Here is a 57,671-nt window from a genome sequence, read left to right as displayed (position 1 = left end):
GGAGAGTGAGCGGAACGTGTTGTCGCGGACCGTGACGGCCGAGCGGAGCGACGGAGGTACCGCGCGCCGCCCTTTGCTCTGCAGCCAAATCCGCACCACGGCTTCGACCTGCGCTTAGGTCGGGACCATCGCGCGGCGACGGTCGCCAGGGCGGTGACACTCGGTGGCTGCTGCGTCGATGGCTGCAGAGCAAAGGGGGCGCGGGCCGACACCCCGTTCCGATGCCGCCGTCACGAAAAGTAACGGGGAATCAGCTGGGGGTCGGGGCCGGGGTCGCGCTCGGCGACCCCGATTCCGGGGCGCCGCGGGTCGGTGTCGGGGTGACCGGCACCTCGTCGCCCTTGGCCGGGTCCCGGATGACGTGCCGTTCCAGGTTGACCTGCGACTGCCCGGTGCCGCCCACGGTGATCTCGTCGTACGCCTGGAGCAGCTTCTGCTGGTCGAAGTAGAGCACCGTCATGGCCAGCGGCGTCGGCTTCTCGCCCTCCAGCCCGCGCAGCCCGGCCCCACCGGTCGAGCCCTCGACCATCAGCGTCGTCGGCTGCTCACCCGGCACCTGCGGCAGCTTCGACACCTGGCGGGCGTGGGTGTGCCCGGAGAGCACCAGCGGGCAGGTGCCGGAGAGCGGCCCGGCCGACGCCGGGTCGTGCACCAGCGCCACGTCCACCTTTCGCGGCGACTTCTCCACCGTGCCGGCGAGCTGCTCGCCGGCGCCGATCACCTGGTCGGCCACCGCCGACGTGAGTCCGCTGCCGGCCGGTGAGGTCTCCTTGTCCGGGGTGAACCGCGGATCGCCGATGCCGGCGATGGTCAGCCCGGCCACCGTCGTGGTCGAGTTGTTCAGCACCACGGCGTTCGGCTGCTGGGCCACCGCCGCGGCGGTCCGGGGCGAGTCGTGGTTGCCGCGGATGTAGACGTACGGCTTCTTGAGCAGGCCGATCGAGCCGACGTAGGACGCCTCCGGCTCGCTGCCCCAGTCGGTGAGGTCGCCGGTGTCGATCACGACGTCGATGCCGAACTGCTCGACCACCGTACGGATCAGCTGCCAGCCGGTCGGGTTGAGGTGCATGTCCGAGACGTGCAGCACCCGGGTGGTGCCCGGGGACGGCTGCACCACCGGCAGCGACGAGACCGTGGTGTAGAGCTTGCTGACGTTGCCGACCAGCCGCTGGAGCTGCTCCGCGTACTTGGTGTAGTCGTTGGCGATCCGCCGCGCGTCACCCACGATCGCGGGCGCGTTGACCAGCAGCCCCTCGTACCGCGGTTCCTCGATCGCCTGCGGCCGGACGGTGGCCGCGCCCAGGCCGAGACTGCCGGCGGTGATGACCAGCGCCAACCCGCCGGCCCAGGCGGTACGCCGCACGTCGCGGAAGACCAGCCCGGCCAGGAGCAGGGTGGCCAGCACCGCCGAGGCGAGCGTCCGCAGGCCGAGCCGCAGCACGCCGTCCCGGACGTCCTGCACCGCCGACTGGCTGGCCCGGCTGATGCTCGCCGGATCGTCGATGAGCGCCTCGGTGCGTCGCTGGTCCAGCGAGCCCACCTCGACGGTCAGGTACGCCGGCCCGTCGTGGCTGTCCAGCAACAACGCGCCCAACGGCGGGATGTCGACGGTGGTGCCGCCGCTCAGTGACGGGCTGAGCTTCAGCTCCGCCCGGAACGGGCCGATGTCGGTGCCGACGTGGCCGCCGGCGTACGTGCCGACCACGATGCCGCCGAGCGTGACCGCGAGCAGCGCCAGCGCCACGCCGACCCGGCGCAGCCGGTGGCCCGGTCGCCAGGCCGCGAGGCGGCGGGCGCGGCCGGTCGCCGGGGACGTCGGGTCCCCGGCGCGCTGCTCTTCGTTCTCCTGGCCGTCCATGCTGAGATTCTGACCTGCCCAGTGAGTGATCTTGGCAAACCTGTCCGAAGCGGCTCAGCTCCGGCCGGCGCCGCCGTCCGCGAGGACCAGCCGCAGGATCCGGTCGTCCTCGGCGGCCGGCCGACCCCGGCCGTCCCGGTTCGAGGTGCTCACCCAGATCGAGCCGTCCGGCGCCACGGTGGCGGCACGCAGCCGACCGTACCGGCCGGTGAGCAGCTCGCGCGGCTGGCCCAGGACGGTCCCGTTGCCGGCCAGCTCGACCAGCCACAGCCGCTGCCCCCGCAGGCACGCGGCGACCAGCAGCCGCTCCACGGCGGCCAGCCCGGAGCAGGACGCGTCGGCGGTGCGCCACTGCACGACCGGGTCCACGTAGCGGTTGTCGTCGCCGCGCCCCTCGACCTGCGGCCAGCCGTAGTTGCCGCCCTGGTTGATCTGGTTGATCTCGTCCCAGGTGTTCTGGCCGAACTCCACCGCGTACATCCGCTTGTCCGGCATCCAGGCGAAGCCCTGCACGTTGCGGTGACCCGAGGACCACACCGGCGAACCGGCGGTCGGGTTGCCCGGGGCCGGCTTGCCCTCCGGAGTGATCCGGAGGATCTTGCCGCCGAGGCTCTTCGGGTCCTGCGCGTTCGCGGTGCGCCCGGCGTCCCCGGTGCTCACGTAGAGGAAGCCGTCCGGGCCGAAACCCAGGCCGCCGCCGTCGTGGTTGCCGGCCTTCGGGATGCCGGTGAGGATCGGCGTCGGCGTCTGACCCAGCCGCAGCTTCGCGACCCGGTTGTCGGCCTCGGCCGTGTAGTAGACGAAGATCGTCCGGTCCTGCGCGTACTTCGGGGAGACGGCGATGCCGAGCAGGCCGCCCTCACCGCCGGCCGCCACGCCGGGCACCGTCTGGACCGGCCGGACGGCCAGCCCGTCCGGCCCCGACTCCGGGCCGACCTGGACGATCCGGCCGCTGTCCCGCTCGGTGACCAGCGCCGCGCCGTCGGGCAGGAACGCGATCGCCCACGGCACCGCCAGCCCCTTCGCCAGCACCGTGGCCACCACCTGCTGGCTCGCCCCGCCGGGGCTGGCCGTGCTCGACGGTGTCGGCAGGTTGGGCGGCTCGCCGGCCGGATCCGGCGCGGGCTCACCGAGCGCGCAGCCGGCGGTGCCCAGCAGCAGCGCCGCGCAGGACGCCGCCAGCACCGTCCGGAAGCGGTGGGCGCGGGGGTACGGGAGTCGCGGGCTCACCCGGCCCAGCGTAGCCGCACGCGACGGCGAACCGGGCCGGACGACGCGGTGCGGGCCGGCCGCTCAGCCGGCGCGCAGGGCGAGCACGGCGACGTCGTCCTCGCGGCGGTGCGCGGCGGCCAGCAGCCGGTCGCAGAGCACGGCCAGCGGCACGTCCGGACCGTCGGCGGCGAGCCGGTCGAGCAACTCCGCCTGCCCCTCGTCGATCGGCTGGTCCCGGCGTTCGATCAGACCGTCGGTGTGCAGCAGCAGCGTGTCGCCCGGAGCGAGCGTCAGCGTCCGGCCGGTGCGCCGGGGCGGGCGGACCAGACCGAGCAGCGGACCGCGTCCCTCCGCCACCGACACCGTGCCGTCGGCGCGGATCAGCACCGGCGGCGGGTGCCCGGCATTGCACCAGCAGACCCGGAGCCCACCGTCGCCGGGCCGGACCCGGGCCAGCACGGCGGTGGCGACCGTCGGCACCCGGAGCCCACCGATGGCCCGGTCGAGGTTGGCCACCAGCTCCTCCACCGGATCGTCCCGCCCGTACGCGTTGCCCCGGACCAGGTTGCGCAACTGCCCCATGGTGGCGGCGGCCTCGATGTCGTGGCCGGCGACGTCACCGATGGCGGCGATCAGCTCGCCGTCGGGCTGGACGAACGCGTCGTACCAGTCGCCGCCGACCTCGACCCGGTCCGCCGCCGGCAGGTAGCCGGCGGACAGCTCCATCCCGGACACGGTCGGCAGCACCGGCAGCATGCTGTGCTGGAGCACCTCGGCCACGTGCCGCTGCTCGCCGTAGAGCCGGCTGTTGCCGACCGCCTGGCCGGCGCGTACCCCGATGTCCTGCGCGGTCCGCAGGTCGCTCGCGTCGAACCCGCGCCGGCCGGCGCGGTTGACAAGCGTGACGGCGCCGATCACCCGGTCGCCGACGGCGGTGATGGGCACCGTCAGGTGCGAGCCGATGCCGAGCCGTTCGGCAAGCGGCACCAGCTCCGGGCGGGTGGTGCCGTGCGCCACGTCCGCGATGCCGGCGGCGCCGCGCATCACCGGCCGACCGGAGCGCAGCACCGAGCGGATCAGCGACTCCGGGCCGAGCCCGGTGGTCAGCAGCGTGGCGAAGCGGGCCAGGTCGGCGCGGCGTTCCCCGTCCCGGTGCACGCCGGAGACGCTGCGCGGCCGGCCCGCCGGGTCGACCAGCGTGATCAGGCACCAGTCGGCCAGCAGCGGCACCATGGCGTGCGCCAGGCGGTCGACCGCGGTGGCCACGTCGAGCGTGCCGCCGAGCATCTCGCTCATCCCGGCCAGCATCGCGAGCCGGTCGTGGGCCTCCTCCGCGCGGCGGCGGGCCTGTTCGGCGCTGCGGACCGCGATCCGCAGCCGCAACTCCGACGAGCAGGCGGCGGCCAGGTCGGCGAGCGTACGCAACTGTTCCCTGGTCCAGGCGCGGGGCTTGCTGTCGATGGCGCAGAGCGAGCCGAGCACCCGCCCCTCCAGGTCGGTCAGCGGCATGCCCGCGTACGCCACCACGCCGAGGTCCTCGATGGCCAGGTTCAGCCGCACCCGGGGGTAGAGCCGGGCGTCGGGCAGCACCATCGGCACCTCGATGTCGACGACGTGCTGGCAGAACGAGTGGCTCAGCGGGGTCTCCCGGCGATCCGCCCAGGGCTGTGGCAGCCCGGTCGCGCCGGGGAAGAACTGGCGGTCCGCGTCGACCAGGGAGACCAGCGCGACCGGCACATCGAGCAGGTCGCCGACCAGCCGCGCGAACCGGTCGAACGCCTCGTCCGGCACCGCGTCGAGGCGTGTCTCGTCGAGGGACCGCAGCCGGTCGGGATCGGTCAGCGCCGGAATCGGCGCCACCTTCCGCTCCGGGTCGTCCTCGCTCATCGCCCCCCTGTCCTGCGCGTCGCGACGCCGGCCGGCGTCCCGCCCTCGATTAAACCCTGTCGCACGGGTGTCCGACCTCCGGCGGGGCGTTCGTCACGGCCGCCGCCGCGTCGACCTGCGGCTACGGATATCGTCGGCGGTCGTGAAGGCATGGATTCCGCATCCCGACGGTCGTCGACTGCTCGGCGAACTGCCGCCCGACGTCACCGTGGAGGTGCTGACCGATCCGGCCCGCCTCCCGTCGTCCCCGGCCGGGGTGCGGTTCTGGGTGCCACCGTTCCTGGCCGGCCCGGACGCCGGCGCGCTCCTGGCCGACCTGCCGGACGTCGAGGTGGTGCAACTGCTCTCCGCCGGCGCGGACGCGTGGGCGGGCCGGATGCCGGCCGGCGTGACGCTCTGCGACGCCCGCGGCGTGCACGACTCGGCCACCGCCGAGTGGGTGGTCGCCGCGATCCTGTCCGCGCTGCGCGGGTTCGCGCCGCTGGCCCGCGCCCAGGCCCGCCGGGAATGGGCGTACGACGAGGTCGCCCCGACCGACGAGCTGGCCGGCAAGCGGGTGCTGATCGTCGGCGCCGGCTCGATCGGCGCGGCGGTACGCGCCCGGCTCGCCCCGTTCGAGGTGAGCTTCACGCTTGTCGCCCGCACCGCCCGCCCGGACGAGGACGTGCACGGGGTGGCCGACCTGCCCGCCCTGCTGCCCGCCGCGGACGTGGTGGTGCTGCTGGTGCCGCTGACCGGGCAGACCCGTGGGCTGGTCGACGAGCGGTTCCTCGCCGCGATGCCGGACGGCGCGTTGCTGGTGAACGCCGCGCGGGGACCGGTGGCCCGGACGCCGGCGCTGCTCGCCGAACTGGCGTCGGGGCGGCTCCGGGCCGCGCTGGACGTCACCGACCCGGAGCCGCTGCCGGCCGACCATCCGCTGTGGGAGCTGCCGAACGTGCTGCTCACCCCGCACGTCGCCGGCTCGGTGCGCGGTCTGCTGCCGCGCGCGTACCGGCTGGTGGGGGCGCAGTTGCGCCGCTTCGTGGCCGGGGAGGAGCTGACGAACCGGGTGGTGGACGGTTACTGACCGGCGTCGTCGTCGGGCTGCTGCCGACCGGTGCCGTCGTCGAGCCGTCCCCGGCCGGTGGCGCCGTCGGGAAGGCGCTGCCCGGTGGTGGCGATCAGCCGGGGGAGGTCGGTGGCGCGTACCGCGGGCAGCGTCAGCACCTGACCGTCGTCGAGCCGGACGACGGCCCGGCCGCGGGCGTCGCCGGCCAGCTCGGCGACCCGGTCCCAGGGCACCCGTCGCTGCCCGACGAGCGCCCGCAGCCGTAGCTCACGGGCGTCGGCGTCGGTGCCGGACCGCCACGCCCACAGCCCGATCCCGAGCGGCACCAGCAGCACCCAGAGCAGCCACCATCGGGCGGTGGCCAGCGGCAGCGCGCCGATGAAGGCGACGATGGCGGCCACCAGGATGGCCTGGTTGGGACGGAACCGGACGGTGTCGGCGCGACTCACGCTCCGATGATCGCATCCGACCAGCTCACACCCCGCCCCTGGCCCCCGCCCCCCGGCCCCGCCCCCCGGCCCTCGCGCGTGATCATGAAGTTGGCGGCACCTGCCGTCCGTTTTGTCGCCGTCAACCGCGGTGAATGTGACGCGCGTCACTCTGAACGTGCCGTCACCAGCCGATTCCGGGATCGTTCTTAGGCATGGCCGCAGCGGTCCCCGCCGATGCGACCGCCCGTCCTGCCCCGCACGCCGCACCGCAACAGCACCGCCCCGTGCCCCCTCACGAAGGCGACCGCCGTGCCCGTCATCCCCTCCGCCGGACCCCGCCGGCGGCCACCGCTGCCCGACCTGGCCGTATCGCTCCTCGGCATGTCCTTCCTGCTGGCCGGCGTCGCCGGGCTCGTGCCCGGTCCGGCCGCCGCGGCGCTCGCCGTTGCCGGCGCCTCCGCCCTCGCCTGTGTCCGGCTCGCCTGGCTGGCAGGCGTCCCGCCCACCCCGGCGCCGACTCGTCACGCCGTCCCGGCGCGCAGCCCGCTGCCCTCGACCCGGACGCGCCGCCGTGCAGCGGGTGCCGACCCCGTGACGCCGGCGCGGCACGTCCCCCCGGGCTCCGCCGATCCGGTCTCGGGGCAGCGCGCCGTTCCGCCCGTCGACGGTCCGGCGTCGGCGCCGCGCGCCGTTCCGCACCTCGACGGTCCGGCGTCGGCGCCGCGCGCCGTTCCGGGTCGACCGAAGACCTGCCTCGGCATACCGCGGGCGGGCGGCTCCGGGCCGCCGGAGCGGACCCCCGCCCCGGGTCGGGCCGAGGTGACCGGCCGGGCGGGCCCACCCGTCCCGGGCGCCGCGACCGGGCGGCAGGCCCGCCGGGTCGCGCTGTCCCGGCGGGTCGCCGCGATTCTCGACGCGGCCGTCCTGGTCGCCGGGCTCACGGTCGCGGTGCTGCCGCTGAGCGACCCGGCGCACCGGCTGCCGGTGGCGCTGATCGGGCTCGGCCTCACCGCGCCGCTGCACGCCGCCGCGCTGCTCCGCCTGCCGGGTCGGTCCCGGCTCCCCGGCCGGGAACGTCTGCGCCGCACCGTCGACGTGCTCGCGCTCGGCGTCAGCCTGGTCTTCGCCGGCTGGATGCTGCTGCCCGCCGGTCCGGTGCCGCCGGTCGCGTGGGTGGCCACCGGTGGCGGGGCGGTGGCGTTGGCAGTGCTCGCCATGGCGGCGGTCTCCGAACGCCGGCGTCGGCCGGGCGCCGCGTGCTGCCACGCCGGCGCCGGGCTCACGCTGGGCGGGCTGGCGCTGCTGGTGGTGCTGCTCGCGTACGACGCCCCGGATCGCGCGCTGTCGGCCGTCGCGCCGCCGGTGCTGGCCGGTGCGCTGCTGATCGCCGCCGGCGCCCGGCGTACCTCGGCGGGGGAGCGACCGCACCACGGGGCCGCGCCGGCCGCGTGGCCCCGGCTCACCGCGCCGGCCGGCATCGCCGCGCTCGCGGCCGGCGTGCACCTGGGCACGGCGGGCGAGTTCACCCCGGCGGCGATGGCCCTGGGCCTGGCGGTCATCCCGCCGATCATGGTGGGTGAGCTGCTGGCCGCCGCCGACCAGCGCCGCCGGGTGGAGCGGCTCGCGGCCAGCGAGGCGTGGCTGCGGCGGCTTGCCGGCGTGGGCGACGAGGGCGGTGAGCCGGCGTTGTTGACCCGGGCCGAGCTGGTGCGGGCGCTGTCCCTGCGCAGCGGCGGCGCGCTGCTCCTGGTGGACGTGCACGGCGACGAGGCGGCGCCGCCGGACGGGCCGGCGCTGGTCGAGGTGCGGCGCCGGCTGCGCGCCGGCTGCGGTCCGCACGACCTGGTCGCCCACGTCGGCGACACCGGGTTCGCCGTGCTCACCGACCTCGGGCCGGTGCCCGCGTACGCGCTGGGCACGCGGCTGCTGACGGCGCTCGCCGAGCCGTACCCCCGGCCGGAGGGCGGTACTCCGCTCCGGGTCAGCGTCGGGCTGGCCGAGACCACCGGTGGCGACCCGGAGGACGTGCTGCGCCAGGCCGACCTGGCGCGGCGGCGGGCGGCGCAGCTCGGCCGGGAGCGGATCGAGTGGTACGACGCCTACCTGGAGGAGCAACTGGTCCGCCGGCTCGACCTGGAACGGGAGCTGCCCGGCGCGGTGGCTCGCGGCGAGCTGGACCTGGTCTACCAGCCGGTGGTGGCGCTGGCGGACCGGATGCCGGTCGGCACCGAGGCGCTGCTGCGCTGGCGCAGCCCCGCGCTGGGCACCGTGCTGCCGGCGGAGCTGCTGCCGGTGGCGGCCGACCTGGACCTGCTCGGTGAGGTCGGGTGGTGGGTGGTGGACCGGGCCTGCCGGCAGCTCGCCGCCTGGTCGGAGGGGGGCCGCGAGCTGTGGATGGCGGTCAACGTCACGCCGCGGGAGCTGGCCGCGACGGACTTCGTGGCGCGTACCGCGACCGCGTTGGCGGCGTACGACGTGCCGCCGGAACGGCTGGTGGTGGAGGTGGCCGAGCCGGCGGTGGGGGCGGAGCTGCCCACCGTGACGGCGCGGCTGGCCGGTCTGCGGTCGCTCGGGGTGCGCACCGCGCTCGACGACTTCCGTGCCGAGCACGCCTCGCTGGCCCAGCTCCGCCGGTTGCCGATCGACCTGCTGAAGGTGGGCCCGCACCTGGTGGCGCCGGGCGGGGACGGGCAGCGTCCGCTGATCGACGTGGTGGCGAACCTCGGCGACCGGCTCGGCGTGGAGGTGGTGGTGGAGGGGCTGGAGTCGGACGGTCAGGTGGCCGGCGCCCGCCGGGCGGGTTGCCGGTACGGCCAGGGCTTCGCACTGGCCCGGCCGGCGACCGCGGAGCGGGTCGAGGCGTGGTTCGAGGAGTTCCCCTCGGCGTCCCGCTGAGGAGCTGACTTAACCGGTTCAGCGGTGACGCGGCGGGGCGGTGCTGCCGCGCGGCGTCAGGTGGGCGGTCTCGTCCTGCAACTCGGTCACCGGCTCCCCGGCGATCACCGCGAGGAGTTGCCGGGCGGCGTGCGACCCGTACGCCGGGATGTCCCGGCCCAGCGCGGTCAGCGGCGGGTGCACGAGCTGGCAGAGCGGTGAGTCGTCCCAGGCGACGATGGAGAGGTCGCCGGGGACGGCCAGCCCCATCTCCTGCGCCACGGACAGCCCGGCGATGGCCATCACGTCGTTGTCGTAGATCACCGCGGTCGGGCGGTTGGCGGAGCTGAGCAGCCGGCGGGTGGCCCGGGCGCCCTCCTCGCCGGTGTAGTCGGACCAGACCGTGCTCGCCTCGTCCAGGCCGAGCCGCCGGCACACGTCGGTGAACGCGTCGGTGCGGATCTCGGTGTGCAGCAACGAGGGGAGCCCGCCGACCCGGGCGATCCGCCGGTGCCCGAGCGCGACCAGGTACTCGACGGTCTCGACCAGGGCCGCCGCGTCGTCGGACCAGACGTTGGCCAGGGTGCCGGTGTGCCCGGGACCGCCGATGACCACGGCGGGCAGTTGCAACTCCTCCAGCGCGGGCACCCGCCGGTCGTCGGTGCGCAGGTCGCAGACGAAGACGCCGTCGACGCGGCGCTCGGCCCACCACCGGCGGTAGACCGCGATCTCCGCCTCCTGGTCGGTGACCACCTGGAGCGTGAGCGCGTACGAGCGGGCGGAGAGTTCCGCCTCGACGCCGCTGATCAGCTCCATGAAGAACGGCTCGATGCCCAGTATCCGGGCGGGCCGGCACAGCGCCAGCCCGACCGCCTTGGCGGTGGCGCCGGAGAGCGCCCGCGCGGCGCTGCTCGGGCTGAAGCCGATCTCGGCGGCGATGGCCAGGATGCGCTGGCGGGTCGCCTCGGAGACGCCGGGCTGCCCGTTCAGCGCGTACGAGACCGCGCCCTTGGAGACCCCGGCGCGCCGGGCGACGTCGGCGATGGTCGGCCGCTTCACCGCAGCGTTCCTCCACTGTGTCCGGCCCTCGCGGGCGCCTTCCGGCCGCCGGGTGGCGGCGGGGAGTGACGCTACTGCACCGGGCCCGTCGGCCGGTCGGCGCGGCGGCCCGCCGGCGACTGAACCGCACAGTTGGTCACTTGTGCGGTTCAGCGTACGGGGATCCGGCCCGGTGTCCACCCTCCCGGCGCTCCCGAAACTGCTCCGGAAAGCGCTCCACCACGCATGGTCGCGCTCCCACCCGGTCCGCAAGGTTACGGGACGGACTCGCTGTTAACCGGCCGTTGACAGTGCAAAGAGCGAACCGTACGGTGGCCTCACTTATCCGGTTCAGTCAACGTCTCTCGATCTCGGGAGCGTTCCCATTTGGCGCGGAGGATGACATGAAACGGTCCTGGACGCACTGGGCGCGCACGGCCGCCGTCGGTGCCGTCAGCCTGGTCATGGTCGCCGCCTGTAGCGGCAAGAGCACCACCGGCGGCGCGGACGCGGCCGACGGTCAGGTCACGTTGAAGATCAATTTCTGGGGTGACTTCGGCCTCCAGGACCTCAAGACGAAGTACGAGGCCGACCACCCGAACGTCAAGATCCAGCTCAACTCGGGCGAGTACAACGCCCAGCACGAGGACCTGCAGAAGAAGCTCGTCGCCGGCAACGGCGCGCCGGACATCGCGGCGATCGACGAGGGCTTCATGGTCCAGTTCCGCAGCCAGTCCGACAAGTTCGTCAACCTGCTGGACAAGGGCGCCGGCTCGTACGAGAGCAAGTACCTGCCCTGGAAGTGGAAGCAGTCGCTGTCCGCCGACGGCAAGACGCAGATCGGGCTCGGCACCGACGTGGGCGGCCTGGCCATGTGCTACCGCACCGACCTGTTCAAGGCCGCCGGCCTGCCCACCGACCGCGACCAGGTCTCCGCGCTCTGGCCCACCTGGGACAAGTTCCTCGAGGTCGGCCAGCAGTACACCGGCAAGACCAAGAAGAAGTTCATCGACGCCGGCACGAACCTGTTCAACCCGATCCTCGGGCAGCAGCAGGTCGGCTTCTACAACGACCAGGAGCAGCTCCAGATGGAGCAGGGCCCGAAGGTCGCGTTCGACTACACGGTCAAGGCCGTCCAGGGTGGGCTCTCCGCCAACCTGGTCAGCTTCCAGGCCGACTGGGACAAGGGCTTCACCAGCGGCGCGTTCGCGGTGCTCGCCTGCCCGGCGTGGATGCTCGGCCACATCAAGGACACCGCGCCCGGCACCCAGGGCAAGTGGGACATCGCCGCGGTGCCCGGCGGCGGCGGCAACTGGGGCGGCTCGTTCCTGACCATCCCCAAGCAGGGCAAGAATGTCGACGAGGCGTACAAGCTGCTGGAGTGGCTGGTCGCGCCGGAGCAGCAGATCGAGATCTTCAAGAAGGTCGGCAACCTGCCGTCGCAGCCGGCGCTCTACGCCGACCCGGCCATCGCCGACTTCAAGAACCCGTTCTTCAACGACGCCCCGGTCGGCCAGATCTTCCCGAAGATGGCGCAGGGCCTCACCCCGCAGTACCTGGGCAAGAAGAACGGCCCGACCCGGGTCGCGGTGGAGAACGTCATCCGCCGGGTGGAGAACAAGTCGCTGAAGCCCGACGCCGCCTGGTCCGAGGCGGTCAAGGAGGCCGACAAGGCCGCCAAGTCCTGACGCACCACCGGTGCCGGAGCGGACCGACCCGCTCCGGCACCGCCGTACCCGTCCACCCCACCTCGGCTCTGGAGTGATCCGATGTCCAGCACCCGTGCCGCGCCCGCGCCGCCGCGCCACCGACCCGCGCCGGAGCGCGGCCGTCGCGGGGCCGACGACCGGCGGCTGACCTGGCGCAACCGGCTGTACCGCTTCGACATGCGCTACATGCCGTACCTGATGATCGCGCCGTTCTTCCTGCTCTTCATCGTGTTCGGGCTGTTCCCGCTGCTGTTCAACGCGGTGGTCTCGCTGCGCAACTACCGCCTGGACGACCCGACGCTGCCCTACTGGGCCGGCGTCGAGAACTTCAGTCGCCTCTTCGCCGACGAGGACTTCTGGAACGCGCTCTACAACACGTTCGGCATCTTCCTGCTCTCCACCGTCCCGCAACTGCTGCTCGCGCTGCTGGTCGCCTCGCTGCTCAACCGGCAACTGCGGGCGCAGACCTGGTGGCGGGTCGGCGTGCTGCTGCCGTACGTGACGCCGATCGTGGCCTCGACCATGGTGTTCAGCGTCTTCTTCTCCCGCGACTTCGGCATGGCCAACTGGGCGCTCGGCCTGCTCGGCATCGGCGGCGCCGACGACCCGATCGACTGGCGGGCCGACAAGCTGCACGCCTGGATCGCCATCGCCACCATGGTCAACTGGAAGTGGATCGGCTACAACGCGCTGCTCTACCTGGCCGCCATGCAGTCCATCCCGCGCGACGTCTACGAGGCCGCCGCGATCGACGGCGCCGGCCAGTGGAAACAGCTCTGGCGCATCACCGTGCCGATGATCCAGCCGGTGGTCGTGTTCACCGTGATCCTCTCCACCATCGGCGGGCTCCAGCTCTTCACCGAGCCGATGCTGTTCGACCCGAACGCCCAGGCCGCCACCGGCGGCCCGAACGGCGAGTGGCAGACCATCGCCCAGCTCATCTACAAGGTCGGCTGGAAGGACCTCAACCTCGGCTACGCCGCGGCGATGTCCTGGGCGCTGTTCCTGATCATCCTGGTCGTCGCCGGGATCAACTACCTGCTGACGAACCGACTGTCCGGAGGGCGCAAATGAGCGTCGCAGCCCCACCCGCCGCCCCGCCGGCCCCGCGCAAGCGGCGCGCGATGGCCCGGGCGCCGCAGGAGACGCCGGCCGGGTTCTGGACCTACCTGCTGCTCGCGGTCAGCATGCTGTTCGCCGCGTTCCCGCTCTACTGGATGTTCGTCATCGCCACCAGCAACGACGAGGCGCTGGCGAAGCTGCCACCGGCGATCGTGCCGAGCGACCGCTTCCTGACCAACGTCGACGAGGTCTTCTCCCTCCAGGACGTCTACTTCGCCGCCTCGCTCGTCAACAGCGTCATCGTGTCGACGCTGGTCACCGCCTCGGTGCTGTTCTTCTGCTCGCTGGCCGGGTTCGCGTTCGCCAAGCTGCGGTTCAAGGGCAGCGGCGCGCTGATGCTCTTCGTGGTGCTCACCCTGACCGTGCCGAACCAGCTCGGCATCGTCGCGCTCTACATCGTGATGGGCAAGCTCGGCTGGAACGGCACCCTGCTCGCGGTCATCGCGCCCGGCCTGGTCACCGCGTTCGGCGTGTTCTACATGCGGCAGTTCATCGTGAACACCGTCCCGGACGAGCTGATCGAGTCGGCCCGGGTCGACGGCGCCACGACCATGCGGGTGTACGCGACGATCGTGCTCCCCGCGATCCGCCCGGCCCTGGCGGTGCTCGGCCTGCTCACGTTCGTGGCCACCTGGAACGACTTCCAGTGGCCGCTGATCACGTTGAGCGGCACCGACTACCCGACCTCGATGGTGGCGATCTCCGACCTGGCCAGCGGCAACTACGTGATCTACCGGCGGGTGCTGGCCGGCGCGTTCATCGCCACCGTCCCCCTGCTGCTGATGCTGTTCATCGGTGGACGCCAGATCGTCCGCGGAATCATGGAAGGCGCGGTGAAGTCGTGAGCCGTTCCACGCTGCTGCACGAGGGTTGGACGCTGCGGGCCGAGCCCGGCCCGCAGGTGCCGCCGGAGATCGCCGGGGCCGAGGTGCCGGCCACGGTGCCCGGATGCGTACACACCGACCTGCTCGCCGCCGGTCTCGTCCCCGACCCGTACCTCGACGACAACGAGAACCGGCTGCTCTGGATCGGGCACACCGACTGGGTCTACCGGACCACGTTCGCCTGGCAGCCGGGCGAGGACGACCGGGTCGACCTGGTCTGCGCCGGCCTGGACACGGTGGCCACCGTGACGCTCAACGGCGTCGAGGTCGGGCGCACCGAGAACCAGCACCGTTCCTACCGGTTCGACGTCCGCGCGCTGCTGCGTCCGGGCGACAACACCCTGGCCGTACGCTTCGACTCGCCGTACCGCTACGCCCAGGCGCACCGGGACCGGCTCGGCGACCGACCCAACGCGTACCCGGAGCCGTTCCAGTTCATCCGCAAGACCGCCTGCAACTTCGGCTGGGACTGGGGACCGACGGTGGTCACCGCCGGCATCTGGCAGCAGATCGGCCTGCACGCCTGGTCCACCGCCCGGCTCGCCGCGGTCCGGCCGCTGGTCACCGTCTCCGCCGGCGTCGGCCGGGTGGAGCTGCACGTCGACGTGGAGCGGGCCGGCGACGAGCCGCTGACCGTACGCGCCGACGTCGCCGGCGTCACCGCCGAGGTCACCGTGCCGGCCGGGGAACGCACCGCCGCGCTGGCGCTCACCGTGCCCGACCCGGCGCTGTGGTGGCCGGTCGGCCACGGCGACCAGCCGCTGCACGACCTCCACGTCACGCTGCACGCCGCCGACGGGCGGGACCTCGACGCCGCGTCCCGTCGGATCGGCTTCCGCTCGGTCCGCCTCGACACCACGCCCGACGCCCACGGCACCCCGTTCACGCTGCACGTCAACGACCTGCCGATCTTCGTCAAGGGGGTCAACTGGATCCCCGACGACGCGTTCCCCAACCGGGTCACCCGCGAGCGGCTGGCGCAGCGGTTCGACCAGGCGGTCGGGGCGAACGTCAACCTGCTGCGCGTCTGGGGCGGCGGCCGGTACGAGTCGGACGACTTCTACGAGCTGGCCGACGAGATGGGGCTGCTGGTGCAGCAGGACTTCCTGTTCGCCTGCGCGGCGTACCCGGAGGAGGAGCCGTTCCGCACCGAGGTCGAGGCCGAGGCGCGGGAACAGGTGGCCCGGCTCGCCGGCCACCCCTCGCTGGTGCTCTGGACCGGCAACAACGAGAACATCTGGGGCTGGCACGACTGGGACTGGCAGGAGCCGCTCGCCGGCCGCACCTGGGGGCGCGGCTACTACCTGGAGCTGCTGCCCGCGATCGTCGGCGAGCTGGATCCGACCGTCCCGTACTGGCCGGGCAGCCCCTGGTCCGGCACCGAGGACCGGCACCCCAACGACCCGGCGCACGGCACCATGCACATCTGGGACGTCTGGAACGACGACGACTACACCAAGTACCGCGAGTACGTGCCCCGCTTCGTCGCCGAGTTCGGCTACCAGGCCCCGCCCGCGTACGCGACACTGCGCCGGTCCATCTCCGACGAGCCGCTCGCGCACGACTCGCCCGGCATGAGCCACCACCAGAAGGCGATCGACGGGGACCGGAAACTCCAGCGCGGGCTGGACGCCCACCTGCCGCCCCCCGCCGACTTCGACGACTGGCACTACTACACCCAGCTCAACCAGGCGCGCGCCATCCAGCTCGGCGTCGAGCACTTCCGGTCCCACCGGCCGGTCTGCACCGGCACCATCGTCTGGCAGCTCAACGACTGCTGGCCGGTCACCTCCTGGGCCGCCGTCGACGGCGACGGCCGGCGTAAACCCCTGTGGTACGCGCTGCGCCGCGCCTACGCCGACCGGCTGCTCACGGTGCAGCCGCGCGACGGTGGGCTGGCGCTGGTCGCGGTGAACGAGACCGGGCAGGCGTGGACCGGGCCGGCCACCGTCACCCGGCTCACCGTCACCGGGGAGCCGAGGGCGAAGACCTCGGTCGACCTCGACGTCCCGGCGTACTCCTCGGTGGTGCTGGCGCTGCCGGCGGAGCTGGCGCGGCCGGACGAGGCCCGCCGTGAGCTGCTCGTCGCGGACGCCGGCGACACCGCGGAGCGGGCGCTGTGGTTCTTCGCCGAGGACCGCGACATCACGTGGCCGGCGGCGGAGTGGGACGCGACCGTCGAGCCGACCGACGGCGGCCAGCGGGTCCGGGTGACCGCCCGGACCGTGCTGCGCGACCTGACGCTCTTTCCCGACCGGCTGGACCCGTCCGCGCAGGTCGACACCGCGCTGGTCACGCTGCTGCCGGGGGAGGCCGCCGTGTTCACGGTGCGCGCCGCCGCGCCGCTGGACGCGGCGGCGCTGACGCGCCGCCCGGTGCTGCGCTGCGTCAACGGCTGAAGGAGGGGCCCCCGGTTAACGCATTCTGCATAGCCGGGGGCCCCGCTTAACAGGCACGAGCGATGGAGATCCCCGCCGGGCCCTCGAAAGGACCGCTGTGGTCACTCCGCAGAGGGCGCATCGGCCCCGTGACCGGCGGATGTCTCCGACGGCGTGCCGAGGTCGGGGCTGTCCTGGGAGGAGATGGCGGTCGAGACGAGGCTCGCGGCGACCGGCTGCACTGGCATGACATCCTCCGGCGTACGCAGGCGCGGCGGGGCGGGCATCCACGGCTTCAGGTTCTGGATGATCTGTTCGTAGAAGTCGTCGATCGCGCGCAGCACGGAGTCGATGAAGGCGCCCCGCCCGCTGCCCCGCTTGGTGCCCGCCGCCGTGCTCTGCGCGACCCGGAACGCCCGCAGCTCACGGGCGGGGTCGGTGATCAGCATGCCGGGCTCGGCGCGGACCTGTCGCAGCAGGTCCGTCGCGCCGCCTCCGCGGGCGTGCATGGCGAACGCCTCGATCCGCACCGTCTCCGGCGCGTCCTTCAGTTGGCGGACCAGCCAGTTCACCCTGGTGGTCGGCCGGCCGGTGCGGGGAGCGTCCACGTCGACGTGGCAGACGATCTGCCCGGCCCGCAGGTCGGCGGTGACGTGGAGGTGGCCGACCGCGCCCGGAATCCGGATGCTTCCGGTCAGGGTTCCGCTGGTGACGAGCTGGTTGACCAGCGACTGGGTGCGGGCGGCCGGGTCGGCGAGGTCACGGCGGCTCAGAGCGGGCGTGACGTCGGTGCCCAACTGCCGGCCGAGGCGCAGGCAGGCGTAGCGGATCAGGGCGTCGAAGCGGCCGGCCACCTCCGCCGCGCCGCCGTCGCCGGCCCGCAGCGTCCCGGCCGACACCCCATCGCGTACGGGGACCCACGCCGGTCCCATGTCGCTGAACTCCAGTGCGCCCGAACGTGGGTGTTCGAGGTACCTGATCAGCTCGCCCAGGATCCACGCCTGATCCGGGTCGGCGACGCCGCGGTACTCCTTCTGGATCACCGCCTGGGTCAGGATCTCCGTCCAGGGCAGGTGGTAGAGCGCGACCTTGCGCAGCTTCCGACGATCGATAGTGGTCGGGTGCTGGCCGGGCACCGGGGCGATCTCGTTGGAGATCGTGACGAGCGCGTCGAAGCCGTGCTCGCGGGCGATGTCCAGGTACGCCTCCACCTGCTCGGCCCGCAACGCGTTGCTGCCGGTCTTCACCTCCACCAGCGCGGTCCACTGTCGCTGCCCCCGCGTGACCCGGATGAGGCCGTCCGGGAAGAGCTGCTGGGTGCCGAGCTTGAACGGCACCTCGATGAACGTCTGCACCGTGCCGGCCGGTGCGCCCAGGGACTGGGTCAGCACCCGCCCGAACTCCCGTACCGCGCTCATCACCGCCAGCAGGGCGGACGTCGCCCGGCGTTCCTGCTCCTCCGCGCCGTTGATGCCGGACGTGGGGATCAGGCGGGCCGCGAGCCAGGTCTCCTCGGACATGCGGATACTCCTCGTGAAGGCGGTGGTACGAGAAGTTACCTGCGGGCCGGGCCGGAAAGCGGCGTGATCGTGGGCGCGTACGCATGGAAAGAGCTGCCCGGGTCGGGTGTCGGACGATCCGCCCGGCCCGGATCGGTCTGCCGGACGGAGGCGTCCGGGTCAACGGTTCGGCCCTTACCGGCCCTTCCGTCTGTTAGCTGACTGCGATTCCCGGCCGCCACCACGGCGAGGATCCGAGATCTGACCGCACCGCGCCGGGGAAACGACTGACAGCGGCACGGTGGCGACCTCCACTGGTGGTGGACCGAAGCGGTCCGTCGAAACGGTCCGCCCGGACCCTGTCGCCAGTCGAGGTCACCATGGCCACTCCTGTTCCGCCGCCGTTCCACGTCCGCCTCGGCACGTCGGAGGACCCCGGGTCGGTCCACGGCCTCGTTTTGGCCGGTCCGGTGCTGCTCGCCACCCACTACGGCGCCTCCGGTCGGGGAAAGCTGCACGTGCTCGACCCGCGTACGCTCGCCCCGGTCGCGGCCCCGATGCCGGTCGGCCACTACCCGCGGGCGGTCGCCTGGCATCCGGGTCGGCGGACCGCGTACGTGATGAACTGGGGCAAGGAGAGTTACAGCGTCTCGGCCTGCGCGCTGGACACCGGCCGGGTCGAGGAGATCCCGATCGGCTTCGGGCTGATCGCGGTGGCCGTCGACCCGGCCGCCGACGTGCTGTACACCGCCGACTGGGCGCATCGGCGACTCTTCGCCATCGAGGCCGGGGACCCGGCGCGGCGCCGGATCATCGCCCTGCCGTCACGGCCGGTGCGGCTCGCCGTCGCCCCGGACGGCCGCGTCCATGTCTCCCTCTCCGACCAGGCGGCCACCCCGCCGGTGGACGCGCTCGCCGTGGTCGAACCGGACGGTACGGTGCGGGCCACGCCGGTCACGCCGTCGCGCCTCCAGCCGGGGCCGGTGGCGGTCGGCCAGGACGGCCTGATCTACCTGGCCTCCCTGGGCGGCGGCTCGGTACATCCGCTGGCCGGCGTGCACGCGCCCGAGACGGGGGAGCGGCTGGGGGCGGTGGGCACGGCGGCCGGGGCGCGGGACCTCGCCGCGCACCCGCACCTGTCGCAGGCCTGGGCCGCCACCGACCGGGGCGCCCAGTTCATCGACGCCACCGGCCCGTACCAGCCGCACACGCTCGAACCGGTGGTCACCGGTCCCAGCCCGTACGGCGTCGAGGTGGGCGCGGACGGCGGCGTCTACGTGGGCGACAACGTCGAGGGTACGGTGTCGCTGATCCGGCCGGACCTCACCGAGGTGCCGCTGGCGGCGGTGTCCACACTGCTCACCGACGCCGGCTACCCGGTCGCGGGCGGGCTGGGCGGGGCGCTGCGGGCGTACCAGGAGTTCCACGAGCTGCCGGTGACCGGGCGTCCGGACGCCACCACCGTCGCGCACCTGACCGCTCCCGGCTGCGGCAACCCGGACCCGGTGGCGGCGGTGCCGAGCTTCCACGTGCTCAACCACTACCGGCACACCAACCTGACCTACCACCTGGGCGACATGCACATGCCGAACGCCCGGCCCGGCTTCACCGACGAGTTGAAGGAGGAACTCGTCCGGGCGGCGTTCGCCGAGTGGAACAAGGTGCTCGGCGCCGACTGGTACGGCCCGTTCGACTTCGAGCGGGTCGACGACCCGGCTCAGGCGGACATCCTCATCTCCGTCGGCGACGACCCGGTCTTCCGCGATTCGAACTGGTTCAGGTCGGTGTACGCGGTCACCAAGTGGTACGCCGGGCAGAACTGGCCGGCGGAACGGGCCCAGCTCCCGATGATCTTCAATCGGGAGATCAACTGGGATGCCCCCGGCTACTTCGACCTCACCTGGTACAACTCCGACTTCCGGCACGTCGTGACGCACGAGCTGGGCCACGCGCTCGGCCTGCACCACGGCAAGAAGAAGAACGTCATGTACCGCAACGCCACCTGGTACCGCGTCCCGAAGTCCGACGACCGGGCCGGCATCCACCACGCGTACGGTCGGCTGCCGTTCCTCTCCGGCACCGGCATGCAGGTGCTGCCCGGCGTCGACCACATCGCCCTCCAGGACTGCGAGCAGCATCTCCTGGTGCACTACCCGGCCGACGCGGACACCTGGACGTACACCCGGCTCACCGCCGACCTCGGCGCGCCACTGATGGCCCGCGGCCACGCCCCCAGTCTCTTCTTCGCCCACGACGGCGTGCCGTCGTACGTCTACCGGGGCGACGGTGACCACCTGCACCAGCTCTGGTACGACGGCGGCGAGTGGTGGTGGAACGACCTGAACGTGGAGACCGGCGGCGCGCCCCCGATCGCCGGCTCGCCCTACGCCTACCGCAACGGCGACACCCAGCGGATCGTCTACGGCGACCCCGACGGCCGGATCATCCGCCTCTCCGAGACGCCCGGTGCGGGCTGGACCTGGCAGGACATCTCGCAGCCGGGCGCGGGCACCCACAACGGCAGCATCATCGGGTACGTCGACCAGGCGACCGGCCTCGACGCGGTGGCGTACCGGGACAACGAGGACGGGCTGCGCCTGCTCCAGGAACACGCCGACGGCTGGAGCCACATCTCGCTGACCTGGGCGACGCAGGCCGAGAACCCGACCCCGCTGGAGGCCATGCCGATCTTCGGGTCGGCCCGTGCCAGTGAGGAGCACCGCCTGTTCGCCCTGGACTACCGCCTGGACGTCCGGATGTGGGAGCTGGGCGGCGACGGGGTGTGGCACACCCGGTCGCTCACCGCCGAGCTGGGGTTGCCGCCCACCCGCGCGATGACCGTGCAACGGCTGTTCAGCGTCGACGGGGTCGACCTCACCTGGGTGATCGTCTGCGCCGACTACCAGGGCGGCCTGCGGGAGGTCGTCTCCGACGGCGACGCCTGGCAGGTGCGGGACATCCCGACCGGTGACCTCCCGCCCGGCCGGACCGGCATCTCGGCCTGGGTGGGCGACACCCGCCGTTACCTCACGTACACCGCCGTCAACGGCAACACGGCGCTGCTGTACCGCCCCAACAGCGACGTGGTCGCCGGCGAGTGGCAGGTCCGCAACCTCACCCGCGAAACCGGCATCATCTGATTGCGGTAAGGAGGGGCCCCCTGTTAACGCATCCGGTATAGGAGGGGGCCCCGCTTAACACCCTGGTTCGGGGCGAGAGCGTCCCGGTCATCGGCTGGGCGCCCAACGACAAGTACGACGTCGCGGTGCTGCACCTGCGATGGTCCGTGCGCAACGTGAACCTCATCGCGAAGGACAACGCCAACTCGCTCCTGAAGACAGCCATACCGTTCCACCCGACCGGCCACGCCCCGACCTCCGGGCGAGTCCTCTCGGTCGACCCGGTCTGATCGAATAGCCCGGTGACACCGCATCGCATTCTCGCCGTCGTCCTGTTCGTGCTGGCCTTCCTGGCCCTGGTCGCGACACGTGCCTTCCCGTTCGTCGCTGATATCTCCGGCGTGGCGAAGTCCGCCGTCGCAGTCGTCGGCGCCGCGTGTCTGCTGGTGGGCGTCGCGCTCTGGGTGCGCAGGTCGCCGGAGCAGCGGTAGCCGGAGACCCTAGTTGGGCAGGGCGGCGAGGCCGGCCAGCAGCTCCCACCGCTCGGCCTCGGTGAGCACCGCGTACGCCGGCTCGTCGCGGCGGTCGGTGTCGGCCTCGATCGGCGCGCGGTCCGGCCCGTCCGGCAGGGCGCGGATCTCCTCGGCGGTCAGCCCGGCGGCCCGCCACGCGGCCCGGTGCGCGTCCGCCCGGTGGTGCCGCAGTGAGCCCAGCCGGGTGACGAGCAGCAGCGCCGGGGATGCGCCCGCCGGCTCGTACGGCGGGGACATGGCCCGGAACGCCGGCCCGCCGGTGGCCTGCGCGTGCGCCAACACCCGGCCGACCAGTTCCGCGAGCCGGGGCACGACGCTCAGTCCGGGCAGCACCTCGGGCCGCGTCCCCCACAGCTCCTCGGCGGCCTCGCCGGTGGCGCGCTGACCGAACGACGCCAACTCCCGGCCGCGTTCGGTCAGGTGCCAGGCGCCCTCGTCGTCGCGGACGAAGACGCCCTGCGCCAGCTCCCGGCTCAGGTCCACACCGGTGTAGACGAGGCCGTCGGCGAGCGCCTCGGCCGGCAGCGGCCGGGCCAGCACGCCGGAGAAGAGCGTGTTCTCCATGCCGAGTTCGTGGCCGCGTTCGGCGTAGAACGCCGCCATCCGGGGGCGCGCCTTCAGGCGGGCGCCCATGTAGACCCGGTCGATCGCCGGTCGGATCAGTCGCGCGTAGCTCACCGTCGTCTCCACGCCGCCGCACGTTACCGGCGGGGGTGTTAAGCGGGGGCCCCGCCTATACAAAATGCGTTAAGCGGGGGCCCCTCCTTGCACCTACTCGGGGACGCGACGGTACGCGCCGTCGCTGGCCGAGGTGGCCATCGAGGCGTACGCGCGCAGCGCCGCCGAGACCGGGCGCTGCCGGTCGGTCGGGGTGTACGGGCGGTCGCGCTTCTCCTGGGCCACCCGGCGCGCGGTCAGCTCGTCGGCGGGCACGTTCAGCTCGATGGAGCGGCCCGGGATGTCGATGACGACCTCGTCGCCGTCGCGCACCAGCGCGATCAGCCCGCCGGAGGCCGCCTCCGGGGAGACGTGCCCGATGGACAGGCCGGAGGTGCCGCCGGAGAACCGGCCGTCGGTGAGTAGCGCGCAGGCGCGCCCGAGCCCCCGGCCCTTGAGGAACGAGGTGGGGTAGAGCATCTCCTGCATGCCGGGGCCGCCCTTCGGGCCCTCGTAGCGGATCACCACCACGTCGCCGGCGACGATCTGCTTGGCCAGGATGGCGGTCACCGCGTCGTCCTGCGACTCGAAGACCTTGGCCGGGCCGCGGAACGTCAGGCACTCCTCGGGCACCCCGGCGGTCTTCACCACGCAGCCGTCCGGCGCCAGGTTGCCGTGCAGGATGGCCAGCCCGCCGTCGGCGCTGTAGGCGTGCGCGAGGTCGCGGATGCAGCCGCCGGCCGCGTCGGTGTCCAGCGACGACCAGCGGTTGGTGGTGGAGAACGGCTCGGTGGTACGCACGCCGCCGGGCGCGGCGTGGAACAGCTCGACCGCGGTCGGGGTGGGTGAGCCGCCCCGGACGTCCCAGTCGGCAAGCCACCGGTCGAGGCTGGGGGAGTGCACCGCGTGCACGTCGCGGTGGAGCAGGCCGGCGCGGTCCAGCTCGCCGAGGATGGCGGGGATGCCGCCGGCCCGGTGCACGTCCTCCATGTGGTAGTTCGGCGAGTTCGGGGCGACCTTGGCCAGGCACGGCACCCGGCGGGAGACGGCGTCGATGTCGGCCACCTCGAAGTCCAGCTCGGCCTCGCGGGCGGCGGCGAGCAGGTGCAGGATCGTGTTCGTCGAGCCGCCCATGGCCACGTCGAGCGCGACCGCGTTGTCGAACGCCTTCCGGTTGGCGACGTTCCGGGGCAGCACCGAGGCGTCGTCCTCGTCGTACCAGCGCTTGGCGATCTCCACGGCGGTGCGGCCGGCCTCGACGAAGAGCGACCGGCGCGCGGCGTGGGTGGCCAGCGTCGAGCCGTTGCCGGGCAGCGCCAGGCCGATCGCCTCGGTCAGGCAGTTCATCGAGTTGGCGGTGAACATGCCGGAGCAGGAGCCGCAGGTCGGGCACGCCGAGCGTTCGATCTCGCCGAGCTGGTCGTCGGTGACCGCCTCGTTCGAGGAAGCGATCATGGCGTCGATCAGGTCGATCTTGGAGTGGACGACGCCCTCGATCGCCACCGTCTTGCCGGCCTCCATCGGGCCGCCGGAGACGAACACGGTCGGGATGTTCAGCCGCAGCGCGGCGAGCAGCATTCCGGGGGTGATCTTGTCGCAGTTGGAGATGCAGACCAGGGCGTCCGCGCAGTGCGCGTTGACCATGTATTCCACCGCGTCGGCGATCAGCTCGCGGCTGGGCAGCGAGTAGAGCATGCCGCCGTGGCCCATGGCGATGCCGTCGTCGACGGCGATGGTGTTGAACTCCCGACCCACGCCGCCGGCCTCGGCCACCGCGTCCGCCACCAGGCCGCCGAGGTCCTTGAGATGGACATGACCGGGTACGAACTGGGTGAAACTGTTGGCGATGGCGACGATCGGCTTGCCGAAGTCGTCGTCGGTCATCCCGGTGGCCCGCCAGAGGGCCCGGGCGCCGGCCATCGTCCGACCGTGGGTGGATGTCCTCGACCGCAGCTCAGGCATGTCCACCAGTCTGACACCGCCGGCCCGGCGACTTCCGGGCGTACACCCTGTGTCCCAACAGTTGCACACCCGGTCCCCCACGGAGGGCACGGATCCGGCAGAGTTGGACACGTGCAGTCGTCCCCGGGGATGGTCGCCGTCGCGGCGCTGAGCGGTTGCGTCGCGGCCGGCGCCGTCGCGCTGCTCGCCGCGTCGGCCCGGCGCCGCACCGGCCCCCGTCGGCAGGCCCACCTGCTGCTGGCCGTGGCCGGCGGGACCGCCCTGCTCAGCCTGCTCCTCGGCCTGGCCGGCCTGCTGCTCGCCGGGGACCACTGGGCGCACCGGCAGGGCCAGCGCACCGGCTGGGCCACGCTCGTCGCGGCGTCCACCACCGTGGCCGCGGTGGGCCTCGGCGCCGCGCTGCTGCGGTTGCCCGGCGCGGCGGCGACCCGGGCCGCCACCGCCCGGCTGCTGCTCGACGGCGTGATCATGGCGACCGCGTTGTGGTTCGTCGGCTGGGTGGCGTTCAGCGCGCCGACCCGGCTGCTCGGCGACGCCACCCCGGTCGCCTGCCTGCCCATCCTGCTGGCCACCGTCAGCGCCGCGCTCACCACCGGGCTGACGCTGATCCTGGTGCTGCGCGCCGCCCCGCCGCGCGGCTGGCTGACGCTGCTCGGCGGCGGCGCGATCGCGGTGACCGCCGGGGGCCTGGGCGTGGCGGCCGGGCTCTGCCAGGGCGGCCCGGGCATGCTGCTGGCCGGCGCCGTGCTGACCGTGGCCGGCCTGGTGACCACCGCCGTCGCCGGGCGCCGGGCGGACGCGACGCGGTTCGACGTCGACCTCATCCGCCGCGACGGCGAGTACGCGTTCGTGCCGATGTTCGCCATGGCCGCCTCCGCGATGTACCACCTCACCCAGGGCGGCCGGTTCGACGGGTACGGCATCGTGACCGGCAGTGTCGAGGGGTTCGCGCTCGTCGCCCGGCAGTATCTCGCCCTCAACGACGTGCGCGGCTACGCCGTCCGGCTGGCCGAACGGGAGGCGCACTTCCGCGAGCTGGCGCACACCGATCCGCTCACCGACCTGGCCAACCGGCGCGGGCTGCTGCGGGCCCTGCACCGGTGCGCCGAGACGGGGGTGCCCTGCGTGCTGCTCGGGCTCGACCTGGACGGCTTCAAGAACGTCAACGACATGCGCGGGCACGACGTCGGCGACGCGGTGCTCGCCGAGGTGGGTCGGCGGCTGCGCGGCAACCTGCGGCCGGGCGATCTGGCCGCCCGCCTCGGCGGCGACGAGTTCGCGGTGCTGATGCACGGTTCGGCCGAGCCCGGGCCGGTCGCCGAGCGGCTGCTCGGGGTGCTCGGCCGCCCGTACGAGGAGGCGGACGGGCCGGTCTTCCTCTCGGTCAGCATCGGGGTGGCCGGCAGCCCGGGCGTCCACGACGTCGAGCTGTTGCTGCGCAACGCCGACCTGGCGTTGCGCTACGCCAAGCAGCGCGGCAAGAACCGGATCGAGCGCTACGACGCCACGTACGACCAGTTGCTGAGCCGGCGCACCCGGCTGGAGCACGAGCTGCGCGGCGCGATCGAGCGCGACGAGCTGCGGCTGGTCTTCCAGCCGGTGGCTTCGCTGCCCTCGGTCCGGCCGGTCGGCGCCGAGGCGCTGCTCCGCTGGCGTCACCCGGAGCTGGGCAACGTCCGGCCGGACGAGTTCATCCCGCTGGCCGAGGAGTGCGGGATGATCGCCAAGCTCGGCGCGTGGGTGCTGCACCAGGCGTGCTACCAGCTCTCCCGCTGGCTGGCCGACGGGCACGACGTCTGGGTGTCGGTGAACGTCTCGCCGCGCGAGCTGCACGCCCCGCAGTACGTCGTCCAGGTGGCCGACGCGTTGCGCGCGCACCACGTGCCGCCGCAGCGGCTGGTGCTGGAGGTGACCGAGCACGCCGTCGCCACCGACCTGGACGAGCTGATCCGGCGGCTGACCGCGTTGCGGCTGACCGGCGTCCGGATCGCGCTCGACGACTTCGGCGCCGGCTACTCCTCGCTGGGGCAGCTGCGGCGGCTGCCGATCGACATCCTCAAGATCGACCACAGTCTGGTCGCCGAGCACGAGCCGGTGCGGCCGGTGGGCCGGGAGGGGCCGGCGTTCGCCCCGATGGTCGACATCGTCATGCGCCTCGGCCACCAGCTCGGGCTGGAGGTGATCGCCGAGGGGGTCACCAACCCGACCGAGCTGGCCGCCGTGGTGGCCGCCGGCTGCCGGTTCGGCCAGGGCGCGCTCTTCGGCTGGGGGGTGCCGGCCGAGCACCTGGAGGCGATGCTGGAGGCGGCCACCGCGCCCGGCAACCGGCCCGCCGCGATCCCGCCCGCGCCGCCGTCCCCGCCGACGCGTACGCCGTCGCCGTTGCTGCCGCGGCTGCGTAACAACCCGCCCGCCCCACGCCCCGCCGTGGAGGCGTCCCCGCAGGTGACGGCTGGCGTGGAGGGGGTGTCGACGACCGACACGCCCACGTCCGTGAACCAAAATGTGGGATCAGTTGACTCATCGCGTGAGATGCGTCAGGCTTAGCCGCATGTCGTCGAACCGGTCGCTGCGAGTACTTACCTGAGCGCACTCTCCTCCCGAGAGTGCGCTGGCCCCGTGCATCCTGCACGAGGGCTTTTTTGTTGCCGTCGGACCATCGCCGGGGCGCACGCCGCCCCACCTGACAACCGCGTCACCCACTCACAGCCGAAGGCCTGAACCGCCATGACGAGACCCACGCCAGAGACCCTCGCCCACTCCGCCCGACGAGCCCGCACGGGCACCGGCGCGACCGGCGACGCCGCCGACCACGCCCCCGCCGCCCGCACCGGCGCCGCCCCCGCCGCGAGCCGGGCCGTCCCGGCCGGCGCGGACCCGGCCGGCACACCGGCACGGCAGCCCACCACCGCGCAGGTCTCCGGCGCCGGTTCGCTCGTGCGCTCGCTGGAGGCGCTCGGCGTCGACGTGGTCTTCGGCATCCCGGGCGGCGCGATCCTGCCCGCGTACGACCCGCTCTACGACTCCACCGTCCGGCACATCCTGGTCCGCCACGAGCAGGGCGCCGGGCACGCGGCCACCGGCTACGCGCAGGCCACCGGTCGGGTCGGCGTCTGCATCGCCACCTCCGGCCCGGGCGCGACCAACCTGGTCACCCCGATCGCGGACGCCTACATGGACTCGGTGCCGATCGTGGCGATCACCGGCCAGGTGGCCCGGCCGTCGATCGGCACGGACGCCTTCCAGGAGGCCGACATCCAGGGCATCACGCTGCCGATCACCAAGCACAACTTCCTGGTGCAGACCGCCGACGAGATCCCCCGGGTGCTCGCCGAGGCGTTCCACCTGGCCGCCACCGGCCGGCCCGGCCCGGTGCTCGTCGACATCCCCAAGGACGTCCTCCAGGCGCCGGCCACGTTCTCCTGGCCGCCGACGCTGGACCTGCCCGGCTACCGGCCCACGCTGCACCCGCACGGCAAGCAGATCCGCGAGGCGGCCCGGCTGATGACGACGGCCCGCCGGCCGGTGCTCTACGTCGGCGGCGGCGTGCTCAAGGCCGGCGCCACCGAGGGGCTGCGCCGGCTGGCCGAGCTGACCGGGATCCCGGTGGTCACCACGCTGATGGCGCTCGGCGCGTTCCCCGACTCGCACCGGCAGCACCTCGGCATGCCCGGCATGCACGGCACCGTCGCCGCGGTCTACGGCCTCCAGAAGGCCGACCTGATCGTGGCGCTCGGCGCCCGCTTCGACGACCGGGTGACCGGCAAGCTGGACTCGTTCGCGCCGGACGCCGCGGTGGTGCACGCCGACGTCGACCCGGCCGAGATCGGCAAGAACCGGCACGCCGACGTCCCGATCGTGGGCGACGCGCGGCACGTGATCGACGAGCTGATCGCGGCGGTCACCGCCGAGCAGGCCACCCACCCGGCCGCCGACCTGGCGGACTGGTGGCACCAGCTCGACGACCTGCGCGAGCGGTACCCGCTCGGCTTCGAGGAGCCGGCCGACGGCACGCTCTCCCCGCAGTTCGTGATCAAGCGGTTGGGTGAGATCGCCGGTCCGGACGCGATCTACGTGGCCGGCGTCGGCCAGCACCAGATGTGGGCCAGCCAGTTCATCTCCTACGAGAAGCCGAACACCTGGCTGAACTCCGGCGGGCTGGGCACCATGGGCTACGCCGTGCCGGCCGCGATGGGCGCCAAGGTGGGCCGACCGGAGACCACGGTCTGGGCGGTGGACGGCGACGGCTGCTTCCAGATGACCAACCAGGAGCTGGCCACCTGTGCGCTGGAGGGCATCCCGGTCAAGGTCGCCGTGATCAACAACGGCAACCTCGGCATGGTCCGGCAGTGGCAGACGCTGTTCTACGGGGAGCGCTACTCCAACACCGAGCTGGGCACGCACAAGCACCGCATCCCGGATTTCGTCAAGCTCGCCGAGGCGCTCGGCTGCGTCGGGCTGCGCTGCGAGAACGCCGCCGACGTGGACAAGACCATCGAGGCGGCCATGGCGATCACCGACGCGCCGGTGGTCATCGACTTCGTGGTCGGCAAGGACGCGATGGTGTGGCCGATGGTGGCCGCCGGCACCAGCAACGACGAGATCATGTTCGCCCGGGGCGTCCGCCCCGTCTTCGACGAGGACGACATCTAACAATGACACTGCACACGCTGTCCGTGCTGGTGGAGAACAAGCCGGGTGTCCTGGCCCGGGTCTCCGGGCTGTTCTCCCGGCGCGGGTTCAACATCGACAGTCTCGCCGTGGGCGAGACCGAGAACCCGGACGTCTCCCGGATCACCATCGTGGTCAACGCCGAGTCCTCGCCGCTGGAGCAGGTGACCAAGCAGCTCAACAAGCTGGTCAACGTACTCAAGATCGTTGAGCTGGACGCGCAGGTCTCGGTGGCCCGGGAGCTGCTGCTGGTCAAGGTCCGCGCGGACCGTAGCGCCCGCGCGCAGGTGCTGGAGACGGTCGGCCTGTTCCGGGCCCGGGTGGTCGACGTCGCGCCGGACACGTTGACCATCGAGGCCACCGGCACGCCGGACAAGCTCGACGCGCTGCTGCGCGACCTGGAGCCGTTCGGCATCAAGGAGATGGTCCAGTCCGGCACGGTGGCCATCGGGCGCGGCTCCCGCGCCATCACCGCCGGCCCGGCGCTGCGCGCCGCCTGATCCGTACCCACCAGTTTTTCGACGGGCCGACGGGCACCGCCGTACGAAAGGGAAGTCAATGAGCGTTGAGGTTTTCTACGACGACGACGCCGACCTGGGCCTGATCCAGGGCCGTAAGGTCGCCGTGATCGGGTACGGCAGCCAGGGCCACGCGCACGCGTTGTCGCTGCGTGACTCCGGCGTCGACGTGGTGATCGGCCTGCCCGCCGGGTCGAAGAGCCGGCCCAAGGCCGAGGAGCAGGGCCTGCGGGTGCTCAGCCCGGCGGAGGCGGCGGCCGAGGCCGACGTGATCATGATCCTGGCGCCGGACACCGCCCAGCGTGGCCTCTACGCCGACGCCATCGCGCCGAACCTGTCCGCCGGCAAGGCGCTCTTCTTCGGCCACGGCTTCAACATCCGGTACGGCCTGATCACGCCGCCGGCCGACGTGGACGTGGCGATGGTCGCCCCGAAGGGTCCCGGTCACCTGGTCCGCCGCCAGTACGTCGACGGCAAGGGCGTGCCCTGCCTGGTCGCCGTCGAGCAGGACCCGAGCGGCAACGCGTTCGCCCTGGCGCTGGCGTACGCCAAGGCGATCGGCGGCACCCGGGCCGGCGCGATCCGGACCACCTTCACCGAGGAGACCGAGACCGACCTCTTCGGCGAGCAGGCGGTGCTCTGCGGCGGCGCGGCGGCGCTGGTGCAGACCGGTTTCGAGGTGCTCACCGAGGCCGGCTACGCGCCCGAGGTGGCCTACTTCGAGTGCCTGCACGAGCTGAAGCTCATCGTCGACCTGATGTACGAGGGCGGCATCGCCCGGATGCGCTACAGCATCTCCGACACCGCCGAGTACGGTGACCTGTCCCGTGGCCCCCGGGTCGTCGACTCGCGGGTCAAGGACGAGATGCGCAAGATCCTCGGCGAGATCCAGTCCGGCGAGTTCGCCCGCGAGTGGGTGGCCGAGGACGAGGCCGGCCGGCCGAACTTCGCCAAGTGGCGGGCCGAGGGCGCGGCGCACCCGATCGAGGAGACCGGGCAGAAGCTGCGCGCCATGATGAGCTGGGTCGACCGCCCGATCACCGAGACCGCCTGACCCGGCACACCGCCCGACCGGGCACATCGTGCGACCCGCGACCCGACGCTCTCCCCGGCGTCGGGCCGCGGGTCGTCGCCGTCGGCACGTGAACCGGCGGTGTCCGGCGCGTGACGACCGCGTGTGAGGGCCCTCACCCCGTGGTCCGGGACCCGGAGGGCGGGCCGACACCTACCATCCTTGGTGTGGTGCTCCACGCGGCACCCGACGGCCATGGCACGGATCGGCGCAGGGCGCAGCGCGGCGCCCCGACGCCCCAGGCCAACCGATACCGAGCGTCTACGAGGACCGATGAATCCTGTCGTACTGATCGCCGAAGAACTCGCCCCCGCCGCCATCGAGGTGCTCGCGCACGACTTCGACGTGCGCCACGTGGACGGCACCGACCGTCCGGCCCTGCTCTCCGCGCTCTCCGAGGCCGACGCGGTGATCGTACGCAGCGCCACCCAGATCGACGCCGAGGCGGTCGCGGCGGCGCCCCGGCTGAAGGTGGTCGCCCGGGCCGGCGTCGGCCTGGACAACGTCGAGGTGCCGGCCGCCACCGCGCGTGGCGTCATGGTGGTCAACGCTCCCACCTCCAACATCGTCTCCGCCGCCGAGCAGGCGGTCGCGCTGCTGCTCGCGGTGGCCCGCAACACCGCCAGCGCCAGCGCCGCGCTCAAGGCCGGCGAGTGGAAGCGGTCGAAGTACACCGGCGTGGAGATCCAGGGCAAGACCGTGGGCGTGGTCGGCCTCGGCCGCATCGGCGTGCTGTTCGCGCAGCGCATCGCCGCGTTCGGCACCCGGCTCATCGCGTACGACCCGTACATCCAGCCGGCCCGCGCCGCGCAGCTCGGGGTGCGTCTGGTCGGCCTGGAGGAGCTGCTGCGGGAGAGCGACTTCATCTCGATCCACCTGCCGAAGACGCCGGAGACGGTGGGCCTGATCGGCGAGAAGGAACTGGCGGTCGTCAAGCCGGGCGTCCGGATCGTCAACGCCGCCCGGGGCGGGCTGGTCGACGAGCAGGCGCTCGCCGACGCGATCGCGGAGGGCCGGGTCGCCGGCGCCGGAGTCGACGTGTACGCCAAGGAGCCCTGCACCTCGTCGCCGCTGTTCGCGTTCGACAACGTGGTGGCCACCCCGCACCTGGGCGCCTCCACGAACGAGGCGCAGGACAAGGCCGGTCTGGCCGTGGCGAAGAGCGTCAAGCTCGCGCTCCAGGGCGAGTTCGTGCCGGACGCGGTGAACGTGCAGGCCGGCGGCGTGGTCGCCGAGGACGTCCGGCCGCTGCTGCCGCTGGCCGAGAAGCTGGGCCGGGCGTTCACCGCGCTGGCCGGCGGCGTGGCCGCCAGCGTCACCGTCGAGGTGCGCGGCGAGATCGCCAGCCACGACGTGTCGGTGCTCAAGCTCGCCGCCACCAAGGGGCTGTTCAGCTCCGTGGTCGAGGAGCAGGTCACCTACGTCAACGCGCCGCACCTGGCCGCCGAGCGGGGCGTCGAGGTCACGCTGGCCACGCCGACCGAGACGGTGGACCACCCGAACCTGGTGACGGTGCGCGGCGCGCTGCCGGACGGGCGGACCGTCCGGGTCTCCGGCACGGCGGTGCACACCGGCGCCCGGGACGTGCTCAAGCTGACCGAGGTGGACGGCTTCGACGTGGAGATCGGCGCGGAGGGCATCCTGGTCTTCCTGCGTTACGTCGACCGTCCCGGGGTGGTCGGCACGGTCGGCACGCTGCTCGGCGAGGCCGGCGTCAACATCGCCGCCATGCAGGTGGCCCGGCGGGAGGCCGGCGGCGAGACGTTGATGACGCTCACCGTCGACCAGGCGCTCGGCGCCGACCTGCTCACCTCCGCGGCCGACTCGATCGGTGCGGTCGCGGCCAGCGCGGCCGACCTGCGCGACGAGTAGTCCGCACGACGGATCGGGGCCCGGCCGCTTCGGCCGGGCCCTTCGTCGTGCGGGACGCCGGTCGCGTCGGTCAGGACCGGACGCGGGCGGGCGGCGGGTAGACCGAGCCGTCCTGCGCGTCGAAGAGCATCAGGTCGTGTTCGCCGGCCAGCCGCTCGATGTCCAGCAGGACCTGGTCCGGGCAGGCGGGGTGCAGGTTCATCTCGACGTGGTCGGCGGCCGCGTGCAGCGGTGCGACCTCCCACGGCGTGCCCGGTCGGGCCGGCCGGTCGGGGTAGCTCGCCGTGATCGCCCGGTAGAAGCCGACCACGCGCGGGTCGGGGTGCTGCTCGCCGTGCCATCCCTCGCGGCACTGCCGCACGGCCGCTCGCACCTGCTCCGGGGTGGCCCCGTTCGGCAGGGCCCACACGCTCAGATCGAAACTCACGGCGGACAGCGTGCCATCCCCGGCGGCCGGCGTCACTTCCGCCCCGCCCCGAGGGTTCACCTGCTGATTGTCGACACCGGTCCGGCGGCGTCCGCTGTGGAGACTCTTGCGTCGAGTTGCGTCGATTCGCTAGCGTACCCGGTGCGGTTTCCGGCTGAGTCGATTTCCCGGCCCGTCTTCGGGTGGCGCGGTCGGGCGTCCGGTCCGTCGGCCCGCACCCCTCGATTGCGCGAGCCACGCGCATTCGTCGCTGACCGGCCCCCACGGTCGTTGCCGAGACCGCGGGGGCCGATCGCGGTTCCGCGCCCCGGATGCGAGCGGGGCGTGACCGCGCGTCAGCGGCGCTGGTGCGCGAAGAGCGCGCGGTAGTCCGAGCCGTCGCGGAACCAGGCCAGGCCGGCCGGCCCGGCGGCGTACAGGGCGGTGGCGTAGGCGTCGGCGATCGCCAGGTCCGGGCCGACCACGGTGGCGGCGACCAGCCGTTCGGTCGACTCCCCGGTGTGCGGGTCGACGACGTGCCCCCGCCGCCCGGTGACCCCGGAGGTGCCGACCGCGCCGGCGGTCATCTCCAGCACCAGCGGCGGCCGGCGGGCCTCGGTCGGGTGGTGCACCGCGACCCGCCACGGGCCGCCGTGCGCGGCGTGGCCGCGTACCGTCAGGTCGGCGCCGCTGAGCACGGCGTAGTCGTGGATGCCGGCGGCGCGCAACCGCGCCGCGGCCCGCTCCACCGCCCAGCCGCCGAGCAGGCCGCCCGGGTCGAAGCCGCCCGGCACCGCCCAGGCGTCGAACCATCCGTCGGTCGCCGCCCGCATGGCGGCGCAGCGGTCCACCAGGTCGGCCAGCGGAGGGTACGAGTCGGGGCTGATCTCGTCGCGTCGCAGCCGCGACACCAGGCTGTCCGGCTGGTTCGGGCCGAAGGTGAGGTCGACGGCGCGCAGTTCGGCGACGGCGTCGCGGAGCGCCTCGCCGACGCCCCGGTGACCGAACCAGTCCGGCGCGTTGAGCAGCAGCGTGTACTCCGCGGTGGAGGTGCTGACGGTGTGCCGGACGCTGATCCGGTCGTAGGGGGCGGTGCCGTCGCGCTCCACCCGGTGGCTGCGGGAGCCGAGGCGCAGGTCGGGGCGGGGCTGGCGGAAGCCGGTCTGGTCGACCCAGCGGGTCCGGGGTTGTTCGTCCGCCCAGTGTGCCCGCCGCTGGTCGATCCGCATGACACCCGCCCCCTCGCTGGCCGCCGCACCGTCGCGGCGATGCCGGTGCCGGGTGCCCGTCGACCCGGTCGACTCGACCCTAAGCAGTGGAGATGACCGCACCATGAATGCCGGCTGGGAGCCTCCTGTGCATCGGGCTTCCCGGATGGTGGAAGACTCGTACCGGGAGGCGGGACGGCGACGTAGCGTTGCGCAGAACGACGAGGTGAGGAGCGCCAGGTGGCACGCATCGCGGTGGTGGCCGGTGACGGCATCGGTCCCGAGGTGGTCGGGCAGGCCCGCAAGGTCCTCGACGCCGTGCTGCCCGGCATCGAGGCCACCGAGTACGACCTCGGCGCCGCGCGCTGGCACCGCACCGGCGAGGTGCTCCCGGACAGCGTCCTCGACGAACTGGCCGGTCACGACGCCATCCTGCTCGGCGCCGTCGGCGACCCGACCGTGCCGCCCGGCGTGCTGGAGCGCGGCCTGCTGCTCAAGCTCCGCTTCGCTTTCGACCAGTACGTGAACCTCCGGCCGTCCCGGCTCTGGCCCGGCGTGACCGGCCCGCTGGCGGCCGTCAAGCCTGGCGAGGTGGACCTCGTGGTGGTCCGCGAGGGCACCGAGGGGCTCTACGCGGGCGCCGGCGGCAGCCTGCACCGGGGCACCCCGGCCGAGGTGGCCACCGAGGAGAGCCTGAACACCCGGCACGGTGTCGAGCGGGTGATCCGGGACGCGTTCGCCCGGGCCGACCGCCGGGAGCGGCGCAAGGTCACGCTGGTGCACAAGACCAACGTGCTCACCCACGCCGGCTCGCTGTGGTCCCGCGCCTTCGCCGAGGTGGCCGCCGAGCACCCCGACGTGACCACGGAGTACCAGCACGTCGACGCCGCCGCGATGTTCCTGGTGACGAACCCGTCCCGGTACGACGTGGTGGTGACCGACAACCTCTTCGGGGACATCCTCACCGACATCGCCGCCGCGGTGACCGGTGGCATCGGGTTGGCCGCCAGCGGCTGCATCAACCCGGAGGGGCGGTACCCGTCGATGTTCGAGCCGGTGCACGGCTCCGCGCCGGACATCGCCGGCAAGGGCGTCGCCGACCCGGTGGCCGCCGTGCTCTCCGCCGCGCTGCTGCTCGACCAGCTCGGCCACGCCGACGCCGCCGCGCGGGTCACCGCCGCGGTCGCCGCCGAGCTGTCCGGGCGTACCCCCGGCACGCCGCTGCGCACCGACGAGGTCGGCGACCGGCTCGCCGCCCACGCGGTAGCCTGACCGGGCCGATCCTGCTGGCGGCCCGGTTCCGGGCCGCCAGACCCGTTTCCGGGCCAGCTCCCCCCGATTGGCATCGTCGATGTGCGGGGCCGGAGCTATCCGCTGAACGACCGTTCGGGGTAAGTTTCTGGCACCAGTGACGTCGGTGTGCGACCCCCGCATGCCGTGGACCCGCAGGGAGGTCAGCGCGATGAGCGGTGGTGACAAGCTCGATTTCGAGATCCGTCCGAATCCCGCGCCGGTATCCGCCGCCGACCGGGCCGCCCTGCTGGCGAACCCGGGGTTCGGCCGGGTGTTCACCGACCACATGGTCACCATCCGCTACGCCGACGGCAAGGGCTGGTACGACGCCCGGGTCGAGGCGCGCGCCCCGATCCCGATGGACCCGGCCGCCGCGGTGCTGCACTACGCGCAGGAGATCTTCGAGGGCCTGAAGGCGTACCGCACCGGTGACGGTTCGGTGACCATGTTCCGCCCGGAGGCCAACGCGGCCCGCTTCGTGGCGTCCGCCCGCCGGCTGGCCATGCCGGAGCTGCCGCCGGAGACGTTCCTGGAGTCGTTGCGTCGACTGGTCGAGATCGACCGGGAGTGGATCCCGGAGCACGAGGACGGCAGCCTCTACCTGCGGCCTTTCATGTTCGCCAGCGAGGTCTTCCTCGGCGTGCGCCCGGCCAACGAATACCTCTACTGCGTCATCGCGTCGCCGGCCGGCGCCTACTTCGCCGGCGGGGTGAAGCCGGTGACGGTCTGGGTCTCGCCGGACTACACCCGGGCCGCGCCCGGCGGCACCGGCGCGGCCAAGTGCGGCGGCAACTACGCCACCTCGCTGGCGGCCCAGGCCGAGGCGATCGAGGCCGGCTGCGACCAGGTGGTCTTCCTGGACGCGGTCGAGCGGCGGTTCGTCGACGAGTTGGGCGGCATGAACGTCTTCTTCGTCTACGACGACGGCACGGTCGTCACCCCGCCGCTGAGCGGCACGATCCTGCCGGGCATCACCCGCGACGCGATCCTGATGCTGGCCGGCGAGGCCGGGCACACGGTCCGGGAGAGCCCGGTCAGCTTCGCCGACTGGCAGGCGGACGCGGCCAGCGGCCGGCTGCGCGAGGTCTTCGCGTGCGGCACCGCCGCCGTGATCACCCCGATCGGCGGCGTGCGCTTCCCGGACGGCGAGTTCCTCATCGGCGGCGGCGAGCCGGGCCGCACCACCATGGCGTTGCGGCAGAAGCTGGTCGACATCCAGCGCGGTCGCACCGCCGACCCCCACCACTGGGTCACCCGGGTGCTCTGACGCCCCCGGAGGCGTGACCAAGGAGTTGGCGTCCCCCGGTCCGGAGCCGGACGCCAACTCCTTGGTCGACACGTCATTCCAGGAGGTGGGCGCGGAGCGCGTCGAGCTGGGCCTCGGTGACGCCGGCGTGCGTCAGGTAGCCCTCGACCGAGCCGTGGCCGGCGCGCAGCTCGGCGAGGAACAGCTCCATCGCCTCGGCGGGGGAGCCCAGGAACGGCGGCGGCAGCTCCTCCGCGTCCGGCAGGGTGGCCCGCACCCAGGCGCTGAACCGTTCGGACGCGGCGGTGCTGAGCGCGTAGTCCGCGACGATGTCGTCGTCGGCCACGCCGAGCACGGCCAGCGTGAGCGCGCAGACGATGCCGGTGCGGTCCTTGCCGGCGACGCAGTGCACCACCACCGGGGCGTTGGCGCTGTCGGCGATCAGGCCGACCGCCTCGGCCAGCCCCGCCGTGCCGGTGCGGGCCAGGTCCGCGTACCGGTCGGCGAGGTAGCGGGCCAGGTCGACGCCGGAGGACTCGAACTGCTGGGCGGCCCAGTCCGCATGCTCGGGATGGATGTGCCGGTAGGCGAGCCCGTCGTAGTCGGGCACCCGGCCGTCGCGCGCCACCTCGGTCGGCCGGCGCAGGTCGATCACCGTGCGGATGCCGAGCGCGGTGAACGCGGCCCGGTCGGTCTCGTCGATGCGGTGCAGCGAGTCGGAGCGGTAGAGCCGACCGCGTCGGACGGCGCGGCCGTCGCGGGCGGGGTAGCCGCCGACGTCGCGGAAGTTGAACAGGGCGGGGAAGGGGGTCTCCGGGGCGTCCACCCCTGACACGGTAACGGCCGGCGGCGGCATCGGTGTGCCCCCGCCGGCCGTGGCCGGTGCTGTCTCAGATCCGGGCCGGGCCGTCCGGCGGCAGCGCGGAGTAGTTCTCGCCGTAGTAGCCGCCGAGCTTGTCCCGGTAGGCCGGGTCGGCGTGGTTGCTCTCGTCGTACTCCGGGGCCGCCTTGATCTGGTCCTTGTCCCGGTCGACGAAGACCTTCCGGTCGTCGTGGTCGACGCGGTTCACCGTGCCGGCCGGGAGCATGACCTTCTTGCCGAAGATCCACGGGCCGGTGTCGACCACCAGGTAGCTGTCGTCGACCTCGTGGCTCGCCTTGTCGATCTTGCCGATGCTGCCGTCGGTCGCCTCGACCTTGTAGCCGGTGAGGTCGGCGCTGGCCACGCCGGCCTCGTCGCGGTAACGCCAGGGGTCGAACGCGCCGGCGGGCGCGCCGCCGGCGTAGGCGCCCTGGCCACCGTCGGCGACCGGCTCGGTGGTGCCGTGCGTGGTGTGCGGGTCGAGCCTGTCCATAGGGGTGACTCCTGTCCCGGCCGGTAGGCCGTCATGGGGAGTGAATGTGTCGTTGCTGAGCCGGTTCATACCCGTTGGCCGACTTTTCAATCCTTGCCCGCATCCCGGAATGTGGATTACCGCTCCCAGCACGCGGCGGAGGTGGCAGAGTACCGGTCGTGACCAGCTCCGTCCTGATCATTAGCAGCTAGCGCGCCGGCTTCCCTCGCCGAGCGCGCCGACCTCCCGCATTTCGCGGGGGGTCTTTTTGTTGCTCTCCCCAGGCACGAGAAGAGGACTCCGATGACCTTCCAGGTGTACGACACGACGCTGCGCGACGGCGCCCAGCGTGAAGGGCTCAGCTACTCGGTGGTCGACAAGCTGGCGGTGGCCCGCCTGCTCGACGACCTCGGGGTCGGCTTCATCGAGGGCGGCTGGCCGGGCGCGGTGCCCAAGGACACCGAGTTCTTCCGTCGGGCCCGCACGGAGCTGGACCTGCGGCACGCCGTCCTGGTCGCGTTCGGCGCCACCCGCAAGGCCGGCCTGGCGGTCTCCGACGACCCGCAGGTGGGCGGGCTGCTCGACGCCGGGACCCCGGCCGTGGCGCTGGTCGCCAAGGCGGACCTGCGGCACGTCGAGCGCGCGCTGCGCACCACCGCCGAGGAGAACCTGGCGATGGTCCGGGACACCGTCGCGTACCTGGTGGCGCAGGGGCGGCGGGTGTTCGTCGACGGGGAGCACACGTTCGACGGCTTCCGCCACGACCCCGGCTACACCGCTGCCGTGGTGGCGACCGCGATGGCCGCCGGCGCCGAGCGGTTCGTGCTCTGCGACACCAACGGCGGCATGCTGCCCTCCCAGGTCACCGCCGCGATCGAGGACCTCATCGCGCGGACCGGCGTGGCGCCGGAGCGGCTGGGCATGCACGCCCAGAACGACACCGCCTGCGCGGTGGCGAACACGATCGCCGCGGTCGAGGCCGGCGTCCGGCACGTGCAGGGCACCGCCAACGGGTACGGCGAGCGCCCCGGCAACGCGGACCTGTTCGCGATCGTCGCCAACCTCCAGCTCAAGCTCGGCATGCCCGTCCTACCGGAGGGTTGCCTGGAACAGATGGTGCGGGTCTCGCACGCCATCGCCGAGATCGCCAACATCGCCCCCGACACCCACCAGGCCTACGTCGGGGCCGCCGCCTTCGCCCACAAGGCGGGGCTGCACGCGAGCGCGATCAAGGTCGACCCGTTGCTCTACAACCACGTGGACCCCGCCGTGGTGGGCAACGACATGCGGATCCTGGTGACCGAGATGGCCGGCCGGGCCAGCATCGAGCTCAAGAGCCGCGAGCTGGGTCTGGACCTGGCCGGCCATCCGGAGGCGCTCTCCCGGGTCACCGGCCGGGTCAAGGAGCTGGAGGCCGGCGGCTGGTCGTTCGAGGCCGCCGACGCCTCGTTCGAGCTGCTGGTCCGCTCCGAGCTGCCGGACGCCGCGCCGGCCCGGCCGTTCGCGCTGGAGTCGTACCGGGTGCTTGTCGAGCACCGCGAGGACGGCGCGGTGGTCTCCGAGGCGACCGTCAAGATCCGGGTACGCGGCGAGCGGTTGATCGCCACCGCCGAGGGCAACGGCCCGGTCAACGCGCTCGACGAGGCGCTGCGGTCCGGGCTGGCCCGGCACTACCCGGAGCTGCGGGAGTTCGAGCTGGCCGACTACAAGGTGCGCATCCTGGAGGGCAGCCACGGCACCGGCGCGGTGACCCGGGTGCTGGTGGAGACCGCCGGCGCGGGCCGGGACTGGACCACCGTCGGCGTGCACCCCAACGTGGTGGAGGCGAGCTGGCACGCGCTCGTCGACGCGCTCACCTACGGCCTGGACAAGGCGGGGGCCCGGCTGAACGCCTGAGGCGGGGGCCCGGCCCCGCTCACGCCGCCGGCAGGCGCAGCTCGGCCAGCACCGCCCGGTGGTCGCTGCCCTGCACCGGCCAGACGTCGACGGCGCGGACCGCGATGCGGCGGTCGACAAGCACGTGGTCGATGGTGACCGGCGGGATCGGGTCGCCGTCGTACGGGCCCCAGGTGCCGGCGAGCCCGGCCCCGACCGCGTCGGCGGCGTCGGTGTAGCCGGTCGCGATCAGGCGGCGCACGGTGGCGTGGTCAAGCGTGGCGTTGAAGTCGCCGGCCAGCACACTGAGCCCGGCGCTCGGGGTGGCCGGCGGCTGGGCGCGCTGGTCGGTCCACCACTGCGGCACCGCGTCCAGGATGTACGGCGCGCCCGGGTGCGCCGACTCCACCCGCAGCGGCGGCGCGCCCGGCACCGTCAGCGTGGCGTACGCCTGGGTGAGGAAGTATCGCCGATGACGTCGGTAGCCGGGGTCGTGCAGCGGATAGCGGGCGTACAGGCCGGAGCCGGTGGAGCCCACCTCCGGGCTCAGCGACCGGTACGGCAGCAGCGTGGCCAGGCCGAGCCGGTCCAGGTCGGCGGCGAGCTGCGGGCTGAGCTCCTGCACGGTGAGCACGTCCACCCGGTGCGCGCGGACCAGGGCCACCAGCCGGGCCGGGTCGGCCGAGCCCAGGCGCAGGTTGGCGGTGAGCAGCCGCAGCGTCGGTCCGTCGGCGGGCGGCTGGTCGTCGGCGACCGCCCGCGGCGCCACGGCGCCGACCAGCGCCAGCGTGGCGAGCGCCGCGACCACCGCGGGCGCGCGGCGGCGCAGCGCGAGTGCCAGCCCCGCGAGCACCGGCGCCGCCGCGGCGACGTACGGCGTGAAGGCGGTCGTCAGCACCAGCGGGCCCCGTTCCAGCCCGGCCAGCCGCAGCACCGCCCAGGCGGCCACCGGCGCGACCGCCAGCCAGCACGCCACCGTCGCCCACCGGCTGCGGCGGGTGTCGTCGCGCGGGGGAGCGTCCATGGTGATCACGGCGGTGAGCGTACCGGGGGGCGGGTCGGTCCGGTGTCCCGCGAAGCAATTTCGTGAATGGTCGAGCGTGGCCTTCTCACAATTTCGAGACGGCTTTCGAGGCGCGTTGGACACGCGATTAACGCTATTGACCGACCCATTTTCCGGTGTTAGGTTCCACCTGGTTGAGACATTCCAATGCTCCGTAGTAAGACCAGCTCAGCGGCCGTGCTCTCCACTGCGGGAACCCGATGTCCCGCAATTGCTCGCGCCGTTTCATCACCACGGTCAAAAGAGGGAGACCAGTCATGGCTACATTCTTCAAGCGAAAGGCGACGGTGGTGGCGCTCGCCGCGCTCGCCCTCACCGTGGCCGGTGGCGGGATCGCGGTCGCCGCCCAGCCCGAGTCGAAGGCCGGCCAGCCCACCCGGTCCGCCGGGCAGCAGCCGGAGGTCAGCCCCGCCGAGCGGCAGGCCGCCCGGTCCGCCATGCGGGCCACGCTGGCCCCGCCGGCTCCCGGGCAGGTCGCCTGGGCGGTGGTGTCGTCCACCGGCGTGCTGCTCCAGCACTCCGGCAACGTGGTCTCCGCGTTCCGGTTCCCGCCCGGGCCGGGCGTGACGCCGGGGCAGTTCCAGGTGCTGCTCGACTACGACGTGAGCCAGAAGGCGTACGTGGCGACCGTCGGCACCAACGACTCGGCGAACGTCCCGCCGGCCGGCGAGGTGTCCGTCGCGCCGCGGCTGCTGACGCCGAACGCGGTCTTCGTGCAGACCCGCAACTCCGCCGGCATCGTCTCGCCGCGGCCGTTCCACCTCGTGGTCACCAGCTGACCCGCCCCGCCGGACGCCGGCCCCCGCCACGGCGGGGGCCGGTGTCATGTTCCGTCCCGGTCCAGGGCTCCGGACGCCGTTTCGCGCCGTTCCCGCCCGGTCGGGGAGGTCCTCCCGGTCCGGCCCGGACCGGACCAGCCTGGGCCGGATAATCCGACGTTTGTCGGCCGTCCGGCCCGGGAAGCAAGCACCGTGACGGACATCTCGGACACCCTGGCCAGCGTGCCCAGCCCGGTCGACGCGGACGCGAGCGGCGTCGAGTTGGACCAGACCCTCTTCGAGGTCAAACGCGTGATCGTCGGGCAGGATCGGCTCGTCGACCGCCTGCTCACCGCGCTCGTCGCCGACGGGCACTGCCTGCTGGAGGGCGTGCCGGGGGTGGCCAAGACGCTGGCCGCGCAGACACTCGCCACAGTGGTCGGCGGCACGTTCTCCCGGATCCAGTTCACGCCCGACCTGGTCCCGTCGGACATCGTCGGCACCCGGATCTACCGGGCCTCCACCGAGGCGTTCGACGTGGAGCTGGGACCGATCATGGCGAACCTGGTGCTCGCCGACGAGATCAACCGCGCTCCGGCCAAGGTGCAGTCCGCGTTGCTGGAGGCGATGGCCGAGCGGCAGGTCTCCATCGCCGGACGGAGCTGGCCGGTGCCCGACCCGTTCCTGGTGCTGGCCACCCAGAACCCGATCGAGTCGGAGGGCGTCTACCAACTGCCCGAGGCGCAGCGCGACCGGTTCCTCATGAAGGTCGTGGTCGACTACCCGAGTGACGCCGACGAGCTGGCCATCCTCTACCGGATGAGCACCGAGCGACCCACCGCGCGTCCGGTGCTGGACCCGGTCCGGCTGCGCGAGCTGCAACGCCGCGCCGCCGACGTCTTCGTCCACCACGCGCTCGCCGAGTACGTGGTCCGGCTCATCCTCGCCACCCGGGACCCCTGCCGCTTCGGCCTGCCCGACGTCGCGCCGCTGCTGGCGTATGGGGCCAGCCCTCGGGCCACGCTCGGCCTGGTCGCCGCCGCCCGCGCGCACGCGCTGATCCACGGCCGGGACTACGTGCTCCCCGAGGACGTCCGGGACCTGGCGGTGGACGTGCTGGCGCACCGGCTGGTGCTCTCCTTCGACGCGGTGGCCGACGGGGTCACCGGCGAGGAGTTGGTGCGTCGCCTGGTCGAGGCGGTGCCTCCGCCCCGGCTGGTGACCGGTCCCGCGCCGGCGGCGGCGGACCTGGCGGCGGCGTGACCCGCCGCACCGCTCCCGCGCCGGCCGGTCCCGGCCTCGTCGACCTCGCCCCCGACCAGCGGCTGCGCCGCTTGGAGCTGACCGTGACGCGGCGGCTCGACGGCCTGCTGCACGGCCGGTACCGGGGCCTGCTGCCCGGTCCCGGCAGCGAGGCGGCCGGCAGTCGCGAGTACCGCCCCGGCGAGGACGAGGTACGCCGGATGGACTGGGCGGTCACCGCCCGCACCACCGTCCCGCACGTGCGGGAGGTCGACGCCGACCGGGAGTTGACCACCTGGGTGCTGGTCGACGCCAGCCCCAGCATGGAGTACGGGACGTCCACACTGGACAAACGCGAACTGGCGGTGGCGGCGGTGGCCTGCGTCGGCTTCCTCACCGCCGGCGTCGGCAACCGGCTCGGCGCCCAGGTGCTCGCCCCGGACGGGTTGCGCCGGTTCCCGGCCCGCAGCGGTCGGACCCATCTGCTCGGGCTGCTCCGCGCGTTGCTCGACGCCCCGCGTACCGGTGAGCGGCCGGACGCGCGCGCGGCCGGACGGGCCGACGGCGACCCCGACGCCGCGACGCCGGGCCTGGCCGACGGTCTGGCTGGGGTGCAGCGCGTCGCCACCTCGCGCGGGTTGGTGGTGGTGATCTCCGACTTCCTCGACGACCTGCCGGACGACCCGGATTCGCCCCCGCCGTGGGCGACCGCGCTGCGCCGGCTGGCGGTCCGGCACCAGGTGCTCGCCGTGGAGGTGACCGACCCGCGCGAGCTGGAGCTGCCCGACGTCGGGCTGATCACCCTGATCGACCCGGAGAACGGGCGGCACCGCGAGGTGTGGACCGGCGACCCGGCGCTGCGCGAGCGGTACGCGCACGCCGCCGCCGCCCAACGCGACCAGGTGCGCCGGGCCCTGCGCCGGGCCGGCGCCACCCACCTGACGCTGCGCACCGACCGGGACTGGTGCGCGGACGTGGTCCGGCACGTGCACGAGCAGCGTCGGCTGGCCACCGCGCCGGCCGCCGCCCGGGGCGGTGCGGCATGAGCTGGCAGTCACCCGCGCGACTCTGGCTGCTGCTCCTGGTCGCCGCGCTGGTCGCCGGCTACCTGGTGCGCCAGCGCCGGCAGAGCCGCTACGCGGTCCGCTTCACCAACCTGCGCCTGCTGGACCGGGTCGCGCCGCGCCGGCCGGCCTGGCGCCGGCACGTGCCGGCGGGGCTCTTCCTCGCCATGCTGGCGTTGCTGGTGGTCGGGTTCGCCCGGCCCGAGGCGGAGGTGCGGGTGCCCCGGGAACGGGCCACCGTGATGGTCGCGGTGGACGTCTCCACCTCGATGCTCGCCGGTGACGTGGACCCGGACCGGCTCACCGCGGCCAAGGAGGCCGGCCGGAAGTTCGTCGACGGGCTGCCGGACGAGTTCAACGTCGGCCTGGTCGCGTTCGCCGGCAGCGCGGCGGTGCTGGTGCCGCCGAGCACCGACCGGGAGGCGCTGCACGAGGGCATCCAGCGGCTCGCCGAGGGGATCACCGGCGTGCAGGGCACCGCCATCGGCGAGGCGATCAGCACCTCGCTCGGCGCGGTGAAGAGCCTGGACGCCAGCGCCGCCAAGAACCCGCCACCGGCCCGGATCATCATCCTCTCCGACGGCGCGAACACCTCCGGGATGGACCCGATGGAGGCCGCGGACCAGGCGGTGGCCGCCAAGGTGCCGGTGCACACCATCTCGTTCGGCACGCCCGGCGGGTCGGTGGACCGGGGCGGCCGGGCGATCCAGGTGCCGGTGGACGGGCAGACGCTCAAGGCGGTCGCCGAGGCGACCGGCGGCGGCTTCCACGAGGCGTCGACCAGCCGCGAGCTGAAGGACGTCTACGAGGACATCGGCACCTCGGTCGGCTACCGCACCCAACGGCAGGACATCTCGGCCCGCTTCATCGGGTTCGGGCTGGTCCTGGCCATGGGCGCCGCCGCCGGCTCGCTGCGGTGGTTCTCCCGGCTGCCCTGACCCGCACATCCGGACCGGACGACGCACGACACGTGAGGAGCCAGGCATGGCAGTGCAGACCGGACTCGGCGAGCCGCGCGGCCCGTGGTTCGTCTCCCCGGAGCTGGACCCGGACGGACGCGGTCCCGACGGCGTACCCGGATCCGCCCGGCCGGCGGGGCGACGGGGCTGGTCGGGCCGGCTGCTGAGCGCGGCGGCGGTGGTGGCGCTCTCCACCGTCTCCGGCGCGGCGGCCGGCACCTGGGCGGCCGACCGGGGCGCGCCCGGCCCGTCCGCGGCCTCCGCCGCGCCGGTGCCGGCCGAGCTGGTCACCGCCGCCGGCAGGACGGTGCCCGGGGTGGTGTCGGTGATGGTCGGCGGGAAGTCCGGCGCGGGAGCGTCCGGCTCCGGCTTCGCCATCGACAACGAGCAGCACATCGTCACCAACGACCACATCCTGGCCCGGGGCGGCGCCGGCCCGGTGACGGTGGAGACCTCGGACGGGCGTCGGATCGCCGCCGAGGTGGTGGGCCGGGCGCCGGACAGCGACCTGGCCGTGCTCAAGGTGCCCGCGTCGGCCGGGTTGCCGCCGCTGCCGCTGGCGAAGCCGAACGGGACCCGGGTGGGCGAGCCGGTGCTCGCGGTCGGTTCGCCGCTCGGGCTCGCCGGCACGGTCACCGCCGGTATCGTCAGCGCGCTCAACCGGCAGGTCCGGATCGGCAACGGCCGGCACACCGCGGTGCAGACGGACGCCTCCATCAACCCGGGCAACTCCGGCGGGCCGCTGGTCAACGCGCGCGGGGAGGTGGTCGGCGTGAACACCGCCATCGCCACCATCGACGGGAACGGCTCGATCGGCATCGGCTTCGCCATCCCCATCGACCAGGTCCAGCAGACCGCCGACACGATCATCGGCCGGGGCGGCTGAGCTGCGCGGACAAGCCGGAACTGTCGGATATCCGGCGTGGGACCATCGGACCATGGAAATATTACGCTGAGTATGGATACTGGCGGAGGTGGAGCAAGCTGTCATCGCGGCCCTCCTCCTGGTGGGCCTGGTCATCGGCGCCGGAGTCGGCGCGTCGTACGCCCGTGCCAAGCGCGGCTGGAAGGACTACCGGACGGTCCGTAGCAGCGTGCCGGGCGCGCGGCGCACCGCCTGGGCGGCGATCCGCGGCGTGGCCGCCAAGCTGGTCGTGATCGCCCTGCTGCTGGTCGGCGCCGCCGCGTACGCGGCGTCCGGCGCCGGTCAGGAACGAGCCGGACCGGCCCCGACCGGCACCCCGAGCCCGAGCCACCGTCCGGGGCGCTAGCCTCGGGGCGTGGACGACGGACTGCGGGTGACCGACCGGCTCGTGGTGCCCGCCGCCGAGCTGCGGGAGCGGTTCTCCCGGTCGTCCGGGCCAGGCGGGCAGGGCGTCAACACCACCGACTCCCGGGTGGAGCTGAGCTTCGACCTGGCCGGCTCGCCCAGTGTGCCGCCCGCGCTGCGGGAGCGGGCCCTGGGCCGGCTCGCCGGCCGACTGGTCGACGGCGTGCTGACGGTCACCGCCAGCGAGCACCGCGCTCAGTTGGCCAACCGGGAGGCGGCCCGGGAGCGGATGACCGCGCTGCTGCGCGAGGCGGTCGCCCCGCCGCCCAAGCCGCGCCGGCCGACCCGTCCGTCGCGGGGCGCGAAGGAGCGCCGGCTGGCCGAGAAGAAGCGGCAGTCCCAGCGCAAGCGCGACCGCCGGGTGGACGGCGACTGACCGCCGTCCGGGGGTTGAATCGCAGGCGTCGAAGCGCTTCAATGCGTACGGGAGCGTCAGGGCCGTCACCGACCATCGTCACGTGACAGGAGTCCCGTACGCATGCCCCGAATCCGCCTGCGCGCCGCGTTGACCGCGGTCACCGCGCTGCTGCCCGCCCTCGCCCTCGGTCTCACCCTCGTCTCCGTCACCCCACCGGCCGCCGCAGCCGCCGCCCCGATCCGGGTCATGCCGCTCGGCGACTCCATCACCGGGTCGCCCGGCTGCTGGCGGGCCGTGCTCTGGAACCGCCTCCAGTCCACCGGCCACACCGACGTCGACTTCGTCGGCACGCTCGGCCCCCAGGGCTGCGGCGTGCCCTACGACGGCGACAACGAGGGGCACGGCGGCTACCTGGCGACCAACATCGCCAACCAGAACCTGCTGCCGGGCTGGCTCGCCGCCACCCACCCCGACGTGGTGCTCATGCACCTCGGCACCAACGACGTGTGGAGCAACATCGCGCCGAGCACCATCCTGGCCGCGTACTCGAAGCTGGTGGACCAGATGCGGGCCGCCAACCCGGCCACCGCGGTGCTGGTCGCGAAGATCATCCCGATGAACCCGGCGAGCTGCCCGGAGTGCGGGCAGCGGACCGTGGCGCTCAACGCCGCCATCGACGGCTGGGCGGCGGGGAAGACCACCGCCGCCTCGCCGATCGTGGTGGTCGACCAGTGGACCGGCTTCGACACCGCCACCGACACGTACGACGGGGTGCACCCCAACGCCGCCGGTGACCAGAAGATGTCCGACCGGTGGTACCCGGCGCTGACCGCCGCGCTGCGCCGGGGCACCCCGACGCCCACCCCGACGCCCACCAGGTCCCCGACCCCGTCGCCCACGACGTCGCCCACCGCGTCGCCGAGCTCGACCGAGACGCCGACCGGCCCCCCGCACCCGACCGACTACCCGTCGCCGACGCCGACGATCGGCAACTGCACGGCCACCTGGCGCATCGCCGGTCAGTGGCCGGGCGGCTTCCAGGCCGAGGTGACGGTCCGCAACACCGGCGCCGTGTCGATCCCCTCCTGGGTGGTCCGCTTCGCGCTCACCGGCGGCCAGCAGATCACCCAGGCATGGAGCGCCCAGGTGGCGCAGGGCGGGACCGCGGTGACCGCCCGGAACGCGACCTGGAACGGCGCGCTCGCCCCGGGCGCCGAGGCCACGTTCGGCCTGCTGGCCAACGGCGCCGTCCCGAACCCGCCGCCGCTGCCGGCCTGCACGCTGGGCTGACGCTCGTGGCTCGCCGCGCTGAACACCCGGTGTGACGGAGCGGAGAAGCACATCGCGTGACAGCCGTATACCTCCTGGTCATATTTATGACCAGGAGGTATACGGCTCGCAGCGGAACATGTCCCCGGCACGCGACACGCCCGGCACGCGCCGACGTCGGCCCGGCGCGGGAGCACGCCGTCGCAGCCGTGGGACGAGCGGGTCTCAGGCCGGGACGACGTGATCCAGCGCGGCCAGCAGCCGGGCCCGCAGGCCGGCGGCCCGCTCGGCGAACCCGCGCTGGGCGGCGGCGTACTCGGCCCGGCCCTCCGGCGTCTCCACCCGTACCGGCGGGTGGCCCAGGTCGGCCAGGTCGTACGGACTGGCCCGCATGTCCAGCGTCCGGATCTCCCGCGCCAGCGCGAAGCAGTCGGCCACGAGTTCCGAGGCCACCAGCGGGGAGAGTTTGTACGCCCACTTGTAGAGATCCATGTTGGCGTGCAGACAGCCCGGCTGCTCCAGCGCGTGCTGGCGTTCCCGGGTCGGCTGGAGCACGTTCAGCGGCCGGGCCGGCGCGGTGAAGAAGCGGAACGCGTCGAAGTGGCTGCACCGCACGCCGCGCTCCTCGACCACCGCCGCGGTCGCCGCCGGGCTCAGCCGCAGCGGCCAGGCGTTGTGCCGGACCTGCTCCTGGGTCTGCCGGTAGACCATCGCCCACTCGTGCATGCCGAAGCAGCCGAGGTGCGCCGGACGGGAGGCGGTCGCCGCCAGCAGCGTCCGGATCCAGGTGATGGACTCGGCGCGGCGGGCGCGTACCCGCTCGGTGTCGAGCGTGAGCCCGGCGGCGCCGGCGGTGTAGTCCGGGCCGAACCCGGCCGGGTCGACGTCGCGCAGCACCACGCCCGCGCCCGGGTGCCAGCGGCGCAGCTGGGCCGGCCGGTGCGAGTAGTAGGTGAAGAGGAAGTCCTCCACCGGGTGCTTCACGCCGGTGCGGCGGCGGGCCAGGTGCGGCGTCAGCCAGGCGTCGACCCGTTCCTCGTGGTCGCGCCGGCGGGCCCGCCAGTCGGCCGCGTCGAGCACGGCGGCGGGGGCGAGGGCGGCGGTCACGCCCCCAGGGTACGACCGCCGTCCGGCACCCGGTCAGTCCACGTCCACCCGCACGCCGGCGGAGAACACGCCGCTGCGCAGCTCCAACTGCTTCGGCGGCTCGGCCCCGTGCACGGTGAACACCAGCGGCAGCAGCACCCGCCGGCCGGCGGCCACCGGTTGGGCGAACACGTCCCGGCCCAGGTTCGCCACCCGGGTGGCGTCCTCGTCCGCGGCCACCCAGTTGCCGCTCGGCAGGTACGCGCGCTGCAACTGCCCGTGCCAGGTCTGCTGCTCCGACGTGAGGTTGCGCACGCCGACCGTGGCCAGACAGGGCCGCCCGCCGGCCGGCGCCGCCGGCACCGCGCCCGCGCCGCAGCTCATCCGGTAGACGGTGAACTCGAACGCGGTCTCGCGCAGCGGCACGCCGAGCGCTCCGGTCACGCTGCTGCCCACCCAGGCGCCGCTGGTCGGCTGCTTGGTGGTGTCCATCGCGGCGACCCGCTGGGTGGCGGTCCAGGCCGCCGCGCCGACCACGCCGGCCAGTACCGCCGCCGCCACGCCGACCGTCAACCAGACCGGCGGTCGGCGACGCCGGACGGTGGGCGTCGGCAGCGCCGGGCGCGGGTAGACCGTGCCCCGGTCCGTCGGACCGCCCATCCCGGGGCCGACCGGCGTCCCGTCGCCGTCCGCCGGGCAGGTCGGGACGGCAAGGGGCCCGGCGGTGCCCACCGGGCCGGTCGGGCCCGTGCCGGACCTGGCGATGCCGGCCGGCACCGGGGCGCCGCGCCGCCGGCGGCGGGCCACCCACCAGAGCGCCCCGGCGAGGAGCACCAGCAGCGCGGCGAGCGCGGCCAGCAGCACCGGCGGGCGACGCCAGGCCGGGGCGGCCGTCGCCGGCGCGGTCGGGGCCGCGGCGGCGGCCACCCAGGTCGCCGTGGCGCAGTCGTACGGGCGGGTGCCGTCGGTGCCGTAGACGCAGGCGGGAGCCGTCACCGAACGGTCCGGGCCGGTGACCGCGAGCGCGGTGTGCAGCGTGGTGGTGCTCCGCGCCGGCAGGCGCAGCCGCCAGGTCACCTCGCCGGTGGTCGCCCCGACCGGGCCGGTGCGTTGCCCGCCGCCGGTGACCGTGGTGGCCCGGGACCCGGTCGGCAGCTCCTGCCGGACCATCGTCTCGACCGGCGCCGGGCCGGCGTTGCGGACCTCGATCCGGTACCCCGGCGCCGGGGTACCGGCGGCGCCGACGGCCACGCTCACCGGTGGCATCGACGGCTGCACCGGCGCCGGGCCGGTGGTCGGCACCGCGGGGGGCACCGCCGGCACGCCGGTCGGAATCGGGGTGGCCGCCGCCACCGGGCGGACCGGCGCGGCGGCCAGGGCCGGTGGCGGGGCCGACCGGGCGGGCGCGGCGACCGCCCGGGGCGCCGCCGGGGGCAGCGCCGGCACGGCGGCGAGCACGCCGAGGCAGTTCACCAGCACGGCCAGGGTCCTGTGGTGTCGTCTCGATGCAGGCATACCAACGAACCTCCGGACCCGAAGCTATGGGCCGGGGCCCGCCGGGCGGGTACGAAGCCGGCATTTTCCTCCCGGTCGGCGAGTCCCGGCGTACCCTGGCGCACCGGTCGAGGCGGGGATCACCTGCCGGTGTCCGCGGGCCGCCCGGCCGGCGCGGGATAGATTGGCCCGGTGCGTATCGCTCGTTTCGCTCATGCCAAGGGAATGTCGTTCGGGGTCGTCGAGGGCGAGCCGGAGGCCGGGCCGCAGGGCCTGACCATCGCCGAGATCGAGGGCCACCCGTTCGGGCAGATCCAGTTCTCCGGCGCCCGCTGGGCGCTCTCCGACGTCCGGCTGCTGTCGCCGATCCTGCCGAGCAAGGTGGTCTGCGTCGGTCGCAACTACGCCGAGCACGCCGCCGAGCACGGCAGCGAGGTGCCGAAGGAGCCGCTGCTCTTCCTCAAGCCGTCCACCTCGGTGATCGGCCCCCGGGACGCCATCCGGCTGCCGATCTTCTCCAAGCAGGTGGAGCACGAGGCGGAACTCGCCGTGGTGATCGGCGCCCCCGGCGCGCGGCGGGCCGACCGGGCCGCCGCCGAGCGGGCCATCTTCGGCTACACCTGCGCCAACGACGTCACCGCTCGGGACCTCCAGCGGTCCGACGGGCAGTGGACCCGGGCCAAGGGCTTCGACTCGTTCTGCCCGATCGGACCGTGGATCACCACCGGGCTGGACGTCCGCGACCTGGAGGTGCGCTGCGAGGTGGGACGCGATCCGGAGGAGATGGAGGTGCGCCAGCTCGGCCGGACCAAGGACATGGTGTTCGACGTGCCGGGTCTGGTGTCGTACATCTCGCACGTGATGACGCTGCTGCCCGGCGACGTCGTGCTCACCGGCACTCCGGCGGGGGTTAGCCCGCTCACCGAGGGGGATACGGTCACCGTGCGGATCGAGGGGATCGGGGAACTCAGCAACCCGGTCGTTCCGGTCGCCTGATCCGTCCGATGCCTCGTTTCCGCAGCTCAGGTGCGGTTCGGGGGGTTGGATTTGGCCTGCTGGCGGCGGGAGGGTAAAGTTCATTCCCGGCGCCGCAAGGGGCCAATGGGGTATGGGGTAATTGGCAGCCCGACTGATTCTGGTTCAGTTAGTCTAGGTTCGAGTCCTGGTACCCCAGCGCAACCGTGGGTTCGTGAGAGTCCCGGTCGCTGGATGTCCGACAGTTGCCGCTGTCGGAGTGCACGAAAAGTTCTGGCCCCGTCGTCTAGTGGCCCAGGACGCCGCCCTCTCAAGGCGGTAGCGCCGGTTCGAATCCGGTCGGGGCTACAGCACCGTCAGCCCGTCCCGTTCTCGGGGCGGGCTGTTCTGCTGTCCGGCCCCGGTATGCGCGGCCGCCTCGCGGGGGCGACCCCCCGCAGCGGCGCCGGAAGCGGTGCCGCTAGACTACTCCCGCACCGCCCGCGAGGGTGGTGAAGCAGGAAAAAGTGCCTGGCCCCGTCGTCTAGTGGCCCAGGACGCCGCCCTCTCAAGGCGGTAGCGCCGGTTCGAATCCGGTCGGGGCTACAGCTCACCGAACGGCCCGTCTCGCTCTCGCGAGGCGGGCCGTTCGCCGTTTCGCCGGGATCCTCGCGCCCGGCGGGGGTCAGAGGCCGGAGAGGCGTTGGCCGGCCCGGACGACGGCCATGGCATGGCGTTCGCCGGGGCGGCGGCCGAGGCGCTCGATCGGGCCGGAGATGCTGATCGCGGCGATCACCCGGCCGGTGCGGTCGCGGATCGGGGCCGAGACGCTCGCCACGCCCGCCTCCCGCTCGGCGACGCTCTGTGCCCAGCCGCGCCGGCGCACCTCGGCCAGTGTGCGGCCGGTGAACTTGGAGCGGGGCAGCAGCGGCATGACCGCCTCGGGTGGCTCCCAGGCGAGCAGGATCTGCGCGGCCGAGCCGGCGACCATCGGCAGCACCGAACCGACCGGGACGGTGTCCCGCAGGCCGCTGGCGCGTTCGGCGGCGGCCACGCAGATCCGCTCGTCGGCGCGGCGCAGGTAGAGCTGGGCGCTCTCACCGGTGGCGTCGCGCAGCGCGGCGAGCAGCGGCTCGGCGGCGGTGAGCAGCACGTCCGGCGCCGCGTTCGCCAGCTCGCCCAGGCGTGGCCCGGGGCGCCATCGGCCCTGGGTGTCCCGGACCAGCATCCGGTGGATCTCCAGCGCCTGCGCCAGCCGGTGCGCGGTGGCCCGGGGCAGCTTGGTGCGTTCAACGAGTTCGGCCAGGCTGGCGCCGTCGACACAGGCGGCCAGGATGACCACCGCCTTGTCGAGAACGCCGACACCGCTCATACTGTGTCCCACAAGCCGAAATTTACCTCCCAGAATTTAGGATGTCCAGATGGTGGGAGTCACTCAACCGAGGACCCTGGCCGAGAAGGTCTGGGACGCGCACGTGGTCCGCTCCGCCGCCGGCGAGCCGGACCTGCTCTTCATCGACCTGCACCTGCTGCACGAGGTGACCAGCCCGCAGGCGTTCGACGGCCTGCGCCTGGCCGGTCGCGGTGTCCGCCGGACCGATCTGACCATCGCGACCGAGGACCACAACACCCCTACCGGGTACGACGACCCGGCGTTCCGCTCCCGGCGCGGCGACCTGCTCACGATCGCGGACCCCACCTCCCGCACCCAGATCGAGACGCTGCGCCGCAACTGCGCCGAGTTCGGCGTGCGGCTGCACCCGCTCGGCGACGAGAACCAGGGCATCGTGCACGTCATCGGCCCGCAGCTCGGCCTCACCCAGCCGGGCATGACGATCGTCTGCGGCGACTCGCACACCGCCACCCACGGCGCGTTCGGCGCGCTCGCGTTCGGCATCGGCACCAGCGAGGTGGAGCACGTGCTGGCCACCCAGACGCTGCCCCAGGCCCGGCCGAGGACGATGGCCGTGAACGTCGTCGGCGAGCTGGCCCCCGGCGTCACCGCGAAGGACCTGGTGCTCGCGCTGATCGCGCAGGTGGGCACCGGCGGCGGGCGCGGCCACATCGTCGAGTACCGGGGCGAGGCGATCCGGGACCTCTCCATGGAGGGGCGGATGACGATCGCGAACATGTCCATCGAGTGGGGCGCCAAGGCGGGCATGATCGCGCCGGACGAGACCACGTTCGCGTACCTGAAGGGGCGGCCCCACGCACCCCAGGGGGCCGACTGGGACGCGGCGCTGGAGTTCTGGCGGACGCTGCCCACCGACGACGGCGCGACGTTCGACACCGAGGTGACGCTGGACGCCGGCCGGATCACCCCGTTCGTCACCTGGGGCACCAACCCGGGTCAGGGCGTGCCGCTGGGCGCGGCCGTGCCGGACCCGGAGGAGTTCGTCACCGAGCCGGAGCGGGTGGCCGCCCGCCGGGCGTTGGAGTACATGGACCTCACCCCCGGCACGCCGCTGCGCGACCTCGCGGTGGACGTGGTCTTCGTCGGCTCCTGCACCAACGGCCGGCTGGAGGACCTGCGGGCCGCCGCCGAGGTGCTGCGCGGGCGCCGGGTCGCCGACGGCGTCCGCATGCTCGTGGTCCCCGGCTCCGCCGCGGTCCGGGAGGCGGCCGAGATCGAGGGGCTGCACCAGGTCTTCACCGACGCCGGCGCCGAGTGGCGGTTCGCCGGCTGCTCCATGTGTCTCGGCATGAACCCCGACACGCTGAAGCCGGGGGAGCGCTCCGCCTCGACCTCCAACCGCAACTTCGAGGGCCGCCAGGGCCGGGGCGGACGCACCCATCTGGTGTCCCCGCCGGTCGCCGCCGCCACCGCCGTGGTCGGCCGGCTGGCCGCCCCCGCCGACCTGTAGAAGGGCAGCCGAGAGATGGACAAGTTCACCGCACACACCGGCACCGCCGTGCCGCTGCGCCGGTCCAACGTGGACACCGACCAGATCATCCCCGCCGTGTACCTCAAGCGGGTGACCCGGACGGGCTTCGCCGACGGCCTCTTCAGCGCGTGGCGGGAGGACCCGTCGTTCGTGCTCAACAACCCCGCCTACGCGGGGGCGTCGATTCTCGTCGCCGGCCCCGAGTTCGGCACCGGCTCGTCCCGCGAGCACGCCGTCTGGGCGTTGCGGGACTGGGGCTTCCGGGCGGTGATCTCGCCCCGATTCGGTGACATCTTCCGGGGCAACGCCCTCAAGGAAGGTCTCCTTCCGGTGGAGTTGGATTTGAAGGCCGTCGAGGAACTGTGGGATCTGGTGGAGTCCGAGCCCACCACCCCGGTCACCGTCGACCTCACCGCCCGCCAGGTCCACGCCGGGCAGGCCACCTGGGCCTTCCCGCTGGACGACCACAGCCGGTGGCGGCTGCTGGAGGGCTTGGACGACATTGGACTCACCCTCCGCCACGAGGCCGAGATCGGCGCGTACGAGGCCGCCCGGCCGGCGTTCCTGCCCTCGATCGCCTGACCCCGACCCCCTTTCGCCCCCACCGGCCCGGCCGGTGGGGGCGAATCCGTTGCGACACAAGGGCTTTTTTCCACCGAATGTTTGTGTCCAGGCAGCACAGGGCATACGGTGCGCGCAGAATGGCTCGCGTCGAGTCAGTTGCACAATCGGGAGGAAGTCGTGAACAAAGCCGAGCTCATCGAGGCGCTCGCCGTTCGCCTGGGGGACCGGAAGACGGCGACGGCCGCGCTCGACGCGGTTCTCGCTGAGGTCCAGGCGGCGGTCACCAAGGGCGAGAAGGTGGCGATCACCGGTTTCGGAGCGTTCGAGAAGCGCGTCCGTGGGGCCCGAACAGCGCGCAACCCGCGGACCGGCGAGGCGGTGAAGGTCAAGAAGACCTCCGTCCCGACCTTCCGGGCGGGTGCGGGCTTCAAGGAGATGGTCGCCAGCGGCAAGGTTCCGAAGGACACCACCGCCGCGAAGAAGACCACCGCCGCCACCAAGACCACGGCGGCGGCGGCGAAGAAGACCACGGCGGCGAAGACCACCGGGGCCGCCAAGAAGACCACGGCGGCGAAGGCCACCAAGACCACCACCGCCGCGACCAAGAAGGCCGCGCCGGCGAAGAAGGCCGCCGCGACCAAGACGGCCACGGCGGCGAAGAAGACGACCGCGGCGAAGTCCGCCACGGCGAAGAAGGCGCCCGCCGCCAAGAAGACGACCGCGGCGAAGTCCGCCACGGCCAAGAAGACCACGGCGGCGAAGAAGGCACCCGCGAAGAAGGCACCGGCCAAGAAGGCCGCCAGTCGGCGTTGACCGGACGGCCCGAACGAGGGCGCCCACCGTTCGCGGTGGGCGCCCTCGTCTCGTCGGTACGCGTTGACCGCTCGCCGCACCGGCCCGCAGAATCGCCGTGCCGAAATCCCCTCGGTCACGAGAAGAGGCGCCCGTGCGGCACCGTCACCTCTCCACCGTCGCGCTCGCCCTGGGCGTCGCGGTCTTCCTGGACGTCCTGCGGGTCTGGCTGCCGTCGGTCATCACGCTCTTCGGCCGTGCCGCCGAGACACCCGCCGAACTTCTCGGCGCGTTCGCGCTCGGCTGGTTCCTGCTCGCGCTGGCCGCGCCCACCGTGGTCCGTCGGCTCGGCGCCCGCCCGGTCGGTCTCGCCGCGGCCGGTGTGCTCGCCGCCGCCCGGCTGGCGCTCACCGCCGCGCCCGGTGGCGGCGCCCAGCTCTGGCTCGCGTGCGCCGGCCTGCTCGCCGGACTGACCTGGCTCGCCGCCACCGCCGCCCGCGTCGACCGGCCGGTCCCCGGGCTGGCGCTCGGCCTGGCCGGCGCCGCCGCCGGGCACGCCCTGCTCGGCACCGAGGACCTGGTCTGGCGCGGCGGCGCGCTCGGCTGGACGCTGAGCGTGGCGCTGGTGGCGGCGTTCCTGGCCGCGACCGTGCCCGCGCCACCGCCCGGCGCGGGGCCGGGGGAGCCGTCGGCGGCCGGCCGCCGGGCGTGGCTGTTCTGTGGTCCGGCACTGCTGCTGGCCAACCAGATCGCGCTCGCCCCGGCGGTGTGGGCGGCCTCCTCGGGTGTCGGCCCGGCCGGCTTCCCCGGTCTGTCCCGCGCCCCGGTCGGCGTCGCACCGTGGGGCGCGTTGGCGGTCGCGCTGTTCCTGGTGACCGCGCTGTACCGGCCTCCGGCCCGGTTGGCCCGGCCGGCCCGGGTGCTCTGGCCGGTCGTGCTGCTCGCCGGGGCGGTGCTGTTCGCCGCCGGGCGGCTCGGGCCGGCGTACCTGCTCACCGCCGCCGGTCTCGGTGGCTGTCTGGCCCGCACCGACACGGCCGCGCCGGGCGGCGACGTGTCGGACGGGCGGGCCGCGACGCGACGCGGTCGGGCGGCGGTCGGCGGGACGGTGGTCTTCGCGGCGGCCACGATCGTCTACTACGCCGCCTACGACCTGGGGTACCCCAACGGGTGGGTGCCGGTCGCCACGGCGCTCCTGGTCGGTCTGGTGGCCGTTGCCGGGCCGTCCTGGTCACCGACCGAGCTGTCCGGGCGGGCCCGGCGGTGGAGCGTGGCGGCGCTGGTGCTGGCGACCGCGCTCGTGCCCGTGTTCCACCACCCGCCGCTGTCCGCCCCACGCCCCGGCGTCGCGCCGGCCACGGTCCGGGTGGCCGCGTACAACATCCGGATGGGGTACGGCCTGGACGGCCGGCTGGACCTCGACGCGGTGGCCCGGGCGTTGCGCGGGGCGGACGTGGTGCTGCTCAGCGAGGTGGACCGCGGATGGTGGCTCAACGGCGGCCACGACACGTTGGCGTTGCTGGCGGCGCGGCTGCGGATGCCGTACGTCTTCGCGCCCGCCGCGGACCCGGTCTGGGGCGACGCGGTGCTCAGCCGGTTTCCGGCACGCTCCGGTCGGACCCGGCCGCTGCCCGCGCACGGCGCGCCGACCGGCGCGCAGGTCCTCGGCGTCACGCTCGACCTCGGCGGGCGGCAGTTGGCCGTGGTCGCCACCCACCTGCAACCGCCGCCCGGCCGGGACCCGGTGGAACAGGCCCGCGAGGCGGCCAGGTTCGCCCGCGGGTACGCGGCCGGCCGGCCGCTGGTGCTCGGCGGCGACCTGAACACCGAGCCGGCCGACCCGGCGTTCGCCGAGTTCACCGGCGCCGGTCTGGTGGACGCGCTGGCCGCGGCCCGGCCGCTGCGGACCAGCCCGGCCGACGACCCGCGGACCCAGATCGACCACGTCTTCGTCTCGCCGGGTGTGACCGCCGTCGAGGCGCGCGCCCCGCGCACCGAGGCCAGCGACCACCTCCCGGTGCGCGTCACCGTCGCGCTGCCCTGAGCCGCCGCCCGCCTCTACCGAAAGCGTTAAGCGGGGCCCCCGCCTTACAAGCGGTCGGGGAGGAGGAGACGGTCGCCGGCGAACGGGAGCAGCCAGCCGC

At 73.6% G+C, this 57,671-nt stretch carries 46 protein-coding genes and 3 tRNA genes (1 of these 49 cut by a window edge); 32 read left to right on the top strand and 17 right to left on the bottom strand.

Going from position 1 to position 57,671, the window contains the following annotated elements; translation table 11 throughout:
* Positions 1 to 250: 250 nt before the first annotated feature.
* The 3 genes from C8054_RS08410 to C8054_RS08400 form a co-directional block, all read right to left on the bottom strand.
* The gene (locus C8054_RS08410; protein ID WP_107156180.1) at positions 251 to 1,858 is read right to left on the bottom strand and encodes a metallophosphoesterase; all 1,608 of its coding nucleotides are present in this window, start codon (positions 1,856 to 1,858) and stop codon (positions 251 to 253) included.
* Positions 1,859 to 1,912: 54 nt separating this feature from the next.
* Positions 1,913 to 3,088: a sorbosone dehydrogenase family protein gene (locus C8054_RS08405; RefSeq protein WP_107156179.1), complete on the bottom strand. Its 1,176-nt coding sequence runs from the start codon at positions 3,086 to 3,088 to the stop codon at positions 1,913 to 1,915.
* 63 nt (positions 3,089 to 3,151) lie between these two features.
* Positions 3,152 to 4,957, bottom strand: coding sequence for a SpoIIE family protein phosphatase (locus C8054_RS08400; protein ID WP_107156178.1), 1,806 nt, complete (start codon positions 4,955 to 4,957; stop codon positions 3,152 to 3,154).
* Between the two features lie 142 nt (positions 4,958 to 5,099).
* On the opposite strand from C8054_RS08400, the gene C8054_RS08395 reads away from it, so the two are divergent.
* On the top strand, positions 5,100 to 6,026 hold the full coding sequence (locus tag C8054_RS08395; RefSeq protein ID WP_107156177.1) for a 2-hydroxyacid dehydrogenase: 927 nt from the start codon (positions 5,100 to 5,102) through the stop codon (positions 6,024 to 6,026).
* Here C8054_RS08395 and C8054_RS08390 read toward each other — a convergent pair.
* Positions 6,020 to 6,457, bottom strand: a complete 438-nt coding sequence (locus C8054_RS08390; RefSeq protein ID WP_107156176.1) for a PH domain-containing protein — start codon at positions 6,455 to 6,457, stop codon at positions 6,020 to 6,022. The genes C8054_RS08395 and C8054_RS08390 overlap by 7 nt on opposite strands.
* A gap of 291 nt (positions 6,458 to 6,748) precedes the next feature.
* Here C8054_RS08390 and C8054_RS08385 point away from each other — a divergent pair, with 291 nt between their 5' ends.
* Positions 6,749 to 9,334, top strand: coding sequence for a bifunctional diguanylate cyclase/phosphodiesterase (locus C8054_RS08385; protein ID WP_233219536.1), 2,586 nt, complete (start codon positions 6,749 to 6,751; stop codon positions 9,332 to 9,334).
* A gap of 18 nt (positions 9,335 to 9,352) precedes the next feature.
* On the opposite strand, the gene C8054_RS08380 is transcribed toward C8054_RS08385, so the two are convergent.
* Positions 9,353 to 10,372: a LacI family DNA-binding transcriptional regulator gene (locus tag C8054_RS08380; RefSeq protein WP_107156175.1), complete on the bottom strand. Its 1,020-nt coding sequence runs from the start codon at positions 10,370 to 10,372 to the stop codon at positions 9,353 to 9,355.
* A gap of 383 nt (positions 10,373 to 10,755) precedes the next feature.
* Here C8054_RS08380 and C8054_RS08375 point away from each other — a divergent pair, with 383 nt between their 5' ends.
* The 4 genes from C8054_RS08375 (at position 10,756) to C8054_RS08360 (ending at position 16,465) form a co-directional block, all read left to right on the top strand.
* Positions 10,756 to 12,039 (top strand): ABC transporter substrate-binding protein, encoded by a 1,284-nt coding sequence (locus C8054_RS08375; RefSeq protein WP_107156174.1) that lies wholly within the window; start codon positions 10,756 to 10,758, stop codon positions 12,037 to 12,039.
* Between the two features lie 81 nt (positions 12,040 to 12,120).
* Complete coding sequence (locus tag C8054_RS08370; RefSeq protein ID WP_107156173.1) at positions 12,121 to 13,134, top strand: carbohydrate ABC transporter permease; 1,014 nt, start codon at positions 12,121 to 12,123, stop codon at positions 13,132 to 13,134.
* A 50-nt stretch (positions 13,135 to 13,184) separates the two neighbouring features.
* On the top strand, positions 13,185 to 14,027 hold the full coding sequence (locus C8054_RS08365) for a carbohydrate ABC transporter permease (RefSeq protein WP_199199616.1): 843 nt from the start codon (positions 13,185 to 13,187) through the stop codon (positions 14,025 to 14,027).
* Positions 14,024 to 16,465 carry a glycoside hydrolase family 2 protein gene (locus C8054_RS08360; RefSeq protein ID WP_107156171.1) on the top strand — a complete coding sequence of 814 codons (2,442 nt, stop codon included), beginning with the start codon at positions 14,024 to 14,026 and terminating at the stop codon, positions 16,463 to 16,465. Before C8054_RS08365 ends, C8054_RS08360 begins: the two co-directional genes overlap by 4 nt.
* Before the next feature lie 101 nt (positions 16,466 to 16,566).
* Here C8054_RS08360 and C8054_RS08355 read toward each other — a convergent pair whose 3' ends face one another.
* Entirely contained in the window at positions 16,567 to 17,964 is a 1,398-nt protein-coding gene (locus tag C8054_RS08355; protein ID WP_107156170.1) for a stress response protein, read from the bottom strand.
* A gap of 359 nt (positions 17,965 to 18,323) precedes the next feature.
* Here C8054_RS08355 and C8054_RS08350 point away from each other — a divergent pair, with 359 nt between their 5' ends.
* Together C8054_RS08350 and C8054_RS08345 are read left to right on the top strand one after the other, a co-directional pair.
* Positions 18,324 to 21,083 (top strand): matrixin family metalloprotease, encoded by a 2,760-nt coding sequence (locus tag C8054_RS08350; RefSeq protein ID WP_146179882.1) that lies wholly within the window; start codon positions 18,324 to 18,326, stop codon positions 21,081 to 21,083.
* A gap of 281 nt (positions 21,084 to 21,364) precedes the next feature.
* The gene (locus tag C8054_RS08345; RefSeq protein WP_107156168.1) at positions 21,365 to 21,553 is read left to right on the top strand and encodes a hypothetical protein; all 189 of its coding nucleotides are present in this window, start codon (positions 21,365 to 21,367) and stop codon (positions 21,551 to 21,553) included.
* A 9-nt stretch (positions 21,554 to 21,562) separates the two neighbouring features.
* Here C8054_RS08345 and C8054_RS08340 read toward each other — a convergent pair whose 3' ends face one another.
* Together C8054_RS08340 and ilvD are read right to left on the bottom strand one after the other, a co-directional pair.
* The gene (locus C8054_RS08340; RefSeq protein ID WP_233219535.1) at positions 21,563 to 22,285 is read right to left on the bottom strand and encodes a hypothetical protein; all 723 of its coding nucleotides are present in this window, start codon (positions 22,283 to 22,285) and stop codon (positions 21,563 to 21,565) included.
* Between the two features lie 81 nt (positions 22,286 to 22,366).
* Positions 22,367 to 24,214, bottom strand: a complete 1,848-nt coding sequence (ilvD, locus tag C8054_RS08335) for a dihydroxy-acid dehydratase (protein ID WP_107156167.1) — start codon at positions 24,212 to 24,214, stop codon at positions 22,367 to 22,369.
* Positions 24,215 to 24,325: 111 nt separating this feature from the next.
* Here ilvD and C8054_RS08330 point away from each other — a divergent pair, with 111 nt between their 5' ends.
* The 5 genes from C8054_RS08330 (at position 24,326) to serA (ending at position 32,347) form a co-directional block, all read left to right on the top strand.
* Positions 24,326 to 26,761, top strand: a complete 2,436-nt coding sequence (locus C8054_RS08330; RefSeq protein WP_107156166.1) for a bifunctional diguanylate cyclase/phosphodiesterase — start codon at positions 24,326 to 24,328, stop codon at positions 26,759 to 26,761.
* Positions 26,762 to 26,941: 180 nt separating this feature from the next.
* Positions 26,942 to 28,867, top strand: a complete 1,926-nt coding sequence (locus C8054_RS08325; protein ID WP_107156165.1) for an acetolactate synthase large subunit — start codon at positions 26,942 to 26,944, stop codon at positions 28,865 to 28,867.
* 2 nt (positions 28,868 to 28,869) lie between these two features.
* Complete coding sequence (ilvN, locus tag C8054_RS08320; protein WP_107156164.1) at positions 28,870 to 29,385, top strand: acetolactate synthase small subunit; 516 nt, start codon at positions 28,870 to 28,872, stop codon at positions 29,383 to 29,385.
* Between the two features lie 58 nt (positions 29,386 to 29,443).
* Positions 29,444 to 30,457, top strand: coding sequence for a ketol-acid reductoisomerase (gene ilvC / locus C8054_RS08315; protein ID WP_107156163.1), 1,014 nt, complete (start codon positions 29,444 to 29,446; stop codon positions 30,455 to 30,457).
* 291 nt (positions 30,458 to 30,748) lie between these two features.
* A complete protein-coding gene (serA, locus tag C8054_RS08310) occupies positions 30,749 to 32,347 on the top strand; it encodes a phosphoglycerate dehydrogenase (protein WP_107156162.1) in 1,599 nt (532 codons plus the stop codon).
* Between the two features lie 70 nt (positions 32,348 to 32,417).
* Here serA and C8054_RS08305 read toward each other — a convergent pair whose 3' ends face one another.
* Together C8054_RS08305 and C8054_RS08300 are read right to left on the bottom strand one after the other, a co-directional pair.
* Positions 32,418 to 32,774: a hypothetical protein gene (locus C8054_RS08305; RefSeq protein WP_199199609.1), complete on the bottom strand. Its 357-nt coding sequence runs from the start codon at positions 32,772 to 32,774 to the stop codon at positions 32,418 to 32,420.
* Positions 32,775 to 33,109: 335 nt separating this feature from the next.
* Entirely contained in the window at positions 33,110 to 33,982 is an 873-nt protein-coding gene (locus C8054_RS08300) for an FAD:protein FMN transferase (protein WP_107156160.1), read from the bottom strand.
* Positions 33,983 to 34,201: 219 nt separating this feature from the next.
* Between C8054_RS08300 and C8054_RS08295 the strand changes: the two genes are divergently transcribed.
* Entirely contained in the window at positions 34,202 to 35,233 is a 1,032-nt protein-coding gene (locus tag C8054_RS08295; protein WP_107156159.1) for a 3-isopropylmalate dehydrogenase, read from the top strand.
* A gap of 190 nt (positions 35,234 to 35,423) precedes the next feature.
* Entirely contained in the window at positions 35,424 to 36,521 is a 1,098-nt protein-coding gene (locus tag C8054_RS08290; RefSeq protein ID WP_107156158.1) for a branched-chain amino acid aminotransferase, read from the top strand.
* Positions 36,522 to 36,594: 73 nt separating this feature from the next.
* Here the strand turns inward: C8054_RS08290 and C8054_RS08285 are convergent, their stop codons facing one another.
* Both C8054_RS08285 and C8054_RS08280 read right to left on the bottom strand, forming a co-directional pair.
* Positions 36,595 to 37,326: a tyrosine-protein phosphatase gene (locus C8054_RS08285; RefSeq protein WP_233219534.1), complete on the bottom strand. Its 732-nt coding sequence runs from the start codon at positions 37,324 to 37,326 to the stop codon at positions 36,595 to 36,597.
* Between the two features lie 64 nt (positions 37,327 to 37,390).
* Positions 37,391 to 37,855 (bottom strand): PRC-barrel domain-containing protein, encoded by a 465-nt coding sequence (locus C8054_RS08280; RefSeq protein WP_107156156.1) that lies wholly within the window; start codon positions 37,853 to 37,855, stop codon positions 37,391 to 37,393.
* A gap of 282 nt (positions 37,856 to 38,137) precedes the next feature.
* On the opposite strand from C8054_RS08280, the gene cimA reads away from it, so the two are divergent.
* Complete coding sequence (gene cimA / locus C8054_RS08275) at positions 38,138 to 39,730, top strand: citramalate synthase (RefSeq protein ID WP_107156155.1); 1,593 nt, start codon at positions 38,138 to 38,140, stop codon at positions 39,728 to 39,730.
* Positions 39,731 to 39,749: 19 nt separating this feature from the next.
* Here cimA and C8054_RS08270 read toward each other — a convergent pair whose 3' ends face one another.
* On the bottom strand, positions 39,750 to 40,733 hold the full coding sequence (locus tag C8054_RS08270; RefSeq protein ID WP_107156254.1) for an endonuclease/exonuclease/phosphatase family protein: 984 nt from the start codon (positions 40,731 to 40,733) through the stop codon (positions 39,750 to 39,752).
* Between the two features lie 296 nt (positions 40,734 to 41,029).
* Between C8054_RS08270 and C8054_RS08265 the strand changes: the two genes are divergently transcribed.
* The 8 genes from C8054_RS08265 (at position 41,030) to C8054_RS08230 (ending at position 47,773) form a co-directional block, all read left to right on the top strand.
* Positions 41,030 to 41,551, top strand: coding sequence for a hypothetical protein (locus C8054_RS08265; RefSeq protein ID WP_107156154.1), 522 nt, complete (start codon positions 41,030 to 41,032; stop codon positions 41,549 to 41,551).
* 192 nt (positions 41,552 to 41,743) lie between these two features.
* A complete protein-coding gene (locus tag C8054_RS08260) occupies positions 41,744 to 42,793 on the top strand; it encodes a MoxR family ATPase (protein ID WP_107156153.1) in 1,050 nt (349 codons plus the stop codon).
* Positions 42,790 to 43,818: a DUF58 domain-containing protein gene (locus C8054_RS08255; protein ID WP_107156152.1), complete on the top strand. Its 1,029-nt coding sequence runs from the start codon at positions 42,790 to 42,792 to the stop codon at positions 43,816 to 43,818. The genes C8054_RS08260 and C8054_RS08255 overlap by 4 nt, the downstream gene beginning before the upstream one ends.
* Positions 43,815 to 44,774: a VWA domain-containing protein gene (locus C8054_RS08250; protein ID WP_107156151.1), complete on the top strand. Its 960-nt coding sequence runs from the start codon at positions 43,815 to 43,817 to the stop codon at positions 44,772 to 44,774. The genes C8054_RS08255 and C8054_RS08250 overlap by 4 nt, the downstream gene beginning before the upstream one ends.
* A 46-nt stretch (positions 44,775 to 44,820) precedes the next feature.
* Entirely contained in the window at positions 44,821 to 45,681 is an 861-nt protein-coding gene (locus C8054_RS08245; RefSeq protein ID WP_107156150.1) for a S1C family serine protease, read from the top strand.
* An 88-nt stretch (positions 45,682 to 45,769) separates the two neighbouring features.
* The gene (locus C8054_RS08240; RefSeq protein WP_107156149.1) at positions 45,770 to 46,066 is read left to right on the top strand and encodes a hypothetical protein; all 297 of its coding nucleotides are present in this window, start codon (positions 45,770 to 45,772) and stop codon (positions 46,064 to 46,066) included.
* A gap of 9 nt (positions 46,067 to 46,075) precedes the next feature.
* The gene (arfB, locus tag C8054_RS08235) at positions 46,076 to 46,501 is read left to right on the top strand and encodes an alternative ribosome rescue aminoacyl-tRNA hydrolase ArfB (protein ID WP_107156148.1); all 426 of its coding nucleotides are present in this window, start codon (positions 46,076 to 46,078) and stop codon (positions 46,499 to 46,501) included.
* A 102-nt stretch (positions 46,502 to 46,603) separates the two neighbouring features.
* Entirely contained in the window at positions 46,604 to 47,773 is a 1,170-nt protein-coding gene (locus tag C8054_RS08230; RefSeq protein ID WP_107156147.1) for a cellulose binding domain-containing protein, read from the top strand.
* Positions 47,774 to 47,977: 204 nt separating this feature from the next.
* On the opposite strand, the gene C8054_RS08225 is transcribed toward C8054_RS08230, so the two are convergent.
* Together C8054_RS08225 and C8054_RS08220 are read right to left on the bottom strand one after the other, a co-directional pair.
* On the bottom strand, positions 47,978 to 48,859 hold the full coding sequence (locus C8054_RS08225; protein WP_107156146.1) for a 3-methyladenine DNA glycosylase: 882 nt from the start codon (positions 48,857 to 48,859) through the stop codon (positions 47,978 to 47,980).
* A 33-nt stretch (positions 48,860 to 48,892) separates the two neighbouring features.
* The gene (locus C8054_RS08220; protein WP_107156145.1) at positions 48,893 to 50,353 is read right to left on the bottom strand and encodes a hypothetical protein; all 1,461 of its coding nucleotides are present in this window, start codon (positions 50,351 to 50,353) and stop codon (positions 48,893 to 48,895) included.
* A 171-nt stretch (positions 50,354 to 50,524) separates the two neighbouring features.
* Between C8054_RS08220 and C8054_RS08215 the strand changes: the two genes are divergently transcribed.
* From C8054_RS08215 to C8054_RS08200, 4 genes are all read left to right on the top strand, one after another.
* Complete coding sequence (locus C8054_RS08215; RefSeq protein ID WP_107156144.1) at positions 50,525 to 51,328, top strand: fumarylacetoacetate hydrolase family protein; 804 nt, start codon at positions 50,525 to 50,527, stop codon at positions 51,326 to 51,328.
* A gap of 106 nt (positions 51,329 to 51,434) precedes the next feature.
* Positions 51,435 to 51,506: transfer RNA gene (locus tag C8054_RS08210), tRNA-Gln, on the top strand.
* Between the two features lie 76 nt (positions 51,507 to 51,582).
* Positions 51,583 to 51,655 (top strand) — tRNA-Glu (locus tag C8054_RS08205).
* Between the two features lie 164 nt (positions 51,656 to 51,819).
* A tRNA-Glu gene (locus C8054_RS08200) sits at positions 51,820 to 51,892 on the top strand.
* Positions 51,893 to 51,971: 79 nt separating this feature from the next.
* On the opposite strand, the gene C8054_RS08195 is transcribed toward C8054_RS08200, so the two are convergent.
* Positions 51,972 to 52,658 (bottom strand): IclR family transcriptional regulator, encoded by a 687-nt coding sequence (locus tag C8054_RS08195; protein WP_091084913.1) that lies wholly within the window; start codon positions 52,656 to 52,658, stop codon positions 51,972 to 51,974.
* Positions 52,659 to 52,707: 49 nt separating this feature from the next.
* Between C8054_RS08195 and leuC the strand changes: the two genes are divergently transcribed.
* The 4 genes from leuC to C8054_RS08175 all read left to right on the top strand — a co-directional run bounded on the left by leuC (position 52,708) and on the right by C8054_RS08175 (position 57,571).
* Positions 52,708 to 54,150 (top strand): 3-isopropylmalate dehydratase large subunit, encoded by a 1,443-nt coding sequence (gene leuC / locus C8054_RS08190; RefSeq protein WP_107156143.1) that lies wholly within the window; start codon positions 52,708 to 52,710, stop codon positions 54,148 to 54,150.
* A 15-nt stretch (positions 54,151 to 54,165) separates the two neighbouring features.
* A complete protein-coding gene (gene leuD / locus C8054_RS08185; protein WP_107156142.1) occupies positions 54,166 to 54,753 on the top strand; it encodes a 3-isopropylmalate dehydratase small subunit in 588 nt (195 codons plus the stop codon).
* A 159-nt stretch (positions 54,754 to 54,912) separates the two neighbouring features.
* Positions 54,913 to 55,548, top strand: coding sequence for an HU family DNA-binding protein (locus tag C8054_RS08180; protein WP_107156141.1), 636 nt, complete (start codon positions 54,913 to 54,915; stop codon positions 55,546 to 55,548).
* Positions 55,549 to 55,681: 133 nt separating this feature from the next.
* On the top strand, positions 55,682 to 57,571 hold the full coding sequence (locus tag C8054_RS08175) for an endonuclease/exonuclease/phosphatase family protein (RefSeq protein ID WP_107156140.1): 1,890 nt from the start codon (positions 55,682 to 55,684) through the stop codon (positions 57,569 to 57,571).
* A 44-nt stretch (positions 57,572 to 57,615) separates the two neighbouring features.
* On the opposite strand, the gene C8054_RS08170 is transcribed toward C8054_RS08175, so the two are convergent.
* Positions 57,616 to 57,671: the 3' portion of an NUDIX hydrolase gene (locus C8054_RS08170; RefSeq protein ID WP_107156139.1), read on the bottom strand. Its footprint extends 826 nt past the window's final position; 56 of the gene's 882 nt are visible here — the last part of the coding sequence; its start codon lies off the right edge, out of view — the gene reads right to left on this strand; its stop codon occupies positions 57,616 to 57,618.

This window comes from Micromonospora sp. RP3T (assembly GCF_003027925.1).
In the GTDB taxonomy this organism is placed as follows: Bacteria; Actinomycetota; Actinomycetes; order Mycobacteriales; family Micromonosporaceae; genus Micromonospora.
The sequence above is the reverse complement of the archived record's forward strand: the minus strand, read 5'-3'. Positions and strand labels throughout refer to the sequence as shown.

Excerpts from the sequence above, each read along its gene's own strand:
- serA (WP_107156162.1), top strand. The coding sequence starts at position 30,749 with ATGAATCCTGTCGTACTGATCGCCGAAGAACTCGCCCCCGCCGCCATC.
- C8054_RS08410 (WP_107156180.1), bottom strand. The coding sequence starts at position 1,858 with ATGGACGGCCAGGAGAACGAAGAGCAGCGCGCCGGGGACCCGACGTCC.
- ilvC (WP_107156163.1), top strand. The coding sequence starts at position 29,444 with ATGAGCGTTGAGGTTTTCTACGACGACGACGCCGACCTGGGCCTGATC.
- C8054_RS08195 (WP_091084913.1), bottom strand. The coding sequence starts at position 52,658 with ATGAGCGGTGTCGGCGTTCTCGACAAGGCGGTGGTCATCCTGGCCGCC.
- leuC (WP_107156143.1), top strand. The coding sequence starts at position 52,708 with ATGGTGGGAGTCACTCAACCGAGGACCCTGGCCGAGAAGGTCTGGGAC.
- C8054_RS08220 (WP_107156145.1), bottom strand. The coding sequence starts at position 50,353 with ATGCCTGCATCGAGACGACACCACAGGACCCTGGCCGTGCTGGTGAAC.
- C8054_RS08300 (WP_107156160.1), bottom strand. The coding sequence starts at position 33,982 with ATGCGGATCGACCAGCGGCGGGCACACTGGGCGGACGAACAACCCCGG.
- C8054_RS08350 (WP_146179882.1), top strand. The coding sequence starts at position 18,324 with ATGGCCACTCCTGTTCCGCCGCCGTTCCACGTCCGCCTCGGCACGTCG.
- C8054_RS08290 (WP_107156158.1), top strand. The coding sequence starts at position 35,424 with ATGAGCGGTGGTGACAAGCTCGATTTCGAGATCCGTCCGAATCCCGCG.
- C8054_RS08370 (WP_107156173.1), top strand. The coding sequence starts at position 12,121 with ATGTCCAGCACCCGTGCCGCGCCCGCGCCGCCGCGCCACCGACCCGCG.
- C8054_RS08355 (WP_107156170.1), bottom strand. The coding sequence starts at position 17,964 with ATGTCCGAGGAGACCTGGCTCGCGGCCCGCCTGATCCCCACGTCCGGC.
- C8054_RS08375 (WP_107156174.1), top strand. The coding sequence starts at position 10,756 with ATGAAACGGTCCTGGACGCACTGGGCGCGCACGGCCGCCGTCGGTGCC.
- C8054_RS08245 (WP_107156150.1), top strand. The coding sequence starts at position 44,821 with ATGGCAGTGCAGACCGGACTCGGCGAGCCGCGCGGCCCGTGGTTCGTC.
- leuD (WP_107156142.1), top strand. The coding sequence starts at position 54,166 with ATGGACAAGTTCACCGCACACACCGGCACCGCCGTGCCGCTGCGCCGG.
- C8054_RS08280 (WP_107156156.1), bottom strand. The coding sequence starts at position 37,855 with ATGGACAGGCTCGACCCGCACACCACGCACGGCACCACCGAGCCGGTC.
- C8054_RS08265 (WP_107156154.1), top strand. The coding sequence starts at position 41,030 with ATGGCTACATTCTTCAAGCGAAAGGCGACGGTGGTGGCGCTCGCCGCG.
- C8054_RS08230 (WP_107156147.1), top strand. The coding sequence starts at position 46,604 with ATGCCCCGAATCCGCCTGCGCGCCGCGTTGACCGCGGTCACCGCGCTG.
- C8054_RS08365 (WP_199199616.1), top strand. The coding sequence starts at position 13,185 with ATGGCCCGGGCGCCGCAGGAGACGCCGGCCGGGTTCTGGACCTACCTG.
- ilvD (WP_107156167.1), bottom strand. The coding sequence starts at position 24,214 with ATGCCTGAGCTGCGGTCGAGGACATCCACCCACGGTCGGACGATGGCC.
- C8054_RS08400 (WP_107156178.1), bottom strand. The coding sequence starts at position 4,957 with ATGAGCGAGGACGACCCGGAGCGGAAGGTGGCGCCGATTCCGGCGCTG.
- ilvN (WP_107156164.1), top strand. The coding sequence starts at position 28,870 with ATGACACTGCACACGCTGTCCGTGCTGGTGGAGAACAAGCCGGGTGTC.
- C8054_RS08325 (WP_107156165.1), top strand. The coding sequence starts at position 26,942 with ATGACGAGACCCACGCCAGAGACCCTCGCCCACTCCGCCCGACGAGCC.
- C8054_RS08270 (WP_107156254.1), bottom strand. The coding sequence starts at position 40,733 with ATGGACGCTCCCCCGCGCGACGACACCCGCCGCAGCCGGTGGGCGACG.
- C8054_RS08250 (WP_107156151.1), top strand. The coding sequence starts at position 43,815 with ATGAGCTGGCAGTCACCCGCGCGACTCTGGCTGCTGCTCCTGGTCGCC.
- cimA (WP_107156155.1), top strand. The coding sequence starts at position 38,138 with ATGACCTTCCAGGTGTACGACACGACGCTGCGCGACGGCGCCCAGCGT.